Below are 55,563 nucleotides of genomic sequence, written 5' to 3'. Positions count from 1 at the left end.
CGCCAGCGGCTTGGTGACGGAGGCCAGCGGGAAGCGGTGTTCCGCGGGGCCGTGCGTCCCGAGGACGGTCCCGTCGGCTCGTACGACACCCGCGGCGGCGGTGCCGACGGGCCAGTTCTCGATCAGCGCCAGACTCTGCAACGACATGCGTCCGAGCCTATGCGGCTCACGGCAGCAGCCGCATCGACGGGTCCGGATCCCGCGTGGAGCCGAGGGAGGCGTACGGCGGCTCTGCAGCGACTCCGCGTGCCACTCGGCCGGCCCGGCACCACCGCCGGACCACAGGGCGTCGATCGTCCCCCGCCGCAGGAGCAGTACTTCCGCGGCGTCCTCGGGCCGGGCCCGGCGTGCGAGACTCGTGGGCCGCAGGCCAACCGGCCGCCCCCGGCCGCGTCCTGTGCGTTTCTCACCGGACCGGCTTGCCTGGAGTGCACTCCAAGGTCATAGCGTGGGGGCCATGACGGTGATGCAGACCACGCACGCGGCCACCGAGCACGCCACCCGCACCGACATCTGCTCCGCCCCACCCCTGCGCCACCCGCGCCCCGACGGCCAGGACCGCTACACGATCAGCGAGGTCGTCGCCCTGACCGGCCTGACCGCGCACACGCTGCGCTGGTACGAGCGGATCGGCCTGATGCCGCACATCGACCGCTCGCACACCGGCCAGCGCCGTTACAGCAACCGCGACCTGGACTGGCTGGACTTCGTCAACAAGCTCCGGCTGACCGGGATGCCGGTGGCGGACATGGTCCGGTACGCGGAACTGGTGCGCGAGGGCGAGAGCACCTACGCGGAGCGGCGGGCACTGCTGGAGGCGACCCGCAGCGACGTCCTCGGCCGGATCGCCGAGCTGCGGGACACGCTCGCCGTGCTCGACCGCAAGATCAGCTTCTACGCCACGGAGGGGACCACTCGATGACCGACGCCAGGATTCCGACGGTACGGCTCGGCGCACGGGGGCCGGAGGTCGGCGTCCAGGGACTCGGCTGCATGGGCATGAGCTTCGCGTACGGCCCCACGGACGCCGGCCAGGCGCGCGCCGCGCTGGACCGGGCGCTGGAGCTGGGCGTGACGCTGTACGACACGGCGGACGCCTACGGCGCCGGGGAGAACGAGCGGTTCCTCGCCCCGTTCTTCAAGGCCCACCGGGACGAGGTGGTGATCGCCACCAAGTTCGCCCTGTCGATCCCGCCGGACGACCCGACCAGGCGGATCATCCGCAACGATGCGCCGTACATCCGCCAGGCCGCCGAGGCCAGCCTGAAGCGGCTCGGCGTCGAGGAGATCGACCTCTATTACATGCACCGCCGCGACGTGGACGTCCCCATCGAGGAGACCGTCGGCGCGATGGCGGAGCTGGTCCGCGAGGGCAAGGTCAAGCACCTCGGTCTGAGCGAGGTCACCGCCGGCGAACTGCGCGCCGCGCACGCCGTGCACCCGATCGCGGCCGTGCAGTCGGAGTGGTCCCTGTTCAGCCGGGACATCGAGGCGCGGGTCGTCCCGGCCGTACGGGAGCTCGGGGTCGCGCTGGTGCCGTACTCGCCGCTCGGCCGCGGCTTCCTCACCGGCTCCTTCACCCGGGCCGAACAGGACCTGACGGCCGACGACTTCCGCCGCCAGCACCCCCGCTTCACCGGCGCCAACGCCACCGCCAACGCGGCCCTGCTGGAGCCGCTGCGGGCGGTCGCCGAGGCGCACGGCGCCACCCTCGGCCAGACGGCCCTGGCGTGGGTCCACCAGCGGGCGACGGCCGAGGGCCTGACGGTGGTCCCGATCCCGGGCACCCGCAGGCCGGACCGGGTCGAGGAGAACGTGGCGGCGGCCCGGATCACCCTGACGGAGGCGGAACTGGCCCGGCTGGAGCCGATCGCGGCGCAGGTGGCGGGCGACCGCTACGCGGACATGAGCTTCGCCTCCGCGGGCCGGGAGGCGTAGCCGCCGCTCACAGCTCGGCCAGCAGTTCGGCCTTCTTGCAGGAGAACTCCTCGTCGGTGACCAGCCCGGCCTGGTGCAGCTCGCCCAGATGCCGGATCCGCTCGGCGATGTCGGCGGGGTCCCGCCGGGCCGGGGCCGGCACCACGGGCGCCGGCCCCCGCGACCGGACCGCCGCCAGGACGGCCGCGGCGAACGGCAGCGACTCGTGCACGGGGCCGTAGCCGAGCCCGAACACCACCGACGCCGGATCCTGGTCGGGCTGCACGGCCGCCGCCGCACCGCCCGAGCGCGGCAGCAGCCGCAAGTGCCCCTCGAAGACCTCCGGCGACCGCCACTCGACTCCGCCGAGGTCGGCGACCGCGAAGCGCTGGTCGCCGGCCTTCCACTTCGCCGACGACGCCCCCGTCCAGGACCAGCGGAAGCGTACGGACGTGCCGTCGAAGGACGCCTTGCCGTCGTACGCCTTGAAGTGCAGCGGGGCCCCGGGGGCCGCCACCAGGTGCCGGTCGGCGGGCCCGGACTCGGTCAGCAGCGCCTTCAGCTCGTCGGCGTAGTACTCGGCGAGGGTCTCCCGCTCGGCCGGCAGTACCAGCCGGTAGGGGTCACAGCCCTCCTTCAGCTGGCCGGCGGCCGCCTCCATCAGCGGATCGGCGCCGGGGCGCGGCGTGAGCCGCAGCACCACCGTGCCGCGCTTGCCCGGCTCCAGCGTCACGCCCTCCAGCGCGGACAGCGGAATCCGCCGCTCGCCGAGCGCCTGGAACAGCTTCGGAGTCCGGATCCCCCGTTCGTAACGGATGAGCACGGAGTCGGACTCGAACTCCCAGACGGCATGAAAACCCGCCAGTACGTCACCCATGCGGCTCATCGTATGCGGCACGTGCTCCTCCGTCGCCACCCGCGCAGACCGCACTTCCTGCTGTCTCTACGCGCGTCCGGCCGTCGTCGTGCCGGACAGACCGGACCGGCACGCATCGTTCTCCCGTGCGCACGTCACCGAGCCGTACGCGCCCACGCCGACGTCGGCGAGGTTGCGCAGGCTGTCCGTGCCCGGCTGGAAGTAACCGCTGTGGCCCTGGGCGTCCCGGGCCGACAGCACCCGCGCACCGAACCCGGAGGACACCGGGTCGGCGCCGTGACCGAGTCCGCCGAGCTCCAGGTACGGCACGTCCCGCACCCAGTCGCTGGCGTCCCGCATGGCCCACACCCGGGCCGTCGTGCCCAGCTGGGCGGCCTTGGCGACGCGCATGCCGGGGCTCGCGGCCACGGCTATGTCGGCCACCCGGCGGGGCATGCCGGGCGCGGCGACCCCGCAGACCACCGAGCCGTAGCTGTGGCAGAACATCGACACCGGGGACCGGCCGGGCAGGGCGCGCAGCAGCGCGTTCAGCCGTACGGCGCCCTCCTGGGCGCGCAGTCCGGTGGCCGCGTCCACCCCGAGACCGTCGGGGGAGGTGTAGTCGGCCCAGGCGATCACGGCCGTACGGGTCGTGGGGCTCGCCGCGCGCTCGGCCGCGTACAGCGCCTTGGCCATGCCGACCGGGGCGCTGTACCTGCGGTACGTCCGCTGGAAGGTGAGCAGGTCGGTGTCGACGCCGGGGACGACGACCGAGATCCGCTGCGCCTCGGTGAGGTCCCCGAACGCCTCGGCGATCCGGCCCGAGCCCTCCGGGTCGAAGGCCAGGATCTGCCGGCCCGGGCTCATCAGTGACTCGTAGCGGTGCATCCGGCGGCCGGCGTCCTGCTGGCCGGCCACGCTGAGCCGGCTGTCGTGCATGCGTGTGCGCTCCACCTTGCGCGCCTGGTCCAGGGCGATGCGGTTGGCCTGGTAGCGCAGCGGGACGGGGGCGCCGTTCATGTTGCCGACCGCGAGCGGGTAGCGGCGGGCGAGCCGGTCGCGCTCGCGGGGGGTGAGGGAGGCGAAGAAGCGGCTGAGCCGCGCCGGGGCGGCCTGCGGGTCCGGCAGGTGATGACCGTGGAGGCGGCCGTGCTCCCATGCGGTGAGCGAGGCCTGGAGCGCCGTCGACCCCCGGTGACTGCGCAGCGCGGTCCAGCCGGTGGTGGCGAGCATCACGAACACCACGGACAGCGCCAGCAGTGCGCGCCAGACGTTCAGTTGCGGGGAGGTGTCGAAGGAAGTCACTGGGAGGACACACTAGGAGAACGGGCGGGTCTCGGGGTAACCGAGTGACAGGGATCACGTTTCGGTGGGCGGCGGGCACGGCGTCCGGTGAACAGCGGGCGTGGTGACCGGGTGCGCCCGCGGTTTCACCGGACGCCCTGTCAACGGTCTCAGGTGGTGCGCCAGTTTCCCGTCAGCGCCGATCCCACCTGATCGAGGTACGCCGCGGTGAGCGTGCGGATCGAGTCCAGGCCGAACTCCTCGCTCGTGCACCACTGCCGTTCGGTGACGCGAATCACCCCTCCGAACACGGCCACCGCGAGCCGGGGACGGGGATCGGTGTCCACGTCGACGCCCTCGCGCTCGGCGAGCACGCGCGCGATGGTCTCCTCCGCCGCCGCCGACCGGCGCAGATGGGCGGCGAGCAGGGCGGGCGTGGAGTCGATCGTCCGGTACATGCGCAGGTACAGCTCGACCGGGACCGCCGATTCGACGGTCTCGCGGATCGCGTCCCAGCCCTCGAGGAACGCCTGCCGCAGGGCCTTCATCGGCGCCTCGTGCGGCGGACGCGCGCGGACGGCCGCCACGAAGGCCGCCTCCGTCATGGCCTGCACCGCGAAGGCGACCTCCTCCTTGCCCGCGAAATAACGGAAGAAGGTGCGCTGCGAGACGTCGACGGCCTCGGCGATCTCGTCGACGGTCGTCTGCTCGTACCCCTGCGTGGTGAACAGTTCGAGAGCGGCCCGCAGCAGCGCCTCCCGCGTGCGCCGCTTCTTGCGCTCACGCAGCGTCTCCATGGCCCCTCTCTCCTGCGCGTCCGACCGGCACAGCCTATGCGCCTCAGAAGTGTCAGCGACCGGCTATTGAATCGGTTTGTCAACTGTCAGAGGCTGTCACTAACCTGAGTTTATGACTAGTCAGACCACCGTCGACGCGACGGGACCGGGGGACGGGACGCCCGCACCCCCGTCGGGGCCCCGCCCGGGCGCCGGCCTGCGCGGCCACCCGTGGCTCACCCTGATCACCGTCGCCGTGGGGGTCATGATGGTGGCCCTGGACGGCACCATCGTGGCCATCGCGAACCCGGCCATCCGCGACGACCTCCACGCGTCCTTCGCCGACGTGCAGTGGGTCTCCAACGCCTACTTCCTCGCCCTCGCGGTCACGCTGATCACCGCGGGCAAGCTCGGTGACCGCTTCGGCCACCGGCAGACCTTCCTCATCGGCGTGACCGGCTTCGCCGCCGCCTCCGGCGCCATCGGGCTGTCCGGGAGCATCGCCGCGGTCGTCACCTTCCGGGTCTTCCAGGGACTGTTCGGCGCACTGCTGATGCCGGCCGCGCTCGGCGTGCTGCGGGCCACCTTCCCGGCCGAGAAGCTCAACATGGCCATCGGCGTCTGGGGCATGGTGATCGGCGCCTCGACGGCCGGCGGCCCGATCCTCGGCGGTGTCCTCGTCGAGCACGTCAACTGGCAGTCGGTGTTCTTCATCAACGTGCCGGTCGGTGTCCTCGCACTGCTCCTCGGCGCGCTGATCCTGCTCGACCACCGGGCCGAGAACGCCCCCCGCTCCTTCGACCTGCCCGGCATCGTCCTGCTGTCCGGCGCGATGTTCTGCCTGGTCTGGGCGCTGATCAAGGCCCCGAGCTGGGGCTGGGGCGACGGCAGGACCTGGCTGTTCATCGCCGGGTCCGTGCTGCTCTTCGCCGCCTTCGCCCTCTGGGAGACGAGGGTGGCCGAACCGCTGATCCCGCTGGGCCTGTTCCGCTCGGTCGCGCTGTCGGCGGGCGTCGTCCTGATGGTCCTGATGGCCATCTCCTTCATGGGCGGCCTGTTCTTCGTGACGTTCTACCTCCAGAACGTCCACGGGATGAGCCCGGTCGAGGCCGGCCTGCACCTGCTGCCGCTCACCGGCATGATGATCGTCGGCTCGCCGCTCGCCGGCACCGCGATCACCCGGTTCGGCCCGCGCGTCCCGCTGGCCGCCGGCATGGCCGTGACCGGGGTCGCCCTGTACGGCATGTCGACTCTGGAGGCCGACACCGGCAGCGGTGTGATGTCCCTCTGGTTCGCGCTGCTCGGCCTCGGCCTCGCGCCGGTCATGGTGGGCGCCACCGAGGTCATCGTCGGCAACGCCCCCATGGAGCTGTCCGGCGTGGCGGGCGGCCTCCAGCAGGCGGCCATGCAGATCGGCAGCAGTCTCGGTACGGCGGTGCTGGGCGCCGTCATGGCCTCCAGGGTCGACAGCGAACTGCCGGGCAAGTGGGCGCAGGCGGGGCTGCCGAAGCTGACGCCCGGTCAGCTGGACAAGGCGTCCGAGGCGGTCCAGGTGGGAGTGGCCCCGGTGACGAAGGACATGCCGGAACCGGTCGTCACGAAGATCACCGCCGTGGCCCACGACACCTTCCTCTCCGGAATGACCCTCGCCTCCCTGGTCGCGGCCGGCGTGGCCGTGCTCGCCATATTCGTCGCGCTGTTCACCAAGCGGGGCGCGAACGCCGAGGCCGGCGCGGGCGTGGGCCACATCTGAACCCCCGCCCCCCGCCGCCGTCCTGGGCGTGGCCCGGCTGTTCTCGGCGGAGTTCCCCTATCAGGGTGACTCGGCTAAAGATCCCTCGCCCTCGGCACGCGCCGCAGGTCACAGTGGGTCAACTCCTCCGCAGGGCATGGGGGGACGGACGGGCCGCGGCGCGCGCTGCTGGAGGGGGGCAGCGCGCGCAGGTCTGCCCCGGCGGAACCGGGGTACCCGCACTCCGAAGCCGAACTGGTCACAAGCCTCAGGGAGTTGATGATGGCAGGCTTCGGGCACGGAACGCGCGGGTACCCCCGGTCGCGTGGCCGGACGTGGCAACGCACCGGGCCGGACCGCGCGACGCTCGGAATCATCGGCACGATCTGCGCGGTGGCAGGCTTCTTCGCGCTGGGCATCGTGCTGGGTCCGGTGGCGATGTTCTGCGGCTGGCAGGCGATGGGCCGCAAGTGGTCGAACGACGGCAACGTGCCGGCCCTGGTGGCTCTGATCCTGGGCGCGATCGACACGTTGCTGGCCATCATCGCCCTGGCGGGCGCGGCGACCTGGGGCCACGGGCTTCTGTAGCCGACAGCGGCCCGCCGTAGGGCTGCCGGTCGTCCCGCGGCTGCGGGTGCGTGGTGGCTGTCCGCGCCCACGCGGCGGAGCCGGGCGGTGTCTCGCCCCGCGTCCCCTCGGGACGCTCACGCTCCGCCAGCCGGGCCACCTCCGCCCGCAGCGAGCGCACCTCCTCGGTCAGAGCGGCGATCGCCTCCGTCTGCCGCCGCTCCTCCACGTCGTCCTTCTCGAACCGCGAGATGAACCACGCGGCGATGTTCGCGGTGACCACACCCAGCAGGGCGATCCCGGACACCATGAGTCCCACGGCGATCATCCGCCCCAGCCCGGTGGTCGGGGCGTGATCGCCGTAGCCGACGGTCGTCATCGTGGTGAAGGACCACCAGACCGCGTCACCCAGCGTCCGGATGTTCCCGCGCGGCGACTCGCGCTCCACGGAGAGCACCGCGAGCGACCCGAACATCAGCAGGCCGACGACGGCCCCGACGACATACGTGGTCAGCCGGATCTGCGGAGCCATCCGGGCCCGCCGGCCCACCAGCAGCAGCGTCGACACCAGCCGCAGCAGCCGCAGCGGCTGGAGGACCGGCAGCACCACGGCGCACAGGTCCAGCCAGTGCCGGCGCACGAACTGCACGCGCCGCGGGGCGAGCGCCAGCCGCACCAGGTAGTCGACGGCGAACGCCCCCCACACCACCCACTCGACCACCGTGCACGCGGTCGTCAGCGAGCGGCCGGCGGAAGCGTCGACGATCGGCACCGCGTAAGCGACGGCGAACGCCACCGCGAGCGCCAACAGCGGCCGCTCAGTGTGCCGCTCCCACCGAGCCTGCACCGACAGTTGGTCCATGCCCGCAATCGTAAAGAAACCGTAAGCCCCCCACCCGAAGGGGCCGGTGTCATGCCCCGAAAGGGGCGCGGGACTGCGCCCGATGCTGCGCCTCCGCGCCCGCAGGGGCGCGGGGAACTGCGCGACCAGCCCCCTGCCGGCCCGCAGTTCCCCACAACCTCAGCCGGCCCGATCCTTGCAGTCGGCCCGATCGGTACAGCCGGCCCAGCCCTTGCAGTCGGCCGGAGCCGGGAAGCCGGCCCCGGCCGAGCGCGGCGTCACGCGTCGCCGCCCGCCGCCCCCGGATCCGCCGCCGAGACGTCCAGCAGCTGGTACCGGTCGATGGCCTGCTTCAGCGCGGACCGGTCGACCTTGCCCTCGCGGGCCAGCTCGGTCAGGACCGCGAGCACGATCGACTGGGCGTCGATGTGGAAGAAGCGGCGCGCGGCGCCCCGGGTGTCCGCGAAGCCGAAGCCGTCGGCGCCCAGGGACTGGTACGTGCCCGGCACCCAGCGCGCGATCTGGTCCGGAACCGATCGCATCCAGTCGGACACGGCCACGAACGGACCCTCGGCGCCGCTGAGCTTCCGGGTCACGAACGGCACCCGCTGCTCCTCCTCCGGGTGCAGCAGGTTGTGCCGCTCGCACTCCACCGCCTCGCGGCGCAGCTCGTTCCAGGAGGTCGCGGACCACACGTCCGCCTTGACGTTCCAGTCCTCGGCGAGGATCCGCTGCGCCTCCAGCGCCCAGGGGACCGCCACGCCCGACGCCATGATCTGCGCCGGGATCGAGCCCGCCGTGCCCTCGCTCAGCTTGTGGACGCCCCGGAGGATGCCCTCGACGTCCACGTCCGCCGGCTCCGCGGGGTGCTGGATGGGCTCGTTGTAGACGGTGAGGTAGTAGAAGACGTCCTCGCCGTGCGGGTGCTCGGCGTCCGCGCCGTACATGCGGCGCAGGCCGTCCTGCACGATGTGCGCGATCTCGTAGGCGTACGCCGGGTCGTACGCCACGCACGCCGGGTTGGTCGATGCCAGCAGCTGCGAGTGGCCGTCCGCGTGCTGCAGACCCTCGCCCGTCAGGGTCGTACGGCCGGCGGTCGCACCCAGGACGAAGCCGCGCGACAGCTGGTCGGCCATCTGCCAGAACTGGTCGCCGGTGCGCTGGAACCCGAACATCGAGTAGAAGACGTACACCGGGATCAGCGGCTCGCCGTGCGTGGCGTACGCCGAGCCGGCCGCGATCAGCGAGGCCGTGCAGCCGGCCTCCGAGATGCCGTCGTGCAGCATCTGGCCGGTCGGCGACTCCTTGTAGGCCAGGAGCAGGTCCCGGTCCACCGCCTCGTACTGCTGGCCGAGCGGGTTGTAGATCTTCGCGCTCGGGAAGAAGGAGTCCATGCCGAACGTGCGGTACTCGTCCGGCGCGATCAGCACGAACCGCTTGCCGATCTCCTTGTCCCGCATGAGGTCCTTGAGGAGGCGCACGAAGGCCATGGTGGTCGCGATGGACTGCTGGCCCGTGCCCTTCTTCACGGTCGCGTACGCCTTGTCGTCCGGCAGGGCGAGCGGCTTCGAGCGGACGACACGGGTCGGGACGTAACCGCCGAGCGACTTGCGGCGGTCGTGCATGTACTGGATCTCCTCCGAGTCCCGGCCCGGGTGGTAGTACGGCGGCAGGCCGGACTCCAGCTGCTGGTCGGAGATCGGCAGGTGCAGGCGGTCCCGGAAGCGCTTGAGGTCGTCGACCGTCAGCTTCTTCATCTGGTGCGTGGCGTTGCGGCCCTCGAAGTTCGGGCCCAGCGTCCAGCCCTTGATCGTCTTGGCCAGGATGACCGTCGGCTGGCCCTTGTGCTCCTTGGCCGCCTTGAAGGCCGCGTAGATCTTGCGGTGGTCGTGGCCGCCACGGCCCAGGTGCAGGATCTGGTCGTCGGTCATGTTCTCGACCATCGCGCGCAGCCGGTGGTCGTCGCCGAAGAAGTGCTCGCGGATGTAGGCGCCGGACTCCGTGGCGTACGTCTGGAACTGGCCGTCCGGCGTGATGTTCATCTTGTTGACCAGGATGCCGTCCCGGTCCTGCGCGAGCAGCGGGTCCCAGGTGCGGTCCCAGATCAGCTTGATCACGTTCCAGCCGGCGCCCCGGAAGACCGACTCCAGCTCCTGGATGATCTTGCCGTTGCCGCGCACCGGGCCGTCCAGCCGCTGGAGATTGCAGTTGACCACGAAGGTCAGGTTGTCCAGGCCCTCCCGGGCGGCCAGGGTGAGCTGGCCGAGCGACTCGGGCTCGTCCATCTCGCCGTCGCCGAGGAACGCCCACACGTGGGACCTGGAGGTGTCGGCGATGCCGCGCGCCTCCATGTAGCGGTTCATCCGCGCCTGGTAGATCGCGCCCAGCGGGCCGAGGCCCATGGAGACGGTCGGGAACTCCCAGAAGTCCGGCATCGAGCGCGGGTGCGGGTAGCTCGACAGGGCCTTCGGGTACGCCGACTTCTCCTGGCGGAAGCCGTCCAGCTGCTCCTCGGAGAGCCGGTCGAGCAGGTACGCGCGCGCGTAGATGCCGGGGGAGGCGTGGCCCTGGAAGAAGACCTGGTCGCCGCCGTCGCCCTCGTCCTTGCCGCGGAAGAAGTGGTTGAAGCCGACGTCGTAGAGGGAGGCGGAGGAGGCGAAGGTGGCGATGTGGCCGCCGACGCCGATGCCCGGGCGCTGGGCGCGCGAGACCATCACGGCCGCGTTCCAGCGGGTCGCGTTGAGGATCCTGCGCTCGATCTCCTCGTTGCCCGGGAAGAACGGCTCGCTCTTGGTCGGGATCGTGTTGACGTAGTCCGTGCTGCGCATCTCGGGCACGGCCACGCGCCTCTCGCGGGCCCGCTCGATCAGGCGCAGCATGAGATAGCGGGCCCGCTCCCGGCCGCGCTCGTCGACGGCGGCGTCCAGGGAGTCGAGCCACTCCTGGGTCTCTTCGGGATCGAAGTCAGGAACCTGACTCGGAAGGCCGCCAATGATGATCGGATTGCGATCGGATCCGGAAGCCACGCTGTTCCTTACCTGTCGGAGGGCCAGATTTTTTGCACCTGCCTACACCGTTCCCCATCGTGTACCGCGGGAAGGCGTACGTCATCTCCATCGTCGTCCGCACCGGCGCCCACCGGTGGTCCCGGTCAAAACGCAACGATACGCCCGGGGTGTGACGTGCTTGGCAAAGTTGTTCGAGCTGCGTGACAGTGGATGATTCCGAACCGCGCAAACCGGGCACATCGGCGTGATGTGGGCCGCGCGGATTCGGGATACGGTTCCAGGAGTTGTGACCACAGGGCCGGGATCGTCACCGTTTCGGCGGTCCCGACGGCCGGGTACTTGCGCGATCCGCCCCGCCCGTGTGGACTACGGCCAATGCTTCGCGCACGCGCGTGGCTGAGATACTTACCAAGACATGATCAGGAGGCAACCCGTGAGCGCGACCGCGGACCACGCGGAGGAGCGGACGAACCCTGCCGCCAGGCTGGGGTTCCAGCCCGGGCAGGTGGTCCAGGAGATCGGCTACGACGACGACGTCGATCAGGAGCTCCGCGAGGCCATCGAGGAAACCATCGCAGGCGACCTCATGGACGAGGACTACGACGACGTGGCCGACGCCGTTGTGCTGTGGTTCCGTGACGACGACGGCGACCTGACGGATGCGCTGGTGGATGCCACCACGTACATCGAAGAGGGCGGCGCGATCCTGCTCCTCACGCCGAAGACCGGCCGTGCGGGGTACGTGGAGCCGAGCGACATCCAGGACGCCGCCACGACGGCCGGCCTGACCGCCTCGAAGAGCGTCAGCGTCGGCAAGGACTGGAGCGGCAGCCGGCTGGCGACGCCGAAGGCGGCCAAGTCCAAGCGGTGACCGTCCTCGGGCGCCGGACGGGCTGAGATCGCTCGGCCCGTCCGGAATCCCCGGTGATCGCTGCGTAGGGTGGACCCGAGCGTTTGCTGTGCTCGTACCTCTCACCCGAACAGCCCACCGAAGGGAAGCACGACGATGGCGATCCAGGTCGGCGACAAGGCCCCCGACTTCGAACTCAAGGACAACCACGGCCGGACCGTGCGGCTCTCCGACTTCCACGGCCGAAAGAACGTCGTCCTGCTCTTCTACCCCTTCGCCTTCACCGGCGTGTGCACCGGCGAGCTGTGCGAGCTGCGCGACAACCTGCCGAGGTTCGCCGACCGCGACACCCAGCTGCTCGCCGTCTCCAACGACTCCATCCACAGCCTGCGCGTCTTCGCCGAGCAGGAGGGCCTGGAGTACCCGCTGCTCAGCGACTTCTGGCCGCACGGCGACGTCTCGCGCGCGTACGGCGTCTTCGACGAGGACAAGGGCTGCGCCGTCCGGGGCACCTTCATCATCGACACGGAGGGTGTCGTGCGGTGGACCGTGGTCAACGGCCTGCCGGACGCCCGTGACCTCGACGAGTACGTGAAGGCGCTCGACACGCTGTGAGCCGCCACGGGCCGACACCTGTGATTCTCCGGCTCCAGGGTCTGCGGGGTGCGGGAACCCGTCACTAGGATCGGCACGTTGATCCCATATCCGAAGCACGACGGGGCTTCCCGCCCCTGGACACCACATGGAGGACCCGTGGGAGTCAGCCTCAGCAAGGGCGGCAACGTATCGCTGACGAAGGAGGCCCCGGGCCTGACCGCCGTCATCGTCGGTCTGGGCTGGGACGTGCGCACCACGACCGGCACGGACTTCGACCTCGACGCCAGCGCGCTGCTGCTCAACACCTCCGGCAAGGTCGTCAGCGACCAGCACTTCATCTTCTTCAACAACCTCAAGAGCCCCGACGGCTCGGTCGAGCACACCGGTGACAACCTCACCGGTGAGGGCGAGGGCGACGACGAGCAGATCAAGGTCGACCTGGCCGGCGTCCCGGCCGAGATCGACAAGATCGTCTTCCCGGTGTCGATCTACGACGCCGAGAACCGCCAGCAGTCCTTCGGCCAGGTCCGCAACGCCTTCATCCGCGTCGTGAACCAGGCCGGCGGGGCCGAGATCGCCCGGTACGACCTGAGCGAGGACGCCTCCACGGAGACCGCCATGGTCTTCGGCGAGCTCTACCGGCACGGCGCGGAGTGGAAGTTCCGCGCCATCGGCCAGGGCTACGCCTCCGGCCTGCGTGGTATCGCCCAGGACTTCGGCGTCAACGTCTGACGCGCGAGGCGTCCGGCGGGGACGTCCGACGCCGCACGGCCCTCGGGTCCGGCGCCGCACCGTTTAGGGGCGGCGCCGGACGTGCAGGACAACCAGGGAAGCACCACCAGGGGAGGACCAGCATCATGGGCGTCACACTCGCCAAGGGGGGCAACGTCTCCCTCTCGAAGGCCGCACCGAACCTCACCAACGTCCTGATCGGGCTCGGCTGGGACGCGCGGTCCACCACCGGCGCCCCCTTCGACCTGGACGCCAGCGCGCTGCTGTGCGGCGCCGGCAACCGGGTGATGGGTGACGAGTGGTTCGTGTTCTACAACCAGCTCAAGAGCCCGGACGGCTCGGTCGAGCACACCGGTGACAACCTCACCGGTGAGGGCGAGGGCGACGACGAGTCGATCCTGGTGGACCTCGCCAAGGTGCCGGTGCAGTGCGAGAAGATCATTTTCCCGGTGTCCATCCACATGGCGGACGAGCGCGGCCAGACCTTCGGCCAGGTCTCCAACGCCTTCATCCGCGTCGTCAACCAGGCCGACGGCCAGGAACTGGCCCGTTACGACCTCAGCGAGGACGCCTCCACCGAGACGGCGATGATCTTCGGCGAGTTGTACCGCTACCAGGGCGAGTGGAAGTTCCGTGCGGTCGGACAGGGGTACGCATCAGGCCTTCGGGGCATCGCTCTAGACTTCGGAGTCAACGTTTCGTAAAGCCGCGTACGGCGCGGGGGCGACCCTCCCCCGGATTCCGTCTGGGAGGGGTCCCCAACAGATGATGGGGTAGCCAGTGCTTCTGAAAACCTTCGGCTGGTCGTTCGCGGTCACCGCGCTCGGTCTGGTCGCGGCGGCGTTCTACGGGGGGTGGACGGGCTTCGGGATCGTGGCGATCCTGGCCATCCTCGAGATCTCGCTGTCCTTCGACAACGCGGTGGTCAACGCCGGCATCCTGAAGAAGATGAACGCCTTCTGGCAGAAGGTCTTCCTCACGATCGGCGTCCTCATCGCGGTCTTCGGCATGCGGCTGGTCTTCCCCGTCGTCATCGTCGCGATCAGCGCCAAGCTGGGCCCGATCGAGGCCGTCGACCTCGCTCTGAACAACAAGGAGCGCTACCAGGAACTGGTCACCGACGCCCACCCGGCGATCGCCGCCTTCGGTGGCATGTTCCTGCTGATGATCTTCCTCGACTTCATCTTCGAGGACCGGGACATCAAGTGGCTCGGCTGGCTGGAGCGGCCCCTGGCCAAGCTCGGCAAGGTCGACATGCTGTCGGTCTGCATCGCCCTGATCGCCCTGCTGATCACGTCCTTCACCTTCGCCACCCAGGCCCACCAGCACGGCGGCGCCCATGTGGACAAGGCCCAGACGGTCCTCATCGCCGGTATCGCCGGTCTGATCACCTACATGATCGTCGGCGGTCTCTCCGGCTACTTCGAGGACAAGCTGGAGGAAGAGGAGGAGCGCGAGCACGAGGAGGAGGAAGAGGCCGCCCGCTCCGGCAAGCAGAAGCCGGCGATCGTCCTGGCCGGCCAGGCCGCGTTCTTCATGTTCCTCTACCTGGAGGTCCTGGACGCGTCCTTCTCCTTCGACGGCGTGATCGGCGCCTTCGCCATCACCAACGACATCGTCCTGATGGCCCTCGGCCTGGGCATCGGCGCGATGTACGTCCGGTCGCTCACCGTGTACCTGGTCCGCCAGGGCACCCTCGACGACTACGTCTACCTGGAGCACGGCGCCCACTACGCCATCGGCGCCCTGGCCGTGATCCTCCTGGTCACCATCCGGTACGAGATCAACGAGGTCGTCACCGGCCTGGTCGGCGTCGTCCTGATCGCCTGGTCGTTCTTCTCCTCCGTCCGCCGCAACCGCGCACTGGCCGCGGCCGGCGAAGGCACCGGCGAGAAGACCGAGGTCTCCTCCGGGGTGTGACACCCCGATCGGTGAGGAACGCTCTGAGCGGGGCGGCCGGCGTGGTCGGCCGCCCCCTCGGCGTCACAACAGGTACCTGGGGGCGGGAATGGGTTTCTTCGACGGACTGCTGGGCGGGCGTGCCGCCGACTTCGACTCGGGCAACGCGTCGAGCAACGCCATCGAACTGACCAGGCGGCACCCGACGGTGTCCCTCACCAAACAGGAAGCGGCCACCGGCCACCTGCGCGTCAACCTCTCCTGGCGGATGCGCACCTCCGACTTCGACGGCGCCCAGCGCACCAGCCTCTTCCGGCACCCCTTCAAGGCGCTGAAGCCGCCGGAGGTCCTCGGTCACGGGCAGAGCATGGTCAACGTCGACCTCGACCTCGGCTGCCTGTACGAGCTGGCCGACGGCACCAAGGGGGTCGTCCAGCCGCTCGGCGGCTACCTCGGCGACGTCAACGCACCGCCGTACGTCAAACTCAGCGGCGACGACCGCTTCGGCTCGGCGTCCGGCGAGACGATGTACGTCAACCTCGACCACCGCGAGGCCCTGAAACGCCTGCTGGTCTTCGTCTACATCTACGACCAGACCCCCGCCTTCGACCGTACGCACGCCGTCGTCACCCTCTACCCGAGCAACGGCCCCCGCATCGAGATAGGCCTGGACGAACGCCACCCCCAGGCCCGCTCCTGCGCGGTCGTCCTGATCGAGAACGTCAAGGGCGAGGTGATGGTCCGCCGCGAGGTCAAGTTCGTCTACGGCTTCCAGGGCGAACTCGACCGCCTGTACGGCTGGGGACTCCAGTGGGGCCGGGGGTTCAAGACGAAGGCGGACAGATAGGGGCGCCCCGCGCAGCGGGGCAGGGCCGCCGCGTCCGGGACGCGGGCCGGCGTACGGCGGCCCCGAGCGGCCCGCGGCCGCCGTACGACCCGGGGCCCGCAGCCGGCGGGCGGCCTACCGTCCGATGAACTGCGGCCCCTGCGGCGGCAGCCGGAAGTACGGGTCCCCCGCCGGGGGCGCCGGCGGGGTCATCGGCTGCGGATAGCCGTACGCGGGCGGCTGCGACGGCACCGCCGACGTCGGCTGCTCGGGCGGCAGCGGCGGGGAGGCCACCGGCTCGGCCGGCGGCTCCGCCGCCTCCGACTCGTCCACCGAGATGCCGAAGTCCGTGGCCAGCCCCTTGAGACCGTTGGAGTAGCCCTCGCCCAGGGCCCGGAACTTCCAGCCCTCCCCGCGCCGGTACAGCTCACCGCAGATCAGCGCCGTCTCGGCGCCGGTCTCCGGCTTGATGTCGAACCGGGCCAGCGGCTCCCCGTCGGCGACCGCCGCGTCGTACAGCAGGACGCACAGCGCGGGCACCCGGTCGAAGGGGACCCCGTCCGCGGAGGCGACCAGCAGGATCCGGCCGACACCCGGCTCGACGCCGGCGAGGTCTGTCTGGATCGTGTCGGTCAGACCTTCGGTGACCCGCTTCTTGCCCAGCCGCCACACCGTTCCGGAGGGGTGCCGGGGCTGGTTGTAGAAGACGAAGTCCTCGTCGGAGCGCACACGGCCGTCGGAACCGAGCAGCAGCGCCGACACGTCCACGTCCGGGGCCTCCTGCCCGGGCGTCCAGCGCAGCACGGCGCGCACCGTGGTGGCTTCGAGCGGGACGTTCGACCCCTTCAGCATCGCGTGCGTCATGCGGTCATCCTGCCCTCTCGGTCCTGGTCACGACAATGCGGGGGGTTGGCACCGACACGAGCGGGTTACCGGGAATTCATGCCCGTCGGGAACCCCCGACATGGATCCCTACGTACTATTACCGGCCACCCTTTACCGAACCCAGAGGCTCGGCTCGCGCTCCAAGGGAGTTCAATGCGTCATTTCGGGCACATCGCCCCTGAGGTGCGGCAGCGCCTCTTCCATCAGGAGCCGTGCGCGTTCACCGCCGACTCCCCGGCCCGGCTGCTCTCCGCCGCCCTGGGCGCCACGCTGTACAGCCCGGCCACCCGGCCGCGGCTCGCCGACGACATCGTCAAGCAGGCGGGCAACGGCGTGGTCTCGATGGTGCTGTGCCTGGAGGACTCGATCGACGACGCGGACGTCGGGGCGGGCGAGGCCAATCTCGTGGCGCAGTTCGCCGACCTCGACGCGCGTGCGGGGGTGGAGCCGCCCCTGCTGTTCATCCGGGTGCGCACCCCCGAGCAGATACCGGACCTGGTCCGCCGCCTCGGCCCGTCCGCGCGCCTGCTGAGCGGATTCGTGCTGCCGAAGTTCACCGAGGAACGCGGCATGCCCTTCCTGGAGGCGCTGCACGCCGCCGAGACGGCCGGCGGCCGCCGGCTCTTCGCCATGCCGGTCCTGGAGTCCCCCGAGCTGCTCTACCTGGAGTCCCGCGGGGAGACCCTGGAGGGCATCTTCCGCGCCGTCGACAAGCACCGCGAGCGGGTGCTGGCCCTCCGCCTCGGCGTGACGGACTTCTGCTCCTCCTACGGCCTGCGCCGCGCCCCCGACATGACCGCCTACGACGTCCAGATCGTCGCCTCCGCGATCGCCGACGTCGTGAACGTGCTGGGCCGCGCCGACGGCACCGGCTTCACCGTCACCGGCCCGGTCTGGGAGTACTTCCGCGCCTCCGAACGCATGTTCAAGCCGCAGCTGCGGCACAGCCCGTTCCTGGAGGTGCGGGCGGTCGAACTGCGCGAGAAGCTCATCGCACACGCCATGGACGGACTGCTGCGGGAGATCTCCCTCGACCAGGCCAACGGCCTGCTCGGCAAGACCTGCATCCACCCCTCCCACGTCCTGCCCGTGCACGCGCTCTCTGTGGTCAGCCACGAGGAGTTCAGCGACGCCCAGGACATCCTGCGGCCGGAACGCGGCGGTGGGGGTGTACTCCGGTCCGCCTATACGAACAAGATGAACGAAGTGAAACCGCACCGCGCCTGGGCCGAGCGGACCCTGCTGCGCGCCGAGGTGTTCGGCGTCGCCAACGAGGACGTCGGCTTCGTGGAACTGCTCGCCGCCGGCATACCCGGCTGAACCCTTCTCCACCTGACCAAGGAACGCATGAAGAACGCAGTGAACGACGGGGTCTGGTCCGGCAGCTGGGTCGCCGAACGGCTCGGGGTCGAGCTCGTGGGCGACGACGGACTGCCGGCCCTGCTGGGGCTCGCGCTGCGCCGCAACCCGAAGCGGGCCCACCTGCTGGTCTCCAACGTCCTCGGCAAGCACGTCCCGCAGTCGCCGTCGGTGGTGTACGACCACGGCTTCCGGCTGGGCCGGCGGGTCGCCGCGCTGCTCGGTGCGGAGGCGGAGAGCGCCGTCGTCCTCGGGTACGCGGAGACCGCGACGGGGCTGGGGCACGCGGTGGCCGACGGACTCGGCCCGGTGCCGTACCTGCACTCCACGCGGCGGCCGGTGGCCGGGGTCGCCCGCGCGGGCGGCTTCGAGGAGTCGCACTCGCACGCCACGTCGCACCTCCTGCTGCCGGAGGATGCCGGTCTGCTGGCCGGGGACGGGCCGCTGGTGCTGGTGGACGACGAGTTCTCCACCGGCAACACCGTCCTCAACACCATCCGTGACCTGCACGAACGGCATCCGCGGCGGCGGTATGCGGTGGTCGCCCTGGTCGACATGCGCTCGCCGGAGGACACGGCTCGCCTCCGCGAGTTCGCGGAGGGGATCGGAGCGCGGGTGGACGTGCTCGCCACGGCTTCCGGGACCGTCCGGCTGCCGGACGGAGTGCTGGAGAAGGGGCGGGAACTGGTCGCGCGACACGAATCCGCCGGGTGCGACGCCGTCGCGGCCGACCGCCCCGCCGCCGCCCCGGCTCCGCCCGGACCCGGCGGGACCCCCGGCGCGGCGGATCCGCCCGGTGCCCCGGCCCGCGCCCCCCACGAAACGCGCCGGCCCGGCCGGGTCGACCTGCACTGGCCCCCCGGCCTGCCCGACGGCGGCCGGCACGGGTTCACCCCGTCCCACCGGGAGCGCCTGGAGGCGGCCCTGCCCGCCATGGCCGCCCGTCTGCGGGACGCCCTGCCCGCCGGCGCCCGGCGCGTTCTCGTCCTCGGCTCCGAGGAGCTGATGTACGCCCCGCTGCGGCTCGCCCGCGAACTGGAGCTGAGCACGGACGCCGAGGTCCGGTTCTCCACCACCACGCGCTCGCCCGTCCTGGCGGTGGACGACCCCGGCTACGCGATCCGTACCCGCCTGGTCTTCCCGGCCCACGACGACCCGGCCGACGGCCCCGGCGAGCGGTACGCCTACAACGTCGCGGGCGGCGGCTTCGACACCGTCGTCGCCGTGGTCGACTCGGTCGCCGACACCCCGGCCCTGCACGCGGCCGACGGCCTGCTGGCCCGGCTCGCGGCGCACGTCCCGCACGTCCTGCTCGCTGTCGTCCCCTCGTACGTCCCGCCCGCTCCCGAAAGGCCGGCCATGCTGCCCGAGCCCCTCCGCGGCCCCGCGTTCTCCTCGTACGCCCCCGAGGAGGTCGGCTGGCTGCTCCAGGACCTGTCGGACGTGACCCTGGAGGCGCCGACCGAGGAGCGGGAGGAGGCCATCCAGAGCGGCGGCGCGCACTACGCCGAGTCGCTGCCGGTGGAGTACCAGCCCAGCGAGCAGTACCAGGAGCTGTTCCGGACGGCCCTGGAGGCGTCCGCCGCCCGGCTGGCCCGGGCGGTCGGGGTGGTCACCGAGACGGTGATCACCGAGCGGTCGCCCCGCCCGGTGCTGGTCTCCCTCGCCCGCGCGGGCACCCCGGTCGGCATCCTCATGCGCCGCTGGGCACGGTTCCGGCACGGTCTCGACCTCCCGCACTACGCGGTGTCGATCGTGCGCGGCCGGGGCATCGACGCCAACGCGCTGCGCTGGCTCGCCGACCGTCACGACCCCCGCGACGTCGTCTTCGTCGACGGCTGGACCGGCAAGGGCGCGATCACCCGCGAGCTGACGGAGGCCGTCCGCGCCTTCGAGGAGCGGGAGGGGGTCACCGGCTTCGACCCGGAGATCGCCGTCCTCGCCGACCCCGGCTCCTGCGTGCGCACCTACGGCACCCGCGAGGACTTCCTCATCCCGTCCGCCTGCCTGAACTCGACCGTGTCCGGTCTGATCTCCCGCACGGTGCTGCGCGCCGACCTGGTCGGGCCGCACGACTTCCACGGCGCCAAGTTCTACCGCGAACTCGCCGGCGCCGACGTCTCCGTCGCCTTCCTGGACGCCGTCTCCGCCCGTTTCCCCGAGGTGACCGACGCCGTCGACGGCGCGGTCAAGGAGCTGCTGGCCGAGGACCGCACCCCCACCTGGGCGGGCTGGCGGGCCGTGGAGCGGATCAGTGAGGAGTACGGCATCCACGACGTCAACCTGGTCAAACCGGGCGTCGGCGAGACCACCCGGGTGCTGCTGCGCCGGGTGCCGTGGAAGATCCTCGCCCGGGCGGGGGCCGGCGCCGACCTGGACCACGTGCGGCTCCTCGCCGAGCAGCGCGGGGTGCCGGTCGAGGAGGTCGGCGAGCTGCCGTACACCTGCGTCGGGCTGATCCACCCCAGGTACACGCGCGGGGCCACGGGCGCCGACGGCAAGGCGGTGAACGTCTGATGCCGGTGCTGGTGGCGAGCGACCTCGACCGTACGCTGATCTACTCCGCGGCGGCCCTCGCGCTGACCATGCCGGACGCGCGGGCCCCCCGGCTGCTGTGCGTGGAGGTGCACGAGGCCAAGCCGCTCTCCTACATGACGGAGACCGCGGCCCGGCTGCTGACCGACCTCGGCGACACGGCCGTCTTCGCGCCGACGACGACCCGGACGCGCAAGCAGTACCAGCGCATCAACCTGCCCGGCCCGCCGCCGAAGTACGCGATCTGCGCCAACGGCGGCCACCTGCTGGTGGACGGGGTCACGGACGCCGACTGGCACGCGGGCGTGCTGGCGCGGCTCGCCGACGAGTGCGCACCGCTGGAGGAGGTCCGCGAGCACCTGCTGCGCTCCGCCGACCCGGTCTGGGTGCGCAAGCACCGGGTCGCCGAGGACCTGTTCGCCTACCTGGTGGTCGAGCGCGAGCTGCTGCCCGCGGACTGGGTGAAGGAGCTGGCGGTGTGGGCGGAGAACCGCGGCTGGACGGTGTCCCTGCAAGGCCGCAAGATCTACGCCGTGCCCAAGCCGCTCACCAAGAGCGCGGCCGTCCGCGAGGTGGCCCGCCGGGCCGGCGCGGAGCTGACGCTGGCCGCGGGGGACTCCCTGCTCGACGCCGACCTGCTGCTGGCCGCCGACCGGGGCTGGCGCCCCGGCCACGGCGAGCTGGCCGACACCGGCTGGAGCGCGCCGGGCATCAGCGCGCTGCCGGAGCGGGGGGTGCTGGCGGGCGAGCGGATCCTGCGGGAGTTCCTGAGATCCGCGCACGACGCCCCCGTGGGCGGCTAACCGCAGCACCCTCCACCGCAGCACCCGCCCCCGCCGGCCCTCGGCGCCGGTGCGGGCGCGGATGTCTGCGACACGCCGCCCACGGCCACCGTCGACAACAACTTCACCGTGTCGTCGTGGCCGGCGGGGCAGCTCGCGGGGGCCGCGGACTGAGCCATCGGACGGGAGAGTTCGAACGTGTCGCCGCAGGTCCGGCAGCGGTACTCATAGCGAGGCATGCGCCAAGGTTAGCCGTCAAGGCCCGGTCGGCCACGTCTCAATGTTTCATCAGTCTTGCTTTCCATCCGGCATATGTGCAGGGCATTCGAAAACGTTACTGATAATTTGTGAACGCCGTTGCGAGGATGCTCAGCTCACCCGCGCGAGCAAGACCTAGTGCGGAGGGAGACGCAGGCGTGACCGATGCGTCGCAGGGGGAGGACGGCCCCATGGGGGGTGGCCGTGGCGGGAAGCCGTCGGACGCCGACGAGACCCTGCATCTGAGGGTCGACGCCCTCAGGGCGGACGAGACGATGCAGCTGCGTGTTCCCGCGCCACCGGAGCCGGCCGCTCCGGGCGGTGGCCGGGCCGAGCGGCGGCGCACCGCGCGCTCCGCGGGCCGCGAGCGCGCGGCGGCCCCGGGCGCGGCCGGCCGCCTGTTCGCCCCGCTGGCCCCGTACGCGCGCCGCGTGGCGCCCTACGCGCGTCGGCTGCGGCCGGTCTACCCGCGTCCGGGCCGCACCGGCTGGCGCCGCTGGATACCCTCCTGGCGCCAGTGGCTCGGCGCCGTCCTGACCTCGTTCGGCCTGCTCGGCGCGTTCCTCGTGACCGCGTACGCGATGACGGACATACCGGACAACCTCAACTCGTACGCCACGCAGCAGGACAACGTCTACTTCTGGTCCGACGGCACGCCCATGGCCCGTACCGGCTGGGTGCAGCGGCAGGCCATGCCGCTGGAGGACATACCCGAGGACGTCCGCTGGGCGGTGCTGGCGGCGGAGAACGAGAGCTTCTACTCGGACCCGGGCATTTCCGCCAAGGGCATCACGCGGGCGGTGTTCCGCACCCTGGGCCAGGGGGACACCGAGGGTGGCTCCACTATTACCCAGCAGTACGTGAAGAACGTTTACCTTTCGCAGAACCGGACGATCAGCCGTAAATTCACCGAGGCGATGATCGCCCTCAAGCTCGACAACAAGATGAGCAAGGACCAGATCCTCGAGGGCTATCTCAACACCAGCTGGTTCGGCCGCGGCAGCTACGGCATCCAGCGCGCGGCCCAGGCCTACTACGGCAAGGACGTCGGCAAGCTCAACGCCTCCGAGGCGGCCATGCTGGCCTCGCTGCTCAAGGGCGCCGGCCTCTACGACCCCACGCTCGGCAAGGCCAATCACGCGCGCGCGGTCGAGCGCTGGTCCTGGACCCTGGACCGCATGGTCCGGATCGGCAAGCTGTCGGCGCGCGAACGGGCCGGGTACACCAGCTTCCCCGAGCCGCTGAAGAGCAACCCGCTGTACAACACCGGTGCGCAGAGCGACTACCTGGTGGAGCTGGCCTCGCAGTACGCCAAGAAGGCCGGGCACCTCACGGACAAGCAGTTCGACCTCGGCGGCTACCAGATCTACACCACCTTCGACCGCAAGCGGGAGCGCGCGCTCACCGACGCCGTCACCAAGGCCCGCAAGCAGGCCCGGAAGGACGACCCGGCGGTGGCGAAGAACGGCCACTACGGCGCCGCCTCGGTGGCCGCGGACGGCCGGATCCTCGCCGTCTACGGCGGCCCGGACCACCGCAAGCAGGGCTACAACGAGTCCAACGCGACCACCGTCCCGGCCGGCACCGCGTTCACGCCGTTCGTCTACGCCGCCGGACTCGAACACGGTGTGCGCAAGACCCGCGGCGGCCCCGCCACCCCCGTGACCCCGGACAGCGTCTACAACGGCGACGACGGCGTGCCGGTCACCACCCCCGAGGGGCCGTACTGGGACCGCAGCGGCAAGAAGGTCGCCGCGCACAACGACGGCGGCGCCTCGTACGGGCAGATCACCCTGCGCGAGGCGATGGCGAAGTCGGCGAACACCCCGTTCATGCAGCTGGGCATGGACACCGGCCTGGAGAAGGTGCGCCAGACCGCGGTGGCGTCCGGACTGCTCTCCTCCAGCATGGGCCCGCAGGTGCCCGCCCTGTCGATGGGCAACTCCACGCCCAGCGCGATCCGGATGGCCAGCGGCTACGCCACCTTCGCGGCCGGCGGCAAGCACACCGAGCCGTACTCGATCCGCCGTATCACCCGCAACGGCCACCCGGTCGCCCTGGCCACCCCGCGCCCCCGGCGCGCGGTCGGCGCGCAGGTGGCCGAGGACGTCACCGAGGCGCTCACCGACTCCTTCCGCACCGCGCACCCCGAAGCGGCGGCCGGCCGCAGCGGGGTGTCCGGGAAGGCCGGCACGACCGAGAAGGACACCGCCGCCTGGTACGTCGGCACGGCCGACTCGGTGTCCACCGCGATCGTCGTCTACCGGATCGACCTGGCCAAGTCCCTGGAGCCGCTGCCGCTCAAGGGCCTGGCCGGCGGGTCCGCCCACAGCGTTCCGTATGACCTCTGGTCGGCCGCGACGGGCCTCGGCTGAGCCGTGACCCGTCCACCCTCCCCTCCCCAGAATGAGCCGCGCATGCCCCGCAAGATGTCGTCGACAGGCCGCCGCCGAGCCCCGCGCCGCGGCACGCCCCGTGCCACCCGGCCGCAGGTCCTGACGCTGGCCGCCCTCCTCGTCGTGGCCTCGCTGGTGGCCGGTTTCCTGGCGCTGTCCGGCACGGACGGCAAGAGCAGGCCGACCGCGGCCGCCGGGGAGAAGCCCAGGGCGGGCGCGCCCAAGGCCAGCCCGACCCCGCGGTGGGACGGCAAGACCAAGGTCCTCGGTGACGGGTCCACCTCCTACACCGGGCCCCAGAAGGGCCAGCTGGTGGCGAAGCCGCTCAAGCCGGGTGAGAAGCCGCCCCAGTTCGTGGTCTTCTCCTGGGACGGCGCGCTGGAGGGCAGCGACCACCTGTTCTCGCACTACCGGGAGCTGGCCAAGGAGTACGACGCCCACATGACCTTCTTCCTCACCGGCATCTACCTGCTGCCGAAGAGCAAGAAGGCCCTCTACCACGGCCCCATGCACTCCCCGGGCGACGCCGCCATCGACTACGCCACCGACGACCACATCCGCACCACGCTGGAGCAGCTGGGCAAGGCGTACCAGGACGGCAACGAGATCGGCACGCACTTCAACGGCCACTTCTGCGGCGCCAAGGGCGGCGGCGACTGGACCGTGCAGGAGTGGAAGAGCGAGATCGACCAGTTCTTCTCCTTCGTGCAGCACTGGAAGACCAACACCGGCTGGAAGGACGTCCCGCCGCTGCCCTTCGACGTCAAGAAGGCGGTCACCGGCGGCCGGGCTCCCTGCCTGGAGGGCCAGGAGAACCTGCTGAAGGCCATCAAGAGCTACGGCTGGCGCTACGACGCCAGCTCCCCGGGCGACTTCCAGATATGGCCCGGCAAGAAGAACGGCATCTGGGACTTCCCGCTGCAGCTGCTGCCGTACACGGACGACGTGCAGGCGCTGTCGATGGACTTCAACTTCCTCTACAACCAGTCCGACGGCGAGGTGCAGGGAGACCCCGCCAAGTTCGCCGAGTGGGAGCGGATGACCGTCGACTCCTACATGAAGGGCTTCAACCGGGTCTACTACGGCAGCCGGGCGCCGCTGTTCATCGGCAACCACTTCGAGGACTGGAACGGCGGCATCTACATGAGCGCCGTCGACCAATTGGTGAAGAACGTCTGCACCAAGAAGGGCGTCAAGTGCGTGTCCTTCAAGGAGCTGGCCGACTGGCTCGACGCGCAGACGCCGCAGACCCTGGCCGCCCTGCGCAGCCTCGACCCCGCCCAGTCGCCGGACTGGTCGGCAGTCGTCAAGTGACAAGTACGCTCCGGTGATTCCACTTGTGCAACCCCCTTCACAACCGCCACGCCCGCCGTGGCAAGATGCCCTCGCCCGGTAGGTGTACCGGCGTAGAGGGGAACATCATTGAAATCAAGAAGACTGAGCCGTAGGCGGCGCCGCACGGCCATAGTCACCGCCGCGGCCGCCTCGGTGGTCGCCGGCGTGGCCCTGGTGCCCAACTGGAGCGCTGGCGCGGCCGTGACCGACGACCCGACGGTGGACGCGGCCACCAAGGCGACCTTCCAGCGGCTGGCCGACGCGGTCTTCACCGACCGCACGCAGGCCCTCGTGGAGGGTACCGGCAAGCAGGAGACCCGGCACGCGTCCGGCTTCTCCGGATCGGTGCGCCTGTCCGGCGGCCAGACCGAGGAGCAGAAGTCCGCCCTGGACGAGCTGCGCGACCGCCGCAGCCGGCTGGCCCGGCTGGGCGAGACCTACCGCGCGGGCAGCACCAAGGTCACGCTCGACGCCACGCAGGTGAAGGGCCGGCACGCCAAGGTCGCCGTCACCGAGACCACGACGCTGAGCTACGACAAGGCCACCGCCAAGTCCCCGAAGTCGACCGGCTTCCAGGCCCACCACGAGCTGACCTTCACGGCGGACCGGCACGGGAACTGGCAGCTGACCGGCATCCAGGACACCGACCAGGGGTACCTCGCGGTGAACCAGGTCGCCAAGCCCACCGTCGCGAAGGTGCAGACCACCGCCGCGGACGACGGCCCGCCGTCGGCGACCCGCGCGTCCACCTCCTGGCCCGCGCCGGCCGGCGCGAAGAACTTCTCCGCGACCGGCTACGACTACAAGGCCATGGTCGCGTACGCGCAGAAGTACTGGAACAACTACAACCCGGCCTACCCGGACTTCAACGGGGAGGGGGCCGGCGGCGACTGCACCAACTTCGTCAGCCAGGCCCTGAAGGCGGGCGGCTGGAAGCACGTACCCGGCTACACGTACGACTTCCACAAGTGGTTCGGCAACTCCGACATCCAGTCGGACTCGTTCGTCGGTGTCAACGAGTTCTCCTGGTTCGCCCTGTCCTCGAAGCGGGCCACCAACCTGGCCAACGTCTACCAGATGGACCTCGGTGACGTGCTCCAGATGGACTTCAACCGGGACGGGTCCAAGGACCACACGATGATCGTCACCTACCGGGACCGCCGGGGCGTGCCGTACGTGAGCTACCACTCGACCAACACCTACAACAGGTCGGTGGCCAGCCTGGTCGCCTCGTACCCGACCTCGGCGTTCTACGCCTACAGGACCTGACCCCGGTCCGGCTGGATGCGCCGCTGCTCCGGTTCCTCCCGCTTCTCCTGGAGCATCCGCTGCTCCCGCGGGGAGGGCTCGGGGTGGCGGGCCCGCCAGTACGGGTTGTCGTGCGGCAGGGCGTGGCCGACCCGGCCGTACATGCCGAAGGTCATCAGCAGCAGCCCCACGATGAAGCTGAAGAAGACGTTCTGGAGCTTGAAGGCCAGGAAGTTGCTGCCGGTGTCCAGCAGGCCGAGGAACAGGAAGCCGTTCAGCAGGAACAGCACGCCGAGGACCATGTTCAGGGTCGACGCGAAGTTCCCGCCGATCACCATGCCCACCAGCAGCAACGCGCCGATGCAGATCGAGAGCACGCTGAGCGCGCCGTTGGTGTTCAGGCCGGCGACGGTGTCACCGCCGGTGCTGAAGAAGCCGATGTGGTCGATCACGCCGAGAATGCCGAAGACGACGAGGAACGTGCCGATCAGGCCCGCGCCGATCCGGTAGACCGTGTTCAGCCGGTGGTCGACCGGCAGGTGGTCGTCCAGCCGGATCCCGCGCCGTTCGTCGGCGTCTCTCCTGTGCACTGCGTGTGTGGCCATATCCGCCTCCCTCGGGCGCTAGCGGAGGCCATCCGTCCTCATCAATATCCGCCTGCCGCGCCCCACCCGGCAACACGCACAGCTCACACGGCTCAGTGCCCGGCGCCGCGCTCCTCGCGGATCTGCGTGACCACCCGTGCCACCGTCCGCCGCACCCCTTCGGTCTCGGTCAGGAAGTGCCAGTAGTCCGGGTGCCGGCCCTCCAGGGTGCCGATCGCCCGCTCCAGCCGGGCCACCGCGTCGTCCAGCGGCCGGGCGTGCCGCGGGTCGGGGGTCGTACGCCCCGTCATGGCCAGCCGCTGGGCGTCCCGGATCGCGAACCGGGTCCGCTCGATCTCGGCCTGCGGGTCCTTCTGCACGGCGTTCAGCCGGGCCAGGCGGTCCCCGGCCGCCGACACGGCCTCGTCGGTGGCGTTCAGCAGGGCCCGTACGGTCGACAGCAGTGAGACGGCGTCCGGCCAGCGCCGGGCGTCCCGGGCCGCCTGCGCCTCCCGGAGCTTCAGCTCGGCCTGCCGTACGTTCTCCGCGGCCTGCGCGGGCACCGGCTGGAGGTCCTGCCAGCAGGCGGCGGCGAACCGCCGGCGCAGCTCGCTGAGCACCGGCTCCACCTGCCCGGTCCGGGTGGTCAGCGCCTGCGCACGGGTACGCAGGGACACCAGCCGGTGATCGATCTCGGCGGCCTGCTCGGGCAGCCGCTCGGCCTCGGCCCGGATCGCCCCGGCCTCCCGCTGGACCCGCTCGGCCCGCTCCAGCGTCGGCTGCACGCCGTGCTGCCCGGCGCCCTGGTTCAGCTTGGTCAGTTCCGGCGACAGGGCCGCCAGCCGCGCGGCGAGATCGTCCCCGCCGAGGCCCTTCTCCCGGACGGCGTCCAGCGCGTTGCTCGCGGCCAGCAGCGACTGCCGGGCCCGCTCCACGGCGGGCGCCAGCCGCGCCAGCCGGGTCTCGGCCTTGTCCAGCAGCGGGGCGAGCGAGTCCGCGAACCCGTCCAGTTCCTGCCGGACGCCGAGCAGTTCGTCCTTGGCCGCGGTCAGCTCGGTACGCGCCCGGGCGGCCGTGCCGGCCTCCAGGTCGTCCCGGTCGAGGTCGTGGGCGTCGACGGCCTCGATGTAGCGCCGGCTGGCCTCGTCGATGCGGCGCCCGAGTGCCTCGAAGCCGGAGACGGCGCGCCGGGCGGCGGGGGAGTCGTCCACCGCCGTGATGGTCTCGATGGAGATGCGCAGGTCCCGCTGGGCGGTGTCGAGTTCGTAGAACGCCGACGCGGCGGCGTCCTTCGCGGCCTGTGCCTCGGCCCGCTGGCTCTCCGCCCGCCCGCCGAACCAGCGCCGGGTGCCGCCGCCGGCGAACGCGGCGGCCAGCACGGGCGCGGCCAGCACCGGCAGGGTCAGCAGGACGAGGGCGTCGCGCAGGGCCGGGTGCCCGCGCCGGGGCCCCGGGGCGGACGGCGGCGGGTACGGCTGCGTCGCTGGCGTGCCCGGTGTCGCCGTCACATCCCTCTCCCGTGCTGTGATCCGCCCTGGGTGGTGTCATTCTCCCACCCGTCGAAGACGAGGACACGAGCCGGTCAGTTCGCCGCGGCCGCCGTGACGTTCCCGTCCGGGGAACGCCCGGTCTCCGGATTGCGGGGCAGCCCACCGGGCGATGTAGGCTGTCGACCTGTCCCGGGTGCGTAGCTCAGGGGTAGAGCGCCTGCCTTACAAGCAGGATGTCGGCGGTTCGAAACCGTCCGCGCCCACAGATCCGGCCCCTCGGAGTCATCTCCGAGGGGCCGTTCTCGTGCCCTTACCCCTGCTCCGCCGCCTCATGGGCGTGCTTCAGCCGGCTCCTGGCCTCCATGCGGTCGGCCGCCGCCGTCTCGGACCAGAAGCGGTGCGTGCTGACGAACACCGCGAGTTCGTGTTCGCGGCGCCGCAGTTTCTCCACCTCGGCCTGCTCGTCCTCCGTCCAGCCGGGGGAGGCGGGCCGCTCCACCTTGCGCCAGCCGTTGTCGTCGCTGAAGCCGTCCATCGGCTCGACCGACCAGGGCAGCCGCTTGAGCAGGGCCGACAGCTCGGCCCGGACCTGATGCAGCTCCTCCTGACCGGCGAGGAGGTCACTGGGGAATTCATAGGTCGTACCCACGCGGCAATGCTACGCCTGTTCGATTTCGGAAGGCGAGGCGGACCGTCCGCTTCGGGTCGGATTCAGCCGGACGAGTGGCCGGGCGCCGGTACCGCCGCGACCCGCGGCGCGGCGCGAGGTGTCCGACGCCGTCCGGCAGCGGTACGACCGGCGCGGGGGCGGCGGTGTGCGCCAGACTTGTCCCATGTGCCGGAGCATCAAGACGCTGCGCCCGCCCGCGCTGCCCGAAGAGGCCACGGGCGAGGACATTCGCGCGGCCGCGTTGCAGTACGTACGCAAGATCTCGGGCTTCCGCGCCCCCGCCGCCCACAACCGCGAGGTCTTCGACCGGGCGGTGGAGGCGGTGGCGCAGGCCACCGCGGAACTGCTCGGCGGGCTGGAGGTGCGGGGGCGGCCCGCCAGGGGTGAGCGGCGCACGTGAACGCCGGCTCGGTCCGCCCGCGACGGCGTACAGCACCGGCCGCGCCGTGCGCCCGTTCATCTGACTTACCGTCATGAGTCCCCGGAATCCCAGTGGTTGGTGTGCGGGGCGGCCGTGGCGGGGATGTATCGACCGACCCCGGTGGGAGTCCGGCCGGGCGGAGCCGCCGCCGGTCCGGTCGGATGTTGAACTTGCAAGTAATGATTAGGTGCCCCTAACCTGGTGCTCCCTTCGGTACCGCTGTCCCCACGACGGGCCTGCCCAGTCCCCGGGCGGCCCGACCGTCACCGAACAGGAGCGATCCTTCATGTCCGCACGCCTCAACACCGCTCAGCCCTATGTCCTCGGACTCTTCCGCATCGTCGTCGGCCTGCTCTTCGCGGTGCACGGCACGGCCTCCCTCTTCGGCGTCCTCGGCGGTGCCGCGGGCACCGACGGCGGCACGGTGGAGACCGGCACCTGGCCCGGCTGGTACGCGGCGGTGATCCAGCTGGTCGCCGGCGGCCTGGTCCTGCTCGGCCTCGGCACCCGCGGTGCCGCGCTGATCGCCTCCGGCTCGATGGCGTACGCCTACTTCGACGTCCACCAGCAGGCCGCGCTGTGGCCGATCCAGAACGGCGGCGAGCTGTCGGCCCTGTTCTGCTGGGCGTTCTTCCTGCTGGTCTTCACCGGATCCGGCGCCTTCGGCCTGGACCGGCTGCTGGCCCGGCGTGCGACGGCGGACGGCGCGTCCGCCTCGGAGCAGGCGCCCGCCGCGGCCTGACCCGCACGTCGCGACCCCGCGGCACGGCCTGATTCGTGAACGCGCTGTAATCGCCTCACGAACCCCCCGCGAAGCTCCTGTCACACCCCCGGCGTACGCTGTATGGCTGTCAACGGGGGAGTGACGGGAGTCGTCGTGTTCGAGAGCGTGGGGTGGCTTGCGGCCGGCCCGTGGATCTATGCCGTGGTGGCCGTGTCGGTGTTGCTCGACGTGTTCCTGCCGGTGCTGCCGAGCGGCGTGCTCGTCATCACGGCCGGCACGGCGGCGGCGGCCGGTACCGGCGCGGCGGCGGGCCAGGTCGCGCAGGAGGTGCCGGACATCCTGGCGCTGATCCTCTCCGCGGCGACCGCCTCGGTCCTCGGCGACATGGTGGCCTACCGGCTGGCCTGGCGCGGCGGGAAGCGGCTGGACCGGGCGATAGCCCGCTCGCGACGGCTGACCACCGCGCAGGAACGTCTCGGCGAGGCGCTCGCGCGGGGCGGCGGCGCGCTGGTCGTGCTCGCCCGCTTCGCCCCGGCCGGCCGCTCGGTCGTCTCCTTCTGCGCCGGTGCCGCCCATCGCCGCGTCCGCGAGTTCCTGCCCTGGTCGGCCCTGGCGGGCCTGTCCTGGGCCGCCTACAGCGTGGCCCTCGGCTACTACGGCGCCCAGTGGCTGGGCGCCACCTGGCTCGCCACGGGCGTCTCGGTGACCGCGCTGTTCGCGGCGGGCGCGGCGGCGGGCTTCCTGGTGCGCCGGCGTCCGGCCTCCTGAGGCGCTCCGCCGGGCCGGCGCGGGCGGCCGTGACGGCCCGCGGTCGCCGCACGGCCCCGGGCCCCACGGCGACCGCGCGTGTCTCAGCAGGCGGCCAGGTAGTTCGTCAGCGCGCTCTTCTCGGCCGAGTCCACCGAGAGGTTGTAGTAGTACTTCACCTGCACCCAGGCGCGGACGTACGTGCACCGGTACGTCGACTGGGACGGCATCCAGGTGGCCGGGTCCTGGTCGCCCTTGGCCTGGTTGACGTCGTCGGTGACGGCGATCAGCTGCGGCCGGGTCAGGTCGTTGGCGAACGCCTGCCGCTGCGCGGTGGTCCACTTGCTCGCCCCGGAGTCCCACGCCTCGGCCAGCGGGACGAGGTGGTCGATGTCGAGGTCGGATGCGGCGGTCCAGGTGGCGCCGTCGTAGGGGGAGTACCAGCTGCCGCTGGTCGAGGCGCACGAGGAGTCGGTGACGACGTTCGTGCCGTCCCGCTTGAGGACCGTCTCGCGGGTGTTGCACGTGCCGCTGATGGTGATCCAGTGCGGGAAGAGGTCGCGGCTGTAGCCGGTGCGGTTTTCGGTGGCCACGGTGAGCTGGGAGAGGTAGGTGCGCGCGGTGGTGGCGCTGACCGGGGTGGGGAGCGCGGCCGAGGCGCTCGGGGCGTTGACCAGGGCGGCGGAGGCCATCAGGCCGGTGAGCACCGCGAGAATGCCCGTCCGTCGACGCGCGTAGATCTTCGGCATGCGTGAACTCCCTTGTGGGGTGGGGGTGTTGAAGCGCGAGCGAGGGAATGCTCGCGGTGCCGTGTGGCCGGCGGGTGAGCGCCCGGTAAGAACTTAGTGACGTGACCATGTCACGACAAGGTTGACGGCGGAACTTTCACATCCCTTACGATGGGGAGCGCAGAAGGGGAGTAGCTCTTCGCCGGACCGTCGACATACTGCTCAGCGAGCCTGAGCCGGCGCCCGGAGGCGATCCCATACGGGATCGCCAGCGAGACCTTCGGTAAGCAGTGCACGCCCGCACCCCCTGGTGCGGGCGCCGAGTGCGCTGCCGTGCCGAGGTGTCATCGCGTGACGTACCGCACTCTCGGCGGGCAGCCCCGACCGATTGAGGAACCTTGCTCAGCATCACCGTGACGGCGCTCGTCTTCGGCGTCGTCTTCCTCGCCGAACTGCCGGACAAGACCGCGCTCGCCGGGCTCGTCCTCGGCACCCGCTACCGCGCCTCGTACGTCTTCGCGGGCGTCGCCGCGGCCTTCCTGCTGCACGTCGTGCTCGCCGTCGCGGCCGGCAGCGTGCTGACCCTGCTGCCGCAGCAGATCGTGCACGCCCTCACCGGCGTGCTCTTCCTCGGCGGCGCCGCGATGCTGCTGCTGAAGAAGGGTGAGGACGAGGAAGAGATCAAGAAGCCCGCCGACCAGTCCTTCTGGAAGGTGGCCGGCACCGGGTTCATGCTCATCCTGGTCGCCGAGTTCGGCGATCTCACCCAGATCATGACCGCCAACCTCGCCGCCCGCTACGACGACCCGGTCTCCGTCGGGCTCGGCGCCGTGCTGGCCCTGTGGGCCGTCGCCGGACTCGGCATCGTCGGCGGAAAGGCCCTGATGAAGAGGGTTCCGCTGCGGCTGATCACGCAGATCGCGGCGCTGCTGATGCTGGGGCTCGGTGTGTGGAGCCTGTGGGAGGCCGTGCGGGGCTGAGCCGAACGGCGGATGAACACTCGCCGTGGGTGGTGGCGATGAGCCCCCAGGTTTTGTACCGTGGAGAAACAAAGTGGCTCCCGCCCGTTTTCCCTGACCGGCGGGCGGGGCCGCCTTGTCCCTGTGACCTCGGGGTCCTTCGCCTATGGAGCTGCCGATGCCGGCCACCGCCACACCCGCCGTCCTGACCGCCCGTGCCCTCCTGCTCGACATGGACGGCACCCTCGTCAACTCGGACGCCGTGGTCGAGCGCATCTGGCGCGGCTGGGCCGAGCGGCACGGACTGGACGGCGACGAGGTGATGAAGGTGGTGCACGGGCGGCAGGGGCACGCCTCCATGGCCGTCCTGCTGCCGGACCGGCCGGTGGAGCAGAACCTCGCCGACAACGCCCGCATGCTCGCCGAGGAGACCGCCGACACCGACGGCGTGGTCGAGATACCCGGCGCGAGCGCCTTCCTCGCCGCGCTGCGCGGGCTCCCGCACGCCCTGGTGACCTCCGCCGACGTCGCCCTGTCCACCGCCCGCATGAACGCCGCGGGGCTGCCCCTGCCCGAGGTCCGCATCACCGCCGAGTCGGTGGGCGCGAGCAAGCCCGACCCCGAGGGCTTCCTCAAGGGCGCCGCCGAGCTGGGTGTCGACCCGGCCGACTGCGTCGTCTTCGAGGACTCCGGTGCGGGGATCGCGGCGGGGCGCGCCGCGGGGATGCGGGTGGTGGGCGTCGGGCCCCGCGCCGGATTCCACGGTCCCGACGCCGTCGTACCGGACCTCACCCACGTGAGGGTCGAGGCGCGGGCCGACGGCACGGTCCGGCTGCACATCGGCTAGCGGCGCCGTCACGGGTCCGCCGTCGTCACAGGCCCCTCGTGGTCCCGGTCCCGTCCTCGTCCCGGTGCCGTCGTCGTCACAGGCCCGTCGTGGTCACGGTTCCGCCGTCTCCGCCTCCAGGCTTCTTCGTGTCGCCGCGCCGTACGTGCCCAGGTCGTCGCCCCGGACGCCCCGGGCCAGCTGGTAATTGCGCACGGCGTCCTGCAGGGGGCGGGTGAAGACGCCGTCGACCTGGTCGCCGTAGAGGTTCAACTGCTTGAGCCGCTGCTGGAGTTCCGTGACCTCCGGGCCGGTGTCGCCGAGCCGCAGGACCGCAGCCGCCCCGGGCGTGGCGCCCGGGGTCGCGGAGGCCGTCGCGGACGGGCCCGGGGAGGCGGCGCGGGAGGCGGTGGCCGAAGGTGTGGGGCTCGGCGAGGGTGACGCGCTGCCGGCGGACGGGCTCGGGTCCGCCGATGCGGCGGGTGTCCGCACCGGCACGCGGGGCGTGCCCGGCGGTGCCGCCGCCGGTGCCGTCGCCGAGGCGGGCGCCGTGCCGGTCGCGTCCGGGATGCGCTCCCGGACCTCCTGCGCCGTCCGCTCCCGGGCCGGCCCCTGGTAGGAGAGCACCGCGAAGCCGGCCACCGCAAGGGCAGCGGCCCCCAGGCCGCCGACGGCCACCAGCACGGTGCGACGGGAACGACGGGAACGACGGGAACGACGCCTCCGGGACTCCCCGGCGCCTGCCCCGTCCGACGCGCGCCCCATGGCTCCCGGACCGGCTCCCGGATCGTTTCCCGGATCGGCGGTCGGAGCGGTCCAAGCCGCCCCGGTCGGAGCGGTCGAAGTCGCCGGCTGGGCCCGGCCGGCCGGTTCCGCCGGGTCTGCCGGTTCCGCCGGGCCGGCCGGTTCCGCCGGGTCTGCCGGTTCCGCCGGGCCGGTCGGTTCCGCCGGGTCTGCCGGTTCCGCCGGGGCGGTTGCCGGTTCCGCCGGGGCGGTTGCCGGTGAGGGGCGTGGCGGGCGCGGTGTCCCGTCCGGCGGCCGGGGTGGTCCGGCCCGGTGGGGGCCGGTGGCCGGGGGCGGGGCCTCGACGTAGGGCCGTATGCGCAGCGGATCGAAGTCCTCCGCCGCTGCCGCCTCGGCCGTCCGTGTCTCGCGCAGTGCCTCGGCGGCCCGCTCGGTGCAGTCGCACGACGGCGTGCTGTCCGGCCCCCTCGGTGTCCCGCACTCCGGGCACGTGGTCCCCCGTCTCCCCGTCACGTCCGCCCTCTCCCCTCGGGAACCGTCACGTCCGCCCTCCCCTTGGGAACCGTCACGTCCGCCCTCCCCTTGGGAACCGTCACGTCCGCCCCCTCCCCCTGGGAACCGTCACGTCCGCCCTCCCCTCGGGAACCGTCACGTCCGCCCCCTCCCCTCGGAACTTCCGAGATTAAGGGGATCTCCGCCGCCCGCGCACGACTCGACAGGCCATAAGTGGTGAGTACGACCACGATGGAAGAGGTCCACCCGAGTCCCTGGAGGTCCCGATGGCCTTGGACACGCACGGCACGGCGAAGGGCGTGGGCGGCGGGGAACACGTTCCCGGCAGCGTGCTGGTACCGATCGGCGCCCTGCTGCTCGGGCTGCTGCTGGCCGCGCTCGACCAGACCATCGTGTCGACCGCGCTGCCGACGATCGTGAGCGACCTCGGCGGCCTGGAGCACCTGTCCTGGGTCGTCACCGCCTATCTGCTGGCCTCGACCGCCGCCACCCCGCTGTGGGGCAAGCTCGGCGACCAGTACGGGCGCAAGCGGCTGTTCCAGACCGCCATCGTGATCTTCCTGATCGGCTCGGCGCTGTGCGGCATGGCGCGGGACATGCCCCAGCTGATCGCCTTCCGGGCGGTGCAGGGCCTGGGCGGCGGCGGGCTGATGGTGCTGTCCATGGCGATCGTCGGGGACATCGTGCCGCCTCGCGAACGCGGCCGCTACCAGGGGCTGTTCGGGGCCGTGTTCGGCGCCACCAGCGTGCTCGGCCCGCTGCTCGGCGGCCTGTTCACCGAGCATCTGAGCTGGCGCTGGGTGTTCTACGTCAACCTGCCCGTCGGCGTGGTCGCGCTCGCCGTGATCGCCACCGCCCTGCACATCCCGCGCCGCACCGCCCGGCACGCCATCGACTATGCGGGGACGTTCCTGATCGCCGCCGTCGCCACCTGCCTGGTGCTGGTCGCCTCGCTCGGCGGCACCACCTGGGCCTGGGACTCGGCCCGGATCATCGGCCTCGCCGTGCTGGGCGTCCTGCTCGCCCTCGCCTTCGTCGCCGTGGAGCGCCGCGCCGCCGAACCGGTGCTGCCGCTGAAGCTGTTCTCCATCCGCACCTTCACCCTGGCCGCCGTGATCAGCTTCATCGTCGGCTTCGCCATGTTCGGGGCGATGACCTACCTGCCGACCTTCCTCCAGGTCGTGCACGGCGTCTCCCCGACCCTGTCCGGCGTGCACATGCTGCCGATGGTGTTCGGGCTGCTGCTGGCCTCCACGGTCTCCGGGCAGATCGTCAGCCGCACCGGCCGCTGGAAGGTGTTCCCGATCGCGGGCACCGCCGTCACCGCCTTCGGGCTGCTCCTGCTGCACCGGCTGGACGAGACCAGCACGACCGCCGAGACGAGCGTCTACTTCTTCGTCTTCGGCCTGGGCCTCGGCCTGGTCATGCAGGTCCTCGTCCTCATCGTGCAGAACGCCGTCTCCTACGAGGACCTCGGCGTCGCCACCTCCGGCGCCACCTTCTTCCGCTCCATCGGCGCCGCGTTCGGCGTGGCCATCTTCGGCACGGTCTTCGCGAGCCGCCTCGGCGACCAGCTCACCGCCGCCTTCCGGGGCGTACGCCTGCCGCCCGGCGTGAGCGCCGACACGCTGCAGGCCGACCCGCGGGGCATCGCCGTACTGCCGCCCGCGCTGCGGCCGGCGGCCCTGCACGCCTACGCGAGCTCCATCACCGACGTCTTCCTCTACGCCGCGCCCGTGGCCCTGCTCGGCTTCCTGCTGGCCTGGTTCCTCAAGGAGGACCGGCTGCGCGGCTCGGTCACCGCGCCGGACGTCTCCGAGACCATCCCGCCCAACCCCGTCGAGCGCTCCTCCTACGACGAGGTGTGCCGGGCCCTGTCCGTGCTCGGCACCCGTGAGGGCCGCCGGGAGATCTACCGGAAGATCACCGAACGGGCCGGCTACGACCTGCTGCCCGCCGCGAGCTGGCTGCTCCTGCGCATCCGCCGCTACGGCTCCGTCGAACCGGCGGTGCTGGCCGAGCGCAGTCCCGTCCCGCTCCAGGCGGTGATGGCCGCGGCCCGCCAGGTCGAGGAACGCCGGCTCGCCGAGCGCCACGGCCTGGACCTGGTCCTGACCGACACCGGCCGCGAGGTCGCCGAGCGGCTCGCCACGGCCCGCGAGGAGTCCCTGGGCGACCTGCTCGGCGACTGGTGGCGGCCCGACCGCCCGGCCGACCTGAGCCGGCTGGTCCGGGAACTCACCGGTGAACTGTGCGGCGCCGAACGGGAACGCCCGCACGAGAGCGGCACGGTCGCCAGGGCCGGCTGACGCGCCGGGGGCGGTTGAAGGTTGTGGCCGACGGGTCGGGGCGGCCGACGGGTCAGGAGTGGCCGACGGGGCAGTCCCGGCCGGGCGGGCCGGCGGGCTCGGCCCGTCCCAGCTCCTTGCGGAACCAGTGTTCGGCGTGGACGTCGTCGTTGTGCGGGCCGGTCTCGGTGTAACCGAGGCGGGCGTACAGCGCGCGGGCCTCGACCAGGTCGCTGCGGGTGTCGAGGACGATCCGGCGGGCGCCCAGCAGACGGGCGGCCAGTTCGGCGGCGGACACCAGGTGGACGGCCCCCTTCAGACCGCGCAGCCCCGGCAGCACGAAGACCCGGGTCAGTTCGGCGGTGTCCGCGTCCAGCAGCCGTACGCCCGCCGAACCGGCCGGGGTGCCGTTGTACCGGGCGACGAGCAACCGCCCGGTCGGCGGGGCGAGGTCGGCCCCGGTGTGCGCCGCGATCTCCCGCTCCAGTTCCGCCGGGTCGGTGCGGCGCCCCTCGTGCAGCAGGTACCAGCGGTCGCTGACCTCCGTGTAGTAGGCCCGCCACAGCGCTTCGGCGGCCGGGGAGTCGTACGGCTCCGGAGTGATCGTCCATGTCATGCGGGCCATTGTCGGGAGGCGCCCCGCACCCGCCGCAACCGAGTTGCGGGGTGCCGCGATGCGTGCGGGGTGCCCGCCGGGCGGCCGCGCCGGCGGCTCCGGCGCGGCCGTTTGTGCGCCCGGTTCCGGGTCACCCGAAGGGAGAACCGGCCAGTGGGGCCGGTCCGATCGGAAGGCAATCATGTCCACAGGGCTGATCATTCTGCTGATCGTGATCGCGGCGATCGTGGTCGTCGGTGCGGCCGCCCTGCTCCTGCGGAGCCGCAAAGGACGCGGCGGGCCGAGCCTGAAGCGGCGCTTCGGGCCCGAGTACGAGCGGGCCGTGGCCCTGCACGACGGGGACACCAAGGCCGCCGAGCGGGAGCTGGCCGAGCGCGTGGAACGCCACGGCGACCTGCGGGAACGGCCGCTGGACGGGACCGCGCGGCAGCGGTACGCGGAGCGCTGGACGGCCGTACAGGAACACTTCGTCGACGCTCCGCGCGAGGCCGTGACCGAGGCCGACCGGCTGCTCGCGGAGCTCGCCGCCGAGCGCGGCTACCCCGACGGCGGACGCTACGAGGAACAGCTGGCCGCGCTGTCCGTGCACCACGCCGACCACGTCGACGGCTACCGGCGGGTGCACCGGGCGGCCGGCGCGGGCGCCGGCGGCGACACCGAGGAACTGCGCGCGGCACTGCTCGGCGCGCGCGCCCTCTTCGACGACCTGACCAGCGCGGAGCCCGGCCGGCACCGGGCCCCCTCCGGCCCGGGCCGCCCGGCGGCTTCCGCCGGAACCCGCTCGCACGCACCGTGGTCCCTCCACCGGAGCCGACCGAAGGAGAGCTGAGCGCCATGTCGGACAGGACGTACGACTCCGGCACCGACGAACACCCCGAGGGGCGCTTCACCCGTCGGCCGGGGGACGAGGCGACGACGGCCGGCCGGCGAGGGCCGGCGTACGAGGGCGAACGCGCGGCGACGGACGAGTGGTCCCCGGGCGACGCCGCCCCGGGCCACCGCACGCCACGCGCACCGCGCCCGGAGGAACGGCTGCCCGGGGAACCGCCGCCCGGTCCGGGCCGGCCCGCCCGGGAGCCCGGAGCGGGCGGCGGCACGGGCCGCTTCGCCCCGGAGACCGGGGCCGGTGCGGACGCGAGCCGGCCGGCGGACTCCGGGGCCGGTGCCGGGCGGCTGCGGGGATCGGCCGGGCCCGGACGGGAAGGGCTGACCGGCGACGACCGCAGCCCGCAGGACACGCCGCAGCGACCGCCGGGGCCCGCCGGCACGCCCGAGGGGGCCGCGGAGCGGCACGGCACGGAAGGACTGCGGCCGGGGACGGAGGAGATGGGGGCCGGTATCGACGAGGGGTTCGTCGGCAGTCACCGGACGGAGCGGTCGGCGATCTCGGAGGAGGACCGGATGCCCGACAACGGACTGGGCGCGCCGTCACCCGGCGAGGTCACCGGACGCGAGAAAGGCGGCACCGAGTCCCCGGGACCCGACAGCTGGCCGGCGCCGCCCGGCGGACGGACCGCCCCCGCCCCCTCCGGCGCCGGTGCGCCCCTGCTGGCCCAGGAGGAGACCGAGCGGTGGGAGGAGCGGATACGCCGGGTGACCGCCGACTTCGTGGACGAACCCCGGCAGGCCGTCGAGCAGGCCGACCGGGCGCTGGAGGAGATCGCCGCGCGGTTCGGCGAGGCCGTGACCCGGCGCCGCCGCACCCTGCGGATGTCCTGGGAGGGCGGCGAGGAAAGCGGCCCCGGCGCCACCACCGACACCGAGCAACTGCGGCTCGCCCTGCGCGACTACCGCGACCTGGCCGGACGCCTGCTACACGGCTGACCCCGGCACGTTCCCGGTGGCGGCAGCCCTGCGCTGCCGCCACTCGCGTACGACCTGTTCCACGTCGTACGGCTTCTTCCCCAGCGGCGGACCGGGCGGCGGCCTGAACATCATGTCCCTGATCCGGACGTTGACCTCTTCGATGATCTTCCGGACGATCCGCTCCGAGGGCGCCGCGTACGCCGCCGCCAGCGCGTCCTCCGCCTCCCTGCGCAGCGCGAGCGCGGGCGGCAGCACGGCCAGTCCCTCACGCACCATCTTCCGCTTGACCCACCACAGTTCGTCGTAGGTGGAGTCGACCTCCGCGGGCAGCGGCCGCCCCGCACCCGGCAGCCGGTCGAACTCCCCGCGCCCCTGCGCGTCACGGATCTGCTTGTCCACCCAGGACTCGAACGGCACGCCCGGTGGCTTTCGCTCGGTCATGGACCCATTGTGCCGGACGCGGCCCTGCCGGGCGTTTTATCATTCGGCGGCGGTACGGCGATCCGCCCACCGCACAGGGACGTTTCAGGGGGAGCGCACGTGCTCGAACTCACCATGGCCGCCGTCTCCGGGGCGGACGAGGGCGCCACGGCCGGGATGACGATGGCCGAGGCGCCCAGCGAGCCCGGCGCCGTGCTGCGGGTCGGCCGCGACGCGGCACTGTGCCGGCTGGCCACCCCGGAGGACTGGCTGTTCATCTCCCGCGTACACCTGGAGTTCGTGTGCGGCCCGGACGGCGGCTGGCAGCTGACCTGGCTGCGCGGCTCCCAGCCGGACCCGGCGTCCGAGGTCCGGCTCAGTGCCGGCCAGTACACGCAGCCCGTCGGTTACGGCGCGACCGTGCCGCTGCCGCACGGCGGGTCCGGCGAGATCGTCGTCCAGGACCGCACCGCGCCGCGCAGCGTCAACGTCGGCTTCTACCACGAGCTGTGAACCACGGGGTTCCGCTCAGCCGAGCACCCGGGCCAGGGCGAAGCCGTCGTAGCCCTTGCCGCCGACCGTCTGGAGCACCGTACCGCTCAGCCGCGGGTGGCCGGCGATCAGCTCGATCGCGGCCCGGGTGCCGACCACGTCGGGCTCGGCGCTGCCCGCGTCGATCACCCGGCCGCCGCGCACCACGTTGTCCACGACGATCAGGCTGCCGGCCCGGGTGAGCCGCAGCGCCCACTCCACGTAGTGCTCGTTGTTGGCCTTGTCGGCGTCGATGAAGACCAGGTCGAAGGGGGCCGGGTTCTCGTCGGCGAGCTTGGGCAGCGACTCCAGGGCCGGGCCGACCCGCACCTCGGCGATCCGCTCCAGGCCCGCGCGGGCGATGTTCCGGGTGGCGACGTCGGCGTGCTTGGCGCTGTACTCCAGCGAGATCAGCCTGCCGTCCTCGGGCAGCGCACGGGCCAGCCAGATCGTGCTGTACCCGCCGAGCGTGCCGATCTCCAGGATGTGCCGGGCGCCCTGCACCTGGGCGAGCAGCTGGAGGAACTTGCCCTGCGCGGCCGTGACCGCGATCGGGGGCAGACCGGCGGTCTCGCTGTCCCGCAGGGCGGCCCGCAGTGCCTCGTCGTCCGGTGAGAGGTGGCTGATGAAGTAGTCGTCTACGTCGTCCCAGAGCTGCGACCCGCTCATAGCGCCTGCTGCCTTTCCCGAGTGTCATGCGGAGGCTGTTCCGCCCGGCCCGCTCCGATGATCTCAGCCGAGCGGCGCGGGCGGGGAGACCGGCGGCGGCGGAGTCACCGGCCGTCGCGAGCGCCGCAGGGCGATCAGCGCGGCGGCCGCGACGACGGCGGCCGGGGTGCCGCCGACCGTCAGCGCCCAGGCCGGGATGCCCGCGACCCGGCGCAGCTCGTCGTCGTAGATCACCTGCTGCACCGGTGTGTCGGCGGCGGCCCGGCGCAGTTCGTGGTCGCCGGAGATGCGGGAGGGATCCGGGAAGTCCTGGGTGAGCGCGGTCAGATAAGGGGTGTCGGCGGCCAGCTTCCCCAGGGCGCCCCGCCGCACGCCCACCCGTCCCGCGAAGAGCACCTCGGGCCGGTGGCCGCCGATCGTCGTACGGGTCTCCATGCGGTGCGCGGCGAGGACGTACAGACCGAGCGACTGCGGGGTGCCGGCCAGCCGGGACAGGCGCATCGGGTAGACCGGGCGGTCGGCGGCGAAGGTGAGGTGCAGCGGGTCGAGGGCGCCGCCGAGCGGGGTGCCGCGCGTGTCGGGGGCGAGGCGGACGGCGACGTACTCCCAGTGCCGGTCGACGTAGGGCTGGAGGGCGGTCTTCAGCCGGGCGGGCAGGGGGAAGCCGTGCTCGCGCAGCCAGTCGGCCAGGGCGGCCGGGTCGGTGGCGGTCAGCCGGGCGACGTCGAAGGAGCCGAGCCGCTGGCGGCCGACGACGCCGACGCCCCCGGTGCCGGCACCCGGCAGCGCGCTCTCGCCGGCCGTGTCCCGGTCGTCGAAGGGCCAGTCGCCGTTGCGCGGCCAGAAGTGGTACCGGGTGCGGTGGACCGGGGCGACGGCCTCGGCCAGCTGGTCGAAGAGGGCCGGGTCGCCGAGGCGGACGGTGGCCCGGTGCGGTACCGGCATGATCCAGGCGGCGTGCCGGGCACTGCCGCCGACGGTCAGCCGCATCACGATCTGCTCCTGCCGGCCGTCCCAGCGGACCACCGACTGCTCACCGGACACGGCGATCCTGGTGGCCGGATCGGGAACCATGGCCCCGCAGCCGCATGCATAGGCCGGCGCCATCAGCCAGCCGGCTTGTATGCCGAGCAGTGCGAGTACGACGCTGAGTATCCGGACACGAGTCACAGGTCAGGAGACGGCACCTGTGTGAGATCGGTTCCTGGCGGCAGTGGGGGTGGGGCGTCCCCGCGGTGCAGATCCAGTGCGCGGGCGCGGGTGGTGGGTGTGGGTGCGGAGAGAAGGTTCGGGTGCGGAGGGAAGGCTCGGGTGCGGATCGCCGCGACCGACGGCGCGCTGCGGGCGCCGGCCACCGCGACACCCCAGGGGCGCGGGGAACTGCGCGACCGGCCACAGGACACTCGCACCCCGCAGCCGGCCGGAAGCCTCACGCCGCTCACCGGCTCATGCCTCACCGAACCCGGCACCCAGCCCCCCCCCGCGAGGCTCAGCGGCCCTCGACCGACGGCGCCGAGCCGGGGAGCGGTCGTCCCGCGCACTCCGACATCCGCCAGACCGCGACACCGCCCACTACAGCCGCGGCCATCATGTAGTAGGCGGGCATCATCATGTTCCCCGTCGCCCCGATCAGCGCCGTCACCACCAGCGGAGTCGTACCGCCGAAGAGGGACACGGACACGTTGAAGCCGATGGACAGGGAGCCGTAGCGGACCCGGGTCGGGAAGAGCGCGGGCAGCGCGGCCGGCATGGCCGCCGTGAAGCAGACCAGCAGCAGACCCAGCGCGCCCATGCCCAGCCCCACCGCGAGCAGACTGCCCTCGCGGATCAGCAGCAGCGCGGGGACGGACAGGAACAGGAAGCCCGCGCAGCCCGCGGCGATCACCGGACGCCGGCCGATCCGGTCGGTCAGCGCGCCCGCGAACGGCTGGACGATCATCATCAGGACCATCACACCGAGCACGACCAGCAGACCGTGCGTCTCGTCGTACTTCAGCTCGCTGGTGAGGTAGCTCGGCATGTACGACAGCAGCATGTAGTCGGTGACGTTGAAGACCAGCACCAGGCCCATGCACAGCAGCAGGGACTTCCACTGGCCCGCGACCATCTCGCGCAGCGGCACCTTCGGCCGCGCGGCCTCCGCCTTCTCGACCTCGGCGGCGAACGCCGGGGTCTCCTCCAGCTTCATCCGCAGGTACAGGCCGATGATGCCCATCGGACCGGCGATCAGGAAGGGGATCCGCCAGCCCCAGGACGTGAGGTCGTCCGCGGAGAGGAGGGCCGTCATGACCGTGACCAGACCCGCGCCGCCGATGTAACCGGCCAGCGTGCCGAACTCCAGCCAGCTGCCGAAGAAGCCGCGCCTCTTGTCCGGCGCGTACTCGGCGATGAACGTGGACGCGCCCGCGTACTCGCCGCCGGTGGAGAAGCCCTGCACCAGCCGGGCGGCCAGCAGCAGGAGCGGCGCGCCGACGCCGATCGTCGCGTACGACGGGATCAGGCCGATGGCGAACGTGCCCGCCGCCATCATGATCATGGTGAGGGCGAGTACCTTCTGCCGGCCCACGCGGTCGCCGAGCGGGCCGAAGACCATGCCGCCGAGCGGGCGGACCAGGAAGGCCGCCGCGAAGGCGCCGAAGGTCGACAGCAGCTGGGCGGTCGGATTGCCGGACGGGAAGAAGACCTTGCCCAGGGTCACCGCGATGTAGCTGTAGACACCGAAGTCGAACCACTCCATCGCGTTGCCGAGCGCCGCCGCCTTCACGGCGCGCTTGACCAGCGCGGGATCGGTGACGGTGACGTCGTGGGCCGTGGCGGCCCGCCGGGTCTTCTGGTGCGGGACAACGGCTGTGACGGTCGCCAAAACGGGGCTCGCCTACCTTTCGACGGGGACAGGAGCGGACCCGGACGGCGGCGGTGACGTACGACGGGGCCGAAAAACGACCATAGGGGGAGTTCTGTACCTTACGGGTCGTATGCACTTAGGTGCAGAGTGCAGCAAAAACGCGGATACGCAGGTACGTCTGCCCGCTCACGCAGCGCCATTCCTGCTGCTCGGTGTGATCCTTGTCGCGCCGCCACCGGGCAACCGGCCCCACCCCGACTGTCGCCTTTCAGACAAAAGGTGGATGGATGTCAGGCGAAGCGGGGTTTACCGAAGTCCTTCTTCCCGGGGGTCTGCGAGCCTCGGACAGGCCGCGGAGGGAGACCGGCGCGCAGGAGCGCGCGGGACGAACCGGGCGGGAGGCCGACGAGGCGTGGCGGACCTGGGACACAGCGGACGACCGGCGGAAGCCGGCGCGCGGCTGCGCGCCGTCCGGCTCGCCCTGTGGGCGGTGGCCGCGATACTCGCCGTACGGCAGACGGCCGTCGTCCTGACCACCCCGAGCGGCGAGCGGCTCACCGACCTGGAGACCTGGGTCGGCCCCGAGGGCGTCCTGGACGTGAACGGGTCGATCTACGACTCCACCCGGTTCACCGGCACCCCCTTCGGCGGCCTGGTCCTCAAACCGCTCACCCGCGCCGCGGAGACCGCCCTCGGCTGGGGCTGGATCTTCGGCAGCCTGCTGCTGGTGGTCGCCCTCGGCCTGGTCGCCGCCCGCGCGCTGCCCCAGCCGGTCGGCCGGCGCACCTCCCTGCTGGCCGCACCGGTCGCCGTCAGCCTCCTCATGCTGTCGCTGCCGGTCCGCAACGCCCTGTGGCTCGGCCAGACCAGCATCCTCCCGGTGCTGCTCGTCCTGCTCGGCTGCTTCGCCGTACGCGGGGAACGGGCGAGCGGCCTGTGCGTGGGGCTGGCCGCCGCGCTCCAGCCGACCGTGCTGCTGTTCATCCCGCTGCTGTGGTTCACCGGCCGCCGCCGGGGCGCGCTCACCACGGCCGGCACCTTCGCCGCCTGCACCGCGCTCGCCTGGGCGGCCCTGCCGCAGGACTCGCACACCTACTGGGTGCACCACATGGCGGGCGCTGGCCTCGGCGGCGAGGCCGACGCCCTCGCCAACCAGTCCCTGCACGGCGCCCTGCTCCGCCTCGGCGTCGGCGGCCCGCCGGAGACGGCCCTCTTCCTGCTGCTCGGCGCCGCCGTCGCCGCGCTCGCCCTGCGCCGCGCGGTCCGCTACGCCCACGACGGCCAGCTCCTCCTCGCCGTGGCGGTCACCGGCTGCGCCGCCGTCGCAGTCTCGCCCACCACCTGGCAGCACCAGCTGCTGTGGGTACTGCTCGCGGTGGTCGGCCGGGTCGGCGAACGGGCCTCGGACCGCCTCGTCTGGCCGGTCGCCGTGGTGCTGGTGACCACGCTCCGGACGGAGATGCTGCTGCCGCACATGGCGGTGCTCTACCCGCTGCGCGACAACCTCGTGCTGCTCACGGCCCTGGCCGCCGCCACGGCCGTGCCCTTCCTGTCCCGGACCTCGCCGTACTACCAGGTCCCGGTCGCCACGGAGTACGCCCCGCCGGCCCCGGCCCGCTTCCGCCGCGTCCCGCTCCTGCCCTTCCTCCGCCGCGTGTCCACCCGCCCCAACCTGCTCCTGGAGCTGCTCCTGCTGCGCGTCACCTACGCGGCCTACCAGCAGGTACGGCTGGCCGCGACCGGCGGCAGCAACTCGGCGGGCCGGGCGACGGCCGAGCACCACGGGCAACTGGTCCTCGACGCCGAGCGTTTCCTGCACATCGACATCGAGCGGGCCGTCAACCACGCGGTGGTGAAGACCGACCGGCTGCGGGAGTTCTTCGACTTCTACTACGAGTCCTTGCACTTCGTGGTCCCGCTGACCATTCTCGGCGTCCTGTACCGGCGCCGCCCGGCCGACTACCGCTGGGCCCGCTCCTCCCTCGGCTTCGCCACCCTGCTCGCCCTGGCCGGCTTCTGGCTCTTCCCGCTGGCCCCGCCGCGCCTGATGCCCACGCTCGGCGTGATCGACACCGTGCACGGCGTCCAGGACTTCTCCCAGCCGGACTACGGCACCCTGACCGCGCTGACCAACCAGTACGCGGCGATGCCGTCCCTGCACTTCGGCTGGTCCCTGTGGTGCGGTGTGGTCGTCGCCGTCATCGCCCCCTGGCGGTGGCTGAAGGCCCTGGGCCTGCTGCACCCGTTGTGCACCGTCTCGGCCATCATCGCCACCGGCAACCACTGGGTGCTGGACGCGGTGGGCGGCGCGGCGGTGGTCGCCGCGGGCTTCGGACTGTCGTACCTGTTCCAGGGACCGCGCGCCCGGCCGGCCGCCCGGGCGGCGGCCGGGACCAGCCGGGAGCCGGTGAAGGACACGGCTCCCGGCTGACCGCTACGGCTCGCGGGCCAGCCGCTCCTGGAGGCGGCGGTGCCGGAACTCGTACGCGGGCCCGCTCGCCCGCAGCAGACCGCGCAGGTGCGCGTCGTGCAGGAAGGCCATCAGCCGCACGGGCGTGCCCTCGCGCACGGAGAGCTGTACGGCGGTCGCAGCGGTGGCTGCGGCGAGATTGCCGAGGACGCCGGACAGCACGGCGTAACCGCTGCCGATCGCCACGCCGATGGCCACGCCGAAGGACGCGCTGCCGTGCAGGAGCACCCCCAGGCACCCCGAGTACAGCGCCACGGCGACGCCGTTCAGCAGGCCCAGCGGCAGCAGCAGCCGTGAGTGGTGCCGCCACACGTCCCGGGGGCCGAGCGCCCGGGTCTCGGTCTCCAACGGCGGCAGCGGCCGACGGGGCGAGGGCAGGCCGGTGATCATCGACAGCGGGGATCTCGCGACCAGTTCCACGCCACGGCCCCGCCGCAGCGCACCGGCGAAGCCGCCGGCCGGCGCCGCCGCCGCATAGACCCACCAGGGCACGGTGGTGTCGAGGAGGCGTCCGGCCAGCCACATGGAACCGGCGGCCAGCCCGATCCCGTACGTGACACCGAGGGCGAGGCTCCGATGCGGGAAGACGTCACGCCAGCCGGCGCTCGGCAGTTCCTGCGGACGCCTGAGACGGGCCACGCGGATGCCCAGGGCATCGGTGGCGTGCAGCAGACACCCCGTCAGGCCGAGCGTGACGCCCCAGCGCAGGCCGATGAAAGGTGCCATGGTGAGGGCGACGACGGCGACGTACCCGACGGCGACCGCGACGATCCACGCCCCCGACGGGCGGTGCGCCCCGGTCGGGATCTGCCACCAGCGCAGCTGCCTGGTGCCGTCCTCGGTGAGCCGCACCGCGAGGTACCGCAGCGTCCGCTCGGCCGCCGCGGCTGAGTAGGGGCGGCATCCGTTCGGCCGCGGCTTCCTCGTATAGGCGGCGGTGACCGCGTGATCCAGCAGGTGGTCCCGGATCCGGTCGGCGTCGTGCAGATCGAGGACCTCCTCCACCGGCCCGTGGGGACCGTAGGTTTCCTGCAGCAGGCTCACCGTCAAGGGGTCGGCCAGGGCCTGGGCCAGAGCGCTCTCCGGCTCGTCCAGGAGCCGCTGGACGACTTTCTGCCAGGCCGCGGGAGCGGGGTTTTCCAGTGAGTCGAGCAGGTACTCGGCCGCGTCCGCCGGCCTGACCGGCTGCAGTTCCAGGGCGACGGCACCGGCCGGGAGTTCGACCCGGGCCGTGTCCACGGCCTCATCGGTGCGGGAGATCAGGACCACGCGGAACGGCGCGGACTCCAGTGCGGTCACCGCGAGGGCCCGCACCTCCTCACCGACCTCGTCGAAGCCGTCGAGGAACAGCGCGATACGGCCCGCCTTCAGCAACTGGTGGAGATGCCTGGGTTCTTCGTACAGAAGGGACAGGCGCTGGGCCGCCCAGTCGACCGCGTTTTCCCACTCGCCGTCCGGCGCCCAGCCGTCCAGCGACATGAGCACCGGTACCGGGATACGCGACCTGTGCTGCGGGGTCGCCGCGCCCTCGCGGTACTGCAGCGCCTGGCGGAGCAGCAGCACGGCGGCCGAGGTCTTGCCCGCCGCCGGTGGCCCGACGATCAGCAGCCGGCCCGAGGCCAGACCCCCGTACACCTTGTGCAGGTCGGTCAGGTCACCCCCCTTGCGCAGGCCCTTCGCGGTCACCGGCGCGATTCCGGGCAGGGGCGTGAATCTCGGCGGGGCGCCCTCGGCGGTGGCGGCGGTGACCCTCGTCGTCAGCCGCTGCCGGCTCACCTGCCAGCCCACGGGCACCGTGATCTTGTGCAGTCGCCGATAGGCCGCCTCCTGGTCCCAGTAGTCGCGAACGGCGTCGGCCAGCTCCTGGGCGGCCTCGTCCAGTTCGGTCGGGGTGACCGTATAGGTGTTCTGGTACACCTCCATACGGTTGTGATCGCCGTCCTGATAGAACGTCGGCCCGTTGAACTCGCTGGTCATTCCGTGGTCCCGATGTTGAACACCTGGTGGTTGTGGTCGCCGTTCTGGAAGTAGGCGGGACCACGGAAGACCTGGAACACCCCCGGCCTCCCGGACCGGCCCGCCGTACCGGACTCCTCCGCCAGCGCCCGCACTTCGGCGGCCACCTCGTCCCGCTCGGCGGGCTCCAGGCCCCGCAGCATCTCGGCGAACTCCGCCGTCCACGACCGGGTGTGCGCCGCGCGCACCCGCTCCCGCTCCTCCGCGTCCGCGGCGGCGCCCACCGCGGCGGCGGTCCCCTCCAGGGCCGCCTCCACCGCGCTCTCCCGTTCGGCGTCCCCCCGGCCGAGGAGCCCGACGATCCGGGTCCTGCCCGTCTGGTAGCCGTCGTTCACCGCCGCCTGGAGCACCGCGGCACCGCCGAGTGCCGCCAGCTGCGCGGCCGTATCGAGCCAGTCCATGTCCATGTGTACCCCCCACTCAGATGCGGGTCTCCACCCCGCATTCGAACCAGACCGTCTTGCCGCCGTCGGCCCCCCGGGCGACTCCCCACTTGTCCACGACGGCCTCGACCAGACTAAGCCCCCGCCCACTCTCCGCTTGCTCGGGGGCACGCTCTGTTACGGAAGGGAGCCGTGTGAAGCCGTCGGACACCTCGGCCCGCACACCCGCCGTCTGCCGCACCAGCAGCACCGTGCAGCGGCGGTCGGGCACGTGCCGGACGACGTTGGTCACCAGCTCGCTCACACCCAGCTCGACCGCGAAGGTCAGCTCCGGCAGCTCCCATTCGTCCAGCAGCGAGCGGACGATCCGCCGGATGTGGCGGACCGAGTGCTCGCCGACCGTGAGCTGCATGCGGTACTGGGGAGTGTGGGGAATGTTCAAGTTCACGGGACGAGGCTGACGCCGTATCACTACGCTCTGCTACAGGATGAACACAACGGGTCCGGGAGGGGACTTGTCATGGTGAACATCAACACCCTCGACCCGGGCGCCTCGCCGCTCGACTACTACGGCTTCGAGCTGCGCCGGTGCCGGGAGGCGGCCGGGCTGACCCAGCGGCAACTGGGGGAGATCGTCAACTACACGGGGTCGCTGATCGGCCAGGTGGAAACGGCCCGGAAGCTCCCGACGGTGGAGTTCAGCGAGCGCGTGGACGCGGCGCTGGGGACGGGCGGGCTGCTGTCCCGGCTGGTTCCGCTGGTGATGCGTAGTCAACTTCCGGCCTGGTTTCAGCAGGTGGCTGAGCTGGAGGCGAAGGCGACCGAGATCAACACCTTTCACACGCATCTATTCCATGGCCTGCTGCAGACCCCGGCATACGCGCGCGCTGTGCTCGGTGTACTCGACCAGACCAGGCTCGACGACCGTACTGCCGCGCGGATGGCTCGCCAGCTCATCTTCCAGAAGCAGCAGCCTCCGTTCTTCTGGGCGATCATCAGCGAGGCTGCGCTGCTTCAAGAAATCGGCGACAAGCGCGTCATGGGCGAGCAACTTGAACACCTGCTGAGGTTCGAGGGCAACCCCCTGATCAACATCCAGATCCTGCCGTTCACGGCCGGGGCACACGCCGGGCTGCAAGGCTCGTTCGACCTCTACCACTTCGAGCACGACCTGGCCATCGTGTACACGGAGGGCTATGGCGGCAGCGGGCATCCAACTGCTGACCGCGGCACCGTCAAGAAGTGCTCACTCCGTTACGATCATCTCCAGGCTGCCGCACTCTCCCTTAGGGACTCGGCGGAGCTGATTCGACGGGTGATGGAGGACCGCTATGGAGAGCAACTGGCGTAAGTCCAGCTACAGCGGTGACGAGGGCGGCTCGTGCGTCGAATGCGTTCCCCTCGGCGGCCTGGCCTGGCGCAAGTCCTCGTACAGCAGTGATCAGGGCGGCGAGTGCGTGGAGATCGCCTCCGCCCCCTGCGCCACCATCGCCATCCGCGACTCCAAGACCCCGGCGGGCCCGATCCTCACCGTCGGCCCCGCCGTGTTCACCACCTTCGTGAACTGGTCCGCAAGCGCTGAATGACATGCGCGTGCACCCCCGCCGAGTGGAGGCGGGGGTGCGGTGCGTGCGGGTGCGGTGGTGCCGCTCCGTCAGGGGTGGCTCAGTACCAGCCGTTGGCCTGCCAGAAGCTCCAGGCCTTCACGGGGCTGCCGTAGCGGGAGTTCATGTAGTCCAGGCCCCACTTGATCTGGGTGGCCGGGTTGGTCTTCCAGTCGGAACCGGCCGAGGCCATCTTCGAGGCCGGCAGGGCCTGGACCAGGCCGTAGGCGCCGGAGGAGCTGTTGGTGGCGGTGGGGTTCCAGCCGCTCTCGTGCTCGACGATCTTGCTGAAGGCGTTGAACTGCGCGGCGTCCGGGATCATCTTGTGCGCGATCGCCTGGGCGGAGGAGGCCGAGGCCGGAGCGGCGTGAGCCGGAGCGGCGGTGAGCGCCATGCCGGCGGTGGCGGCGGCCACGGCGGCGGTGGTGAGGGCCTTCTTCGGGGAAGCGATGCGGCGGATGAAGGAGACGGACACGGAGAACCTCTTGCGTCGGGGACGGTGGATCGCCCGCATGGGAAGGACCACGTGATGTGGCCGCATGCGTCGGCGCCGCGGCCCGGGTGGGCTCGTGGCGCCTGGCGACGTCGTCCAGACAAGCAGGCCCGGAGCCTGTCCGCAATGACCCCTTTTACTAGTTGTGGCCGGATGGGCGGAGAATGGCGACTGTGTGACGTGGGTCGCAAACCGCAGGTCAGAAGGGGTGCACGGAGGGGTGTATCGGACAAATGGGACTACGGCCTCCCATCGTAGGTGACCTGCGTCATGTGGGGTCCTTCACCCCCTCGCTCACCGAAGGGATGCGGCTCCTCACCGAGGGGGACCGCCGAATGTGACCGCGGTCTCGAAGGCGGCCCGCCGGGTCGCCCGGCGCAGGGCTCGCAGCACCGCCGGCCCGATGACCAGGGTCAGCGCCACCGTGGACAGTGCCCGGCCCAGGTCCCAGCCGAGCGAGGTGGCCAGGCAGTACGCGACGAAGCGGGCCAGGTTCGCGGTGACCGGGGCCTGCGCGTCGAAGGAGATGTTCGAGGCCGCCGTCCCCAGGAAGGGCCAGCCGGCCAGGTTCATGACCGTGCCGTAGGCGAAGGCCGCCAGGAAGCCGTAGACGGCGAGCATCAGCAGTTCCGCACGGCCGCGCAGCCCGACCGGGCCCGGCAGCAGACCCGCCCCCATCGTGAACCAGCCCATGGACAGCATCTGGAACGGCAGCCACGGCCCGACGCCGCCCGTGAGCAGCGCGGAGGCGAACATCGTCACCGAGCCCAGCGCGAAGCCGAAGCCCGGTCCGAGCACCCGCCCGCTGAGCACCATCAGGAAGAACATCGGCTCGATCCCGGCCGTACCCGCGCCGATCGGCCGCAGCGCCGCCCCGGTCGCGGCCAGCACGCCCAGCATGGCCACCGCCTTCGGCCCGAGGTCCGACTCCGCGATCGTCGCCGCCACCACCGCCACCAGCAGCACCAGCAGCCCCGCGAACAGCCAGGGCGCGTCCTGGGCGTGGGCGCTCAGCCGGGAGGTGGGCGGAGCGAGGAAGGGCCAGCAGAAGGCGACCACACCGACCGCGCTGACCAGGGCCAGCGCGGCGATGGAGCGGGGGCCGAGGCGGACGGCGCGCACCCGTGCGGTACGGCTCATGCCAGCGCCTCCCGTACCTCGGCCACCGTCAGCCAGCGCTGCGGGGCCAGGATCTTCGTCACCTGCGGCGCGAAGGAGGGGGACGACACCACGATCTCGGCCGTCGGGCCGTCCGCGATCACCTCGCCCTCGGCGAGCAGCACCACCCGGTGGGCGATCTCCGCGGCCAGCTCCACGTCGTGCGTGGCCATGACGATCGCGTGCCCCTCCGCCGCCAGGCCGCGCAGGACGGCCACCAGGCGGGCCTTGGCCGCGTAGTCCAGGCCGCGGGTCGGCTCGTCCAGGAGCAGCAGGGGCGGGCGGGCGGTCAGCACGACGGCCAGCGCGAGCGCGAGGCACTGGCCCTCGGAGAGGTCACGCGGGTGCGTGTCGTCCGTGATGCCCGGCAGCAGCTCCGACACCAGCGACCGGCAGGTACCGGGCGCGGCGCCCGCGTCCCGGTCGGCCGCGGCGCACTCGGCACCGACCGTGTCCGCGTACAGGAGGTCCCGGGGGTCCTGCGGCACCAGACCGGCCCGGCGGACGAGCTCCTGCGGGGAGGTGCGGTGCGGTACGGCGCCGTCCACGCGGACCGTGCCGGCGGTGGGTGCGACCAGGCCGACGAGGGAGCTCAGCAGCGTGGACTTGCCCGCGCCGTTGCGGCCCATGAGCGCGACGGTCTCACCGGGGCGGACGGTGAGGTCCACCCGGCGCAGCGCCTGGACGCCGTCCCGGCGGACGGAGAGGGCGCGGAGTTCGGCGATGTGCGGCCGACCGGGCTCGGGGGCGGGGGCGGGACCGCGCCGGAAGAGCCGGCGCCGGCCGGGGGTGGTGTCGGGGGAGGTGTCGGGGGCCGGCGCCCGCCCGAGCCCCCGGGGCGCGGGGACGGGGATCCGCGCGAGCGGCTCCCGCGTGCCCGCGGCGGGAGCCGCACGGGTGCCGGCGGCCGGAGTGGTGGGGGCGGCTTCGGCCGGAGCGGCACCGGTGCCCGTGGCCGCGTGGGCGGTCAGGCGTTCCCGGAGTGCGCCGGCGCGGCGGCGGGCGTCCCGGACCGTGAGGGGGAGCGGGGACCACCCGGCCAGGCGGCCGAGGGCGACCACCGGGGGATACACCGGGGAGACGGCCATCACCTCGGAGGGGGTGCCGACCACCGGCGGCTTCCCGGGGGCGGGCAGGAGGACGACCCGGTCGGCGTACTGGATCACCCGCTCCAGACGGTGTTCGGCCAGCAGGACCGTCGTGCCCAGGTCGTGCACCAGCCGCTGGAGCACGGCCAGCACCTCCTCCGCCGCGGCCGGGTCCAGCGCCGAGGTCGGTTCGTCCAGGACCAGCACCTCGGGGTGCGGGGTGAGGACCGAACCGATCGCGACCCGCTGCCGCTGCCCGCCGGAGAGGGTGGCGATCGGGCGGTCGCGCAGTCCGGCGAGGCCCAGCAGATCGAGGGTCTCCTCCACCCGGCGCCGCATCACCTCCGGGGCGAGCCCCAGCGACTCCATGCCGTAGGCGAGCTCGTCCTCCACGGTGTCCGTCACGAAGTGCGCGAGCGGATCCTGGCCCACCGTTCCCACCACGTCGGCGAGTTCCCGCGGCCGGTGGGTGCGGGTGTCCCGGCCGGCCACCGTGACGCGCCCGCGCAGGGTGCCGCCGGTGAAGTGCGGGACCAGCCCGCTCACCGCGCCCAGCACGGTCGACTTGCCGACCCCGGACGGACCGGCGAGCAGCACCAGTTCACCCTCGGGCACCTCGAAGTCCACACCGGTGACGGTGGGTTCGGCCGCACCGTCATACGTCACGCTGACATCCTCGAAGCGGATCACGGCTGTTCCCTGGGGACGACGAAGGCGGGCAGGAGGGCGAGCAGGACGGCCGCCGCGGGCCACAGCGGCAGGACGGGGGCGACGAGGGGGACGACCCCGGGGTGCAGTGCCTGCGGGTCACGGGCGGAGGCGAGCGTGAGCAGCGCGGCCACCGCGGCGCCCGAAGCCGCGACCAGCCAGGCGCGCGGGCCCCACGGGTCCGGGCGGTACCGGGTGCGGGGGGAACGCCGGCCGCCCAGCCGGAGCCCCGCGAGCGCGGCGCCGACGCCGGCGAGCAGCACGGGCACTCCGTAGGCGCCGCCTTCGGCCGTCAGCAGCCCGTAGGTGCCCGCGCACACGCCGAGCAGGCCGCCGAGGGTGAGGGCGGTCGTCGTACGGCGCACGGGGGCGGGGACCTCGGCGGTACGGCCGTAGCCGCGGGCCTCCATCGCGGCGGCGAGCGCGACCGAGCGCTCCAGCGCGCCCTCCAGGACCGGCAGTCCGACCTGGAGCAGTCCGCGCAGGCCGCGGTCCGGGCGGCCGCGCAGCCGGCGGGCGGCGCGCAGCCGCTGGACGTCGGCGACGAGGTGCGGGGCGAAGGTGAGCGCGACCACGACGGCCACGCCGGTCTCGTACAGCGCGCCGGGCAGGGACTTGAGCAGCCGGGTGGGGCTGGCGAGCGCGTTCGCCGCGCCGACGCAGATGAGGAGGGCGGCGAGCCGCAGGCCGTCGTAGGCGGCGAAGAGGACCGCCTCGGCGGTGACCGCCCCGCCCAGCCGGATGCCCTGCGCCCAGTGCGGCAGCGGGACCTCGGGGAGGGTGAGGAGGGTGTGCGTGCCGGGGATGGGGGAGCCGAGCGCCACCGCGAAGAGGACGCGGAGGAGGAGGACGGCGAGGGCGAGCCTGGCGAAGGCGGTGTAGGAGCGGGCCCAGGGGGCGGGGGAGCGGTGCGTCGCCACGACGTAGGCGGAGGCGGCGATCAGGAGGGCGAGGAGGAGCGGATTGGTGGTACGGGTAGCCGCCGTACCCACCCCCAGCGCCCACAACCACCAGGCCCCGGGATGCACACCGGCCCGGTACCGCGCGGGAACGGACTCACTCCCGCACGCCGCCGCGCCGGGGGCGCGGGGAACTGCGCGACGGCCCACGACGGCCCCGCACTGACACTCGTCCCCGCACGCGGCAGGCTGCCCGCAGCCACGGCGCGATGGCGGCTGGGGCGAGTGCGACTCCCCAGGGGCGCGGGGAACTGCGCGACCAGCCACGACGGCCCCGCACTGGCACTCGTCCCCGCACGCGGCAGGCTGCCCGCAGTCACGGTGCGATGGCGGCTGGGGCGAGTGCGACTCCCCAGGGGCGCGGGGAACTGCGCGACCAGCCACGACGGCCCCGCACTGGCACTCGTCCCCGCACGCGGC

The 55,563-nt window shown here is 72.2% G+C and carries 53 protein-coding genes and 1 tRNA gene (1 of these 54 only partly in view); 29 read left to right on the top strand and 25 right to left on the bottom strand.

From position 1 onward, the window contains the following. Nucleotides 1–147 carry the 5' end (the start) of a serine hydrolase domain-containing protein gene (locus ABZ576_RS02250; RefSeq protein ID WP_360734844.1) on the bottom strand. It extends 675 nt beyond the left edge of the window, so only the first 147 of its 822 coding nucleotides appear in the window; its start codon is at nucleotides 145–147; its stop codon lies beyond the left edge, outside the window. Nucleotides 148–457: 310 nt separating this feature from the next. Between ABZ576_RS02250 and ABZ576_RS02245 the strand changes: the two genes are divergently transcribed. After that, nucleotides 458–922, top strand: coding sequence for a MerR family transcriptional regulator (locus tag ABZ576_RS02245; protein ID WP_360734842.1), 465 nt, complete (start codon nucleotides 458–460; stop codon nucleotides 920–922). Further along, on the top strand, nucleotides 919–1,938 hold the full coding sequence (locus ABZ576_RS02240; RefSeq protein WP_360734840.1) for an aldo/keto reductase: 1,020 nt from the start codon (nucleotides 919–921) through the stop codon (nucleotides 1,936–1,938). Before ABZ576_RS02245 ends, ABZ576_RS02240 begins: the two co-directional genes overlap by 4 nt. A 7-nt stretch (nucleotides 1,939–1,945) precedes the next feature. Here the strand turns inward: ABZ576_RS02240 and ABZ576_RS02235 are convergent, their stop codons facing one another. From ABZ576_RS02235 to ABZ576_RS02225, 3 genes are all read right to left on the bottom strand, one after another. After that, entirely contained in the window at nucleotides 1,946–2,794 is an 849-nt protein-coding gene (locus ABZ576_RS02235) for a DUF4429 domain-containing protein (protein WP_360734838.1), read from the bottom strand. Between the two features lie 66 nt (nucleotides 2,795–2,860). Further along, nucleotides 2,861–4,078, bottom strand: a complete 1,218-nt coding sequence (locus tag ABZ576_RS02230) for an alpha/beta hydrolase (protein ID WP_360734836.1) — start codon at nucleotides 4,076–4,078, stop codon at nucleotides 2,861–2,863. Nucleotides 4,079–4,227: 149 nt separating this feature from the next. Further along, nucleotides 4,228–4,854, bottom strand: coding sequence for a TetR family transcriptional regulator (locus ABZ576_RS02225; protein WP_360734834.1), 627 nt, complete (start codon nucleotides 4,852–4,854; stop codon nucleotides 4,228–4,230). Between the two features lie 112 nt (nucleotides 4,855–4,966). Here ABZ576_RS02225 and ABZ576_RS02220 point away from each other — a divergent pair, with 112 nt between their 5' ends. Together ABZ576_RS02220 and ABZ576_RS02215 are read left to right on the top strand one after the other, a co-directional pair. Next, nucleotides 4,967–6,586 (top strand): MFS transporter, encoded by a 1,620-nt coding sequence (locus ABZ576_RS02220; RefSeq protein WP_360734832.1) that lies wholly within the window; start codon nucleotides 4,967–4,969, stop codon nucleotides 6,584–6,586. 261 nt (nucleotides 6,587–6,847) lie between these two features. Beyond that, nucleotides 6,848–7,153, top strand: coding sequence for a small hydrophobic protein (locus ABZ576_RS02215; protein WP_360734830.1), 306 nt, complete (start codon nucleotides 6,848–6,850; stop codon nucleotides 7,151–7,153). Here ABZ576_RS02215 and ABZ576_RS02210 read toward each other — a convergent pair. Both ABZ576_RS02210 and aceE read right to left on the bottom strand, forming a co-directional pair. Beyond that, nucleotides 7,107–7,994 (bottom strand): potassium channel family protein, encoded by an 888-nt coding sequence (locus ABZ576_RS02210; RefSeq protein ID WP_360734828.1) that lies wholly within the window; start codon nucleotides 7,992–7,994, stop codon nucleotides 7,107–7,109. The genes ABZ576_RS02215 and ABZ576_RS02210 overlap by 47 nt on opposite strands. Nucleotides 7,995–8,251: 257 nt before the next feature. Further along, entirely contained in the window at nucleotides 8,252–10,999 is a 2,748-nt protein-coding gene (aceE, locus tag ABZ576_RS02205) for a pyruvate dehydrogenase (acetyl-transferring), homodimeric type (RefSeq protein WP_360734826.1), read from the bottom strand. A gap of 415 nt (nucleotides 11,000–11,414) precedes the next feature. Here aceE and ABZ576_RS02200 point away from each other — a divergent pair, with 415 nt between their 5' ends. The 6 genes from ABZ576_RS02200 (at nucleotide 11,415) to ABZ576_RS02175 (ending at nucleotide 15,906) form a co-directional block, all read left to right on the top strand. Further along, nucleotides 11,415–11,852 (top strand): DUF3052 domain-containing protein, encoded by a 438-nt coding sequence (locus ABZ576_RS02200; RefSeq protein ID WP_030649446.1) that lies wholly within the window; start codon nucleotides 11,415–11,417, stop codon nucleotides 11,850–11,852. 135 nt (nucleotides 11,853–11,987) lie between these two features. After that, nucleotides 11,988–12,446: a peroxiredoxin gene (locus ABZ576_RS02195; RefSeq protein WP_360734825.1), complete on the top strand. Its 459-nt coding sequence runs from the start codon at nucleotides 11,988–11,990 to the stop codon at nucleotides 12,444–12,446. A gap of 138 nt (nucleotides 12,447–12,584) precedes the next feature. Continuing rightward, nucleotides 12,585–13,160, top strand: coding sequence for a TerD family protein (locus tag ABZ576_RS02190; RefSeq protein WP_360734823.1), 576 nt, complete (start codon nucleotides 12,585–12,587; stop codon nucleotides 13,158–13,160). A gap of 125 nt (nucleotides 13,161–13,285) precedes the next feature. Next, the gene (locus tag ABZ576_RS02185) at nucleotides 13,286–13,864 is read left to right on the top strand and encodes a TerD family protein (RefSeq protein WP_360734821.1); all 579 of its coding nucleotides are present in this window, start codon (nucleotides 13,286–13,288) and stop codon (nucleotides 13,862–13,864) included. Between the two features lie 76 nt (nucleotides 13,865–13,940). Beyond that, entirely contained in the window at nucleotides 13,941–15,080 is a 1,140-nt protein-coding gene (locus tag ABZ576_RS02180) for a DUF475 domain-containing protein (RefSeq protein ID WP_360734819.1), read from the top strand. An 88-nt stretch (nucleotides 15,081–15,168) separates the two neighbouring features. Next, entirely contained in the window at nucleotides 15,169–15,906 is a 738-nt protein-coding gene (locus ABZ576_RS02175) for a Tellurium resistance (RefSeq protein ID WP_360734817.1), read from the top strand. Nucleotides 15,907–16,020: 114 nt separating this feature from the next. Here ABZ576_RS02175 and ABZ576_RS02170 read toward each other — a convergent pair whose 3' ends face one another. Further along, the gene (locus ABZ576_RS02170; RefSeq protein ID WP_360734815.1) at nucleotides 16,021–16,749 is read right to left on the bottom strand and encodes a TerD family protein; all 729 of its coding nucleotides are present in this window, start codon (nucleotides 16,747–16,749) and stop codon (nucleotides 16,021–16,023) included. A gap of 174 nt (nucleotides 16,750–16,923) precedes the next feature. Here ABZ576_RS02170 and ABZ576_RS02165 point away from each other — a divergent pair, with 174 nt between their 5' ends. Genes ABZ576_RS02165 through ABZ576_RS02155 form a run of 3 tightly spaced genes read left to right on the top strand, consistent with a single transcriptional unit; the run spans nucleotide 16,924 to nucleotide 21,467 of the window. Further along, entirely contained in the window at nucleotides 16,924–18,090 is a 1,167-nt protein-coding gene (locus tag ABZ576_RS02165; protein ID WP_360734814.1) for an HpcH/HpaI aldolase/citrate lyase family protein, read from the top strand. A gap of 27 nt (nucleotides 18,091–18,117) precedes the next feature. Further along, nucleotides 18,118–20,646, top strand: coding sequence for a phosphoribosyltransferase (locus ABZ576_RS02160; RefSeq protein ID WP_360734812.1), 2,529 nt, complete (start codon nucleotides 18,118–18,120; stop codon nucleotides 20,644–20,646). Further along, the gene (locus ABZ576_RS02155; RefSeq protein WP_360734810.1) at nucleotides 20,646–21,467 is read left to right on the top strand and encodes an HAD family hydrolase; all 822 of its coding nucleotides are present in this window, start codon (nucleotides 20,646–20,648) and stop codon (nucleotides 21,465–21,467) included. Before ABZ576_RS02160 ends, ABZ576_RS02155 begins: the two co-directional genes overlap by 1 nt. Here ABZ576_RS02155 and ABZ576_RS02150 read toward each other — a convergent pair. Continuing rightward, complete coding sequence (locus ABZ576_RS02150) at nucleotides 21,464–21,685, bottom strand: zinc ribbon domain-containing protein (RefSeq protein WP_360734808.1); 222 nt, start codon at nucleotides 21,683–21,685, stop codon at nucleotides 21,464–21,466. The two genes, ABZ576_RS02155 and ABZ576_RS02150, sit on opposite strands and share 4 nt — an antisense overlap. Nucleotides 21,686–21,895: 210 nt before the next feature. Between ABZ576_RS02150 and ABZ576_RS02145 the strand changes: the two genes are divergently transcribed. The 3 genes from ABZ576_RS02145 to ABZ576_RS02135 all read left to right on the top strand — a co-directional run bounded on the left by ABZ576_RS02145 (nucleotide 21,896) and on the right by ABZ576_RS02135 (nucleotide 26,704). After that, nucleotides 21,896–24,079 (top strand): transglycosylase domain-containing protein, encoded by a 2,184-nt coding sequence (locus ABZ576_RS02145; protein ID WP_360735499.1) that lies wholly within the window; start codon nucleotides 21,896–21,898, stop codon nucleotides 24,077–24,079. A 42-nt stretch (nucleotides 24,080–24,121) separates the two neighbouring features. Beyond that, nucleotides 24,122–25,414, top strand: a complete 1,293-nt coding sequence (locus ABZ576_RS02140; protein WP_360734806.1) for a hypothetical protein — start codon at nucleotides 24,122–24,124, stop codon at nucleotides 25,412–25,414. 186 nt (nucleotides 25,415–25,600) lie between these two features. Then, on the top strand, nucleotides 25,601–26,704 hold the full coding sequence (locus ABZ576_RS02135; RefSeq protein WP_360735497.1) for an amidase domain-containing protein: 1,104 nt from the start codon (nucleotides 25,601–25,603) through the stop codon (nucleotides 26,702–26,704). Here ABZ576_RS02135 and ABZ576_RS02130 read toward each other — a convergent pair. Beyond that, nucleotides 26,692–27,288 (bottom strand): DUF4383 domain-containing protein, encoded by a 597-nt coding sequence (locus ABZ576_RS02130; protein WP_360734804.1) that lies wholly within the window; start codon nucleotides 27,286–27,288, stop codon nucleotides 26,692–26,694. The genes ABZ576_RS02135 and ABZ576_RS02130 overlap by 13 nt on opposite strands. Before the next feature lie 92 nt (nucleotides 27,289–27,380). Then, nucleotides 27,381–28,775, bottom strand: a complete 1,395-nt coding sequence (locus tag ABZ576_RS02125; protein ID WP_360734802.1) for a hypothetical protein — start codon at nucleotides 28,773–28,775, stop codon at nucleotides 27,381–27,383. A 173-nt stretch (nucleotides 28,776–28,948) separates the two neighbouring features. Here ABZ576_RS02125 and ABZ576_RS02120 point away from each other — a divergent pair. Next, a tRNA-Val gene (locus ABZ576_RS02120) sits at nucleotides 28,949–29,020 on the top strand. A gap of 47 nt (nucleotides 29,021–29,067) precedes the next feature. Here ABZ576_RS02120 and ABZ576_RS02115 read toward each other — a convergent pair. Continuing rightward, nucleotides 29,068–29,406, bottom strand: a complete 339-nt coding sequence (locus tag ABZ576_RS02115; RefSeq protein WP_360734800.1) for a hypothetical protein — start codon at nucleotides 29,404–29,406, stop codon at nucleotides 29,068–29,070. Between the two features lie 184 nt (nucleotides 29,407–29,590). Here ABZ576_RS02115 and ABZ576_RS02110 point away from each other — a divergent pair, with 184 nt between their 5' ends. The 3 genes from ABZ576_RS02110 to ABZ576_RS02100 all read left to right on the top strand — a co-directional run bounded on the left by ABZ576_RS02110 (nucleotide 29,591) and on the right by ABZ576_RS02100 (nucleotide 31,340). Beyond that, nucleotides 29,591–29,827 carry a DUF2277 domain-containing protein gene (locus tag ABZ576_RS02110; protein ID WP_360734798.1) on the top strand — a complete coding sequence of 79 codons (237 nt, stop codon included), beginning with the start codon at nucleotides 29,591–29,593 and terminating at the stop codon, nucleotides 29,825–29,827. A 307-nt stretch (nucleotides 29,828–30,134) separates the two neighbouring features. Continuing rightward, entirely contained in the window at nucleotides 30,135–30,590 is a 456-nt protein-coding gene (locus ABZ576_RS02105) for a DoxX family protein (RefSeq protein ID WP_360734796.1), read from the top strand. A gap of 135 nt (nucleotides 30,591–30,725) precedes the next feature. Beyond that, on the top strand, nucleotides 30,726–31,340 hold the full coding sequence (locus tag ABZ576_RS02100; RefSeq protein ID WP_360734794.1) for a VTT domain-containing protein: 615 nt from the start codon (nucleotides 30,726–30,728) through the stop codon (nucleotides 31,338–31,340). A gap of 83 nt (nucleotides 31,341–31,423) precedes the next feature. Here ABZ576_RS02100 and ABZ576_RS02095 read toward each other — a convergent pair whose 3' ends face one another. Further along, nucleotides 31,424–32,068, bottom strand: a complete 645-nt coding sequence (locus ABZ576_RS02095) for an HNH endonuclease family protein (RefSeq protein ID WP_360734792.1) — start codon at nucleotides 32,066–32,068, stop codon at nucleotides 31,424–31,426. A gap of 377 nt (nucleotides 32,069–32,445) precedes the next feature. Between ABZ576_RS02095 and ABZ576_RS02090 the strand changes: the two genes are divergently transcribed. Further along, complete coding sequence (locus ABZ576_RS02090; RefSeq protein WP_360734790.1) at nucleotides 32,446–33,027, top strand: TMEM165/GDT1 family protein; 582 nt, start codon at nucleotides 32,446–32,448, stop codon at nucleotides 33,025–33,027. Nucleotides 33,028–33,184: 157 nt separating this feature from the next. Continuing rightward, complete coding sequence (locus tag ABZ576_RS02085) at nucleotides 33,185–33,853, top strand: HAD-IA family hydrolase (protein WP_360734788.1); 669 nt, start codon at nucleotides 33,185–33,187, stop codon at nucleotides 33,851–33,853. Nucleotides 33,854–33,946: 93 nt separating this feature from the next. Here ABZ576_RS02085 and ABZ576_RS02080 read toward each other — a convergent pair whose 3' ends face one another. Then, nucleotides 33,947–34,516: a peptidoglycan-binding domain-containing protein gene (locus ABZ576_RS02080; protein WP_360734786.1), complete on the bottom strand. Its 570-nt coding sequence runs from the start codon at nucleotides 34,514–34,516 to the stop codon at nucleotides 33,947–33,949. An 839-nt stretch (nucleotides 34,517–35,355) separates the two neighbouring features. Between ABZ576_RS02080 and ABZ576_RS02075 the strand changes: the two genes are divergently transcribed. After that, nucleotides 35,356–37,398, top strand: a complete 2,043-nt coding sequence (locus tag ABZ576_RS02075) for an MFS transporter (protein ID WP_360734784.1) — start codon at nucleotides 35,356–35,358, stop codon at nucleotides 37,396–37,398. Between the two features lie 52 nt (nucleotides 37,399–37,450). Here the strand turns inward: ABZ576_RS02075 and ABZ576_RS02070 are convergent, their stop codons facing one another. Continuing rightward, nucleotides 37,451–37,993 (bottom strand): GNAT family N-acetyltransferase, encoded by a 543-nt coding sequence (locus ABZ576_RS02070; RefSeq protein WP_360734782.1) that lies wholly within the window; start codon nucleotides 37,991–37,993, stop codon nucleotides 37,451–37,453. Between the two features lie 181 nt (nucleotides 37,994–38,174). Here ABZ576_RS02070 and ABZ576_RS02065 point away from each other — a divergent pair, with 181 nt between their 5' ends. Beyond that, nucleotides 38,175–38,822 (top strand): hypothetical protein, encoded by a 648-nt coding sequence (locus ABZ576_RS02065; RefSeq protein WP_360734780.1) that lies wholly within the window; start codon nucleotides 38,175–38,177, stop codon nucleotides 38,820–38,822. Nucleotides 38,823–38,827: 5 nt separating this feature from the next. After that, a complete protein-coding gene (locus ABZ576_RS02060) occupies nucleotides 38,828–39,817 on the top strand; it encodes a hypothetical protein (RefSeq protein ID WP_360734778.1) in 990 nt (329 codons plus the stop codon). On the opposite strand, the gene ABZ576_RS02055 is transcribed toward ABZ576_RS02060, so the two are convergent. Next, nucleotides 39,806–40,240 (bottom strand): DUF1992 domain-containing protein, encoded by a 435-nt coding sequence (locus ABZ576_RS02055; protein WP_360734776.1) that lies wholly within the window; start codon nucleotides 40,238–40,240, stop codon nucleotides 39,806–39,808. The two genes, ABZ576_RS02060 and ABZ576_RS02055, sit on opposite strands and share 12 nt — an antisense overlap. 99 nt (nucleotides 40,241–40,339) lie before the next feature. On the opposite strand from ABZ576_RS02055, the gene ABZ576_RS02050 reads away from it, so the two are divergent. Further along, nucleotides 40,340–40,732 carry a hypothetical protein gene (locus ABZ576_RS02050; protein WP_360734774.1) on the top strand — a complete coding sequence of 131 codons (393 nt, stop codon included), beginning with the start codon at nucleotides 40,340–40,342 and terminating at the stop codon, nucleotides 40,730–40,732. Nucleotides 40,733–40,747: 15 nt separating this feature from the next. Here ABZ576_RS02050 and ABZ576_RS02045 read toward each other — a convergent pair whose 3' ends face one another. The 3 genes from ABZ576_RS02045 to proP form a co-directional block, all read right to left on the bottom strand. Next, nucleotides 40,748–41,419, bottom strand: a complete 672-nt coding sequence (locus ABZ576_RS02045; protein WP_360734773.1) for an O-methyltransferase — start codon at nucleotides 41,417–41,419, stop codon at nucleotides 40,748–40,750. Nucleotides 41,420–41,482: 63 nt separating this feature from the next. Then, entirely contained in the window at nucleotides 41,483–42,526 is a 1,044-nt protein-coding gene (locus ABZ576_RS02040) for a DUF2330 domain-containing protein (RefSeq protein ID WP_360734771.1), read from the bottom strand. Between the two features lie 382 nt (nucleotides 42,527–42,908). Next, a complete protein-coding gene (gene proP, locus ABZ576_RS02035; protein WP_360734769.1) occupies nucleotides 42,909–44,282 on the bottom strand; it encodes a glycine betaine/L-proline transporter ProP in 1,374 nt (457 codons plus the stop codon). Nucleotides 44,283–44,676: 394 nt separating this feature from the next. On the opposite strand from proP, the gene ABZ576_RS02030 reads away from it, so the two are divergent. After that, on the top strand, nucleotides 44,677–46,695 hold the full coding sequence (locus tag ABZ576_RS02030) for a bifunctional glycosyltransferase 87/phosphatase PAP2 family protein (protein ID WP_360734768.1): 2,019 nt from the start codon (nucleotides 44,677–44,679) through the stop codon (nucleotides 46,693–46,695). Nucleotides 46,696–46,698: 3 nt separating this feature from the next. Here ABZ576_RS02030 and ABZ576_RS02025 read toward each other — a convergent pair whose 3' ends face one another. Genes ABZ576_RS02025 through ABZ576_RS02015 form a run of 3 tightly spaced genes read right to left on the bottom strand, consistent with a single transcriptional unit; the run spans nucleotide 46,699 to nucleotide 49,545 of the window. Continuing rightward, a complete protein-coding gene (locus ABZ576_RS02025) occupies nucleotides 46,699–48,711 on the bottom strand; it encodes a hypothetical protein (RefSeq protein ID WP_360734765.1) in 2,013 nt (670 codons plus the stop codon). Continuing rightward, entirely contained in the window at nucleotides 48,708–49,151 is a 444-nt protein-coding gene (locus ABZ576_RS02020; protein WP_360734763.1) for a hypothetical protein, read from the bottom strand. Before ABZ576_RS02020 ends, ABZ576_RS02025 begins: the two co-directional genes overlap by 4 nt. A 19-nt stretch (nucleotides 49,152–49,170) precedes the next feature. Then, nucleotides 49,171–49,545, bottom strand: a complete 375-nt coding sequence (locus tag ABZ576_RS02015; RefSeq protein WP_360735495.1) for an ATP-binding protein — start codon at nucleotides 49,543–49,545, stop codon at nucleotides 49,171–49,173. Between the two features lie 108 nt (nucleotides 49,546–49,653). Here ABZ576_RS02015 and ABZ576_RS02010 point away from each other — a divergent pair, with 108 nt between their 5' ends. After that, a complete protein-coding gene (locus ABZ576_RS02010) occupies nucleotides 49,654–50,484 on the top strand; it encodes a helix-turn-helix transcriptional regulator (protein ID WP_360734760.1) in 831 nt (276 codons plus the stop codon). Next, on the top strand, nucleotides 50,465–50,719 hold the full coding sequence (locus ABZ576_RS02005) for a DUF397 domain-containing protein (protein WP_360734757.1): 255 nt from the start codon (nucleotides 50,465–50,467) through the stop codon (nucleotides 50,717–50,719). Before ABZ576_RS02010 ends, ABZ576_RS02005 begins: the two co-directional genes overlap by 20 nt. Before the next feature lie 79 nt (nucleotides 50,720–50,798). On the opposite strand, the gene ABZ576_RS02000 is transcribed toward ABZ576_RS02005, so the two are convergent. From ABZ576_RS02000 to ABZ576_RS01985, 4 genes are all read right to left on the bottom strand, one after another. Then, on the bottom strand, nucleotides 50,799–51,212 hold the full coding sequence (locus ABZ576_RS02000) for a lytic transglycosylase domain-containing protein (protein WP_360734754.1): 414 nt from the start codon (nucleotides 51,210–51,212) through the stop codon (nucleotides 50,799–50,801). Nucleotides 51,213–51,545: 333 nt separating this feature from the next. After that, nucleotides 51,546–52,370: an ECF transporter S component gene (locus ABZ576_RS01995; RefSeq protein WP_360734751.1), complete on the bottom strand. Its 825-nt coding sequence runs from the start codon at nucleotides 52,368–52,370 to the stop codon at nucleotides 51,546–51,548. After that, nucleotides 52,367–54,166, bottom strand: a complete 1,800-nt coding sequence (locus ABZ576_RS01990) for an ATP-binding cassette domain-containing protein (protein ID WP_360734748.1) — start codon at nucleotides 54,164–54,166, stop codon at nucleotides 52,367–52,369. Before ABZ576_RS01990 ends, ABZ576_RS01995 begins: the two co-directional genes overlap by 4 nt. Continuing rightward, nucleotides 54,163–55,212 (bottom strand): CbiQ family ECF transporter T component, encoded by a 1,050-nt coding sequence (locus ABZ576_RS01985; protein WP_360734745.1) that lies wholly within the window; start codon nucleotides 55,210–55,212, stop codon nucleotides 54,163–54,165. The genes ABZ576_RS01990 and ABZ576_RS01985 overlap by 4 nt, the downstream gene beginning before the upstream one ends. Between the last annotated feature and the right edge of the window lie 351 nt (nucleotides 55,213–55,563).

It is taken from the genome of Streptomyces sp. NPDC013455 (assembly GCF_040632975.1).
Classification (GTDB): Bacteria; Actinomycetota; Actinomycetes; order Streptomycetales; family Streptomycetaceae; genus Streptomyces.
The sequence above is the reverse complement of the archived record's forward strand: the minus strand, read 5'-3'. Positions and strand labels throughout refer to the sequence as shown.

Bases quoted from the DNA above. Each gene is read 5' to 3' on its own strand.
- ABZ576_RS02005 (WP_360734757.1), top strand. From the start codon at position 50,465: ATGGAGAGCAACTGGCGTAAGTCCAGCTACAGCGGTGACGAGGGCGGC.
- ABZ576_RS02215 (WP_360734830.1), top strand. From the start codon at position 6,848: ATGGCAGGCTTCGGGCACGGAACGCGCGGGTACCCCCGGTCGCGTGGC.
- ABZ576_RS02045 (WP_360734773.1), bottom strand. From the start codon at position 41,419: ATGAGCGGGTCGCAGCTCTGGGACGACGTAGACGACTACTTCATCAGC.
- ABZ576_RS02105 (WP_360734796.1), top strand. From the start codon at position 30,135: ATGTCCGCACGCCTCAACACCGCTCAGCCCTATGTCCTCGGACTCTTC.
- ABZ576_RS02240 (WP_360734840.1), top strand. From the start codon at position 919: ATGACCGACGCCAGGATTCCGACGGTACGGCTCGGCGCACGGGGGCCG.
- ABZ576_RS02085 (WP_360734788.1), top strand. From the start codon at position 33,185: ATGCCGGCCACCGCCACACCCGCCGTCCTGACCGCCCGTGCCCTCCTG.
- ABZ576_RS02020 (WP_360734763.1), bottom strand. From the start codon at position 49,151: ATGGACTGGCTCGATACGGCCGCGCAGCTGGCGGCACTCGGCGGTGCC.
- ABZ576_RS02075 (WP_360734784.1), top strand. From the start codon at position 35,356: ATGGCCTTGGACACGCACGGCACGGCGAAGGGCGTGGGCGGCGGGGAA.
- ABZ576_RS02195 (WP_360734825.1), top strand. From the start codon at position 11,988: ATGGCGATCCAGGTCGGCGACAAGGCCCCCGACTTCGAACTCAAGGAC.
- ABZ576_RS02165 (WP_360734814.1), top strand. From the start codon at position 16,924: ATGCGTCATTTCGGGCACATCGCCCCTGAGGTGCGGCAGCGCCTCTTC.
- ABZ576_RS02025 (WP_360734765.1), bottom strand. From the start codon at position 48,711: ATGACCAGCGAGTTCAACGGGCCGACGTTCTATCAGGACGGCGATCAC.
- ABZ576_RS02220 (WP_360734832.1), top strand. From the start codon at position 4,967: ATGACTAGTCAGACCACCGTCGACGCGACGGGACCGGGGGACGGGACG.
- ABZ576_RS02055 (WP_360734776.1), bottom strand. From the start codon at position 40,240: ATGACCGAGCGAAAGCCACCGGGCGTGCCGTTCGAGTCCTGGGTGGAC.
- ABZ576_RS02130 (WP_360734804.1), bottom strand. From the start codon at position 27,288: ATGGCCACACACGCAGTGCACAGGAGAGACGCCGACGAACGGCGCGGG.
- ABZ576_RS02010 (WP_360734760.1), top strand. From the start codon at position 49,654: ATGGTGAACATCAACACCCTCGACCCGGGCGCCTCGCCGCTCGACTAC.
- ABZ576_RS02110 (WP_360734798.1), top strand. From the start codon at position 29,591: ATGTGCCGGAGCATCAAGACGCTGCGCCCGCCCGCGCTGCCCGAAGAG.
- ABZ576_RS02210 (WP_360734828.1), bottom strand. From the start codon at position 7,994: ATGGACCAACTGTCGGTGCAGGCTCGGTGGGAGCGGCACACTGAGCGG.
- ABZ576_RS02245 (WP_360734842.1), top strand. From the start codon at position 458: ATGACGGTGATGCAGACCACGCACGCGGCCACCGAGCACGCCACCCGC.
- ABZ576_RS02175 (WP_360734817.1), top strand. From the start codon at position 15,169: ATGGGTTTCTTCGACGGACTGCTGGGCGGGCGTGCCGCCGACTTCGAC.
- ABZ576_RS02160 (WP_360734812.1), top strand. From the start codon at position 18,118: ATGAAGAACGCAGTGAACGACGGGGTCTGGTCCGGCAGCTGGGTCGCC.
- ABZ576_RS01995 (WP_360734751.1), bottom strand. From the start codon at position 52,370: ATGAGCCGTACCGCACGGGTGCGCGCCGTCCGCCTCGGCCCCCGCTCC.
- ABZ576_RS02070 (WP_360734782.1), bottom strand. From the start codon at position 37,993: ATGACATGGACGATCACTCCGGAGCCGTACGACTCCCCGGCCGCCGAA.
- ABZ576_RS02150 (WP_360734808.1), bottom strand. From the start codon at position 21,685: ATGCCTCGCTATGAGTACCGCTGCCGGACCTGCGGCGACACGTTCGAA.
- ABZ576_RS02060 (WP_360734778.1), top strand. From the start codon at position 38,828: ATGTCGGACAGGACGTACGACTCCGGCACCGACGAACACCCCGAGGGG.
- ABZ576_RS02235 (WP_360734838.1), bottom strand. From the start codon at position 2,794: ATGGGTGACGTACTGGCGGGTTTTCATGCCGTCTGGGAGTTCGAGTCC.
- ABZ576_RS02015 (WP_360735495.1), bottom strand. From the start codon at position 49,545: ATGCAGCTCACGGTCGGCGAGCACTCGGTCCGCCACATCCGGCGGATC.
- ABZ576_RS02145 (WP_360735499.1), top strand. From the start codon at position 21,896: ATGGGGGGTGGCCGTGGCGGGAAGCCGTCGGACGCCGACGAGACCCTG.
- ABZ576_RS02040 (WP_360734771.1), bottom strand. From the start codon at position 42,526: ATGGCGCCGGCCTATGCATGCGGCTGCGGGGCCATGGTTCCCGATCCG.
- ABZ576_RS02065 (WP_360734780.1), top strand. From the start codon at position 38,175: ATGTCCACAGGGCTGATCATTCTGCTGATCGTGATCGCGGCGATCGTG.
- ABZ576_RS02155 (WP_360734810.1), top strand. From the start codon at position 20,646: ATGCCGGTGCTGGTGGCGAGCGACCTCGACCGTACGCTGATCTACTCC.
- ABZ576_RS02140 (WP_360734806.1), top strand. From the start codon at position 24,122: ATGCCCCGCAAGATGTCGTCGACAGGCCGCCGCCGAGCCCCGCGCCGC.
- ABZ576_RS02225 (WP_360734834.1), bottom strand. From the start codon at position 4,854: ATGGAGACGCTGCGTGAGCGCAAGAAGCGGCGCACGCGGGAGGCGCTG.
- ABZ576_RS02170 (WP_360734815.1), bottom strand. From the start codon at position 16,749: ATGACGCACGCGATGCTGAAGGGGTCGAACGTCCCGCTCGAAGCCACC.
- ABZ576_RS02185 (WP_360734821.1), top strand. From the start codon at position 13,286: ATGGGCGTCACACTCGCCAAGGGGGGCAACGTCTCCCTCTCGAAGGCC.
- ABZ576_RS02095 (WP_360734792.1), bottom strand. From the start codon at position 32,068: ATGCCGAAGATCTACGCGCGTCGACGGACGGGCATTCTCGCGGTGCTC.